The organism is Streptococcus sp. 1171_SSPC (assembly GCF_001069335.1).
GTDB lineage: Bacteria > Bacillota > Bacilli > Lactobacillales > Streptococcaceae > Streptococcus > Streptococcus xiaochunlingii.
On the sequence record NZ_JWAK01000028.1, the window covers coordinates 1 to 42,700 of the forward strand.

Here is a 42,700-nt window from a genome sequence, read left to right on the forward strand (position 1 = left end):
GCTAAGCGACTACCATATCTCACAGGGGGCAACCCCCAACTACTTCCGGCGTTCTAGGGCTTAACTTCTGTGTTCGGCATGGGTACAGGTGTATCTCCTAGGCTATCGTCACTTAACTCTGAATGATGAACATTCAAAATTGAATACCTATATTCTAACAAAAATCTAACCAGCTGTAAATATCCTCAGTTACTTTTTGGATAAGTCCTCGAGCTATTAGTATTAGTCCGCTCCATTGCTCACACAACTTCCACTCCTAACCTATCTACCTGATCTTCTCTCAGGGCTCTTACTAACATATAGTTATGGGAAATCTCATCTTGAGGTGGGTTTCACACTTAGATGCTTTCAGCGTTTATCCCTTCCCTACATAGCTACCCAGCGATGCCTCTGGCGAGACAACTGGTACACCAGCGGTAAGTCCACTCTGGTCCTCTCGTACTAGGAGCAGATCCTCTCAAATTTCCTACGCCCGCGACGGATAGGGACCGAACTGTCTCACGACGTTCTGAACCCAGCTCGCGTGCCGCTTTAATGGGCGAACAGCCCAACCCTTGGGACCGACTACAGCCCCAGGATGCGACGAGCCGACATCGAGGTGCCAAACCTCCCCGTCGATGTGAACTCTTGGGGGAGATAAGCCTGTTATCCCCAGGGTAGCTTTTATCCGTTGAGCGATGGCCCTTCCATACGGAACCACCGGATCACTAAGCCCGACTTTCGTCCCTGCTCGAGTTGTAGCTCTCGCAGTCAAGCTCCCTTATACCTTTACACTCTGCGAATGATTTCCAACCATTCTGAGGGAACCTTTGGGCGCCTCCGTTACCTTTTAGGAGGCGACCGCCCCAGTCAAACTGCCCGTCAGACACTGTCTCCGATAGGGATCACCTATCCGGGTTAGAGTGGCCATAACACAAGGGTAGTATCCCAACATCGCCTCCATCGAAACTGGCGTCCCGATCTCTATGGCTCCTACCTATCCTGTACATGTGGCACAGACACTCAATATCAAACTGCAGTAAAGCTCCATGGGGTCTTTCCGTCCTGTCGCGGGTAACCTGCATCTTCACAGGTACTAAAATTTCACCGAGTCTCTCGTTGAGACAGTGCCCAAATCATTACGCCTTTCGTGCGGGTCGGAACTTACCCGACAAGGAATTTCGCTACCTTAGGACCGTTATAGTTACGGCCGCCGTTTACTGGGGCTTCAATTCATACCTTCGCTTACGCTAAGCACTCCTCTTAACCTTCCAGCACCGGGCAGGCGTCACCCCCTATACATCATCTTACGATTTAGCAGAGAGCTGTGTTTTTGATAAACAGTTGCTTGGGCCTATTCACTGCGGCTGACCGAAGTCAGCACCCCTTCTCCCGAAGTTACGGGGTCATTTTGCCGAGTTCCTTAACGAGAGTTCTCTCGCTCACCTGAGGCTACTCGCCTCGACTACCTGTGTCGGTTTGCGGTACGGGTAGAGTATGTTTAACGCTAGAAGCTTTTCTTGGCAGTGTGACATCACTAACTTCGCTACTAAACTTCGCTCCCCATCACAGCTCAATGTTATAGAACTAAGCATTTAACTCAATTCACACCTCACTGCTTAGACGTGCACTTCCAATCGCACGCTTTAGTTAGCCTACTGCGTCCCTCCATCACTACATACTCTAGTACAGGAATATCAACCTGTTGTCCATCGGATACACCTTTCGGTCTCTCCTTAGGTCCCGACTAACCCAGGGCGGACGAGCCTTCCCCTGGAAACCTTAGTCTTACGGTGGACAGGATTCTCACCTGTCTTTCGCTACTCATACCGGCATTCTCACTTCTATGCGTTCCAGCACTCCTCACGGTATACCTTCTTCACACATAGAACGCTCTCCTACCATACCATTAAAGGTATCCACAGCTTCGGTAAATTGTTTTAGCCCCGGTACATTTTCGGCGCAGGGTCACTCGACTAGTGAGCTATTACGCACTCTTTGAATGAATAGCTGCTTCTAAGCTAACATCCTAGTTGTCTGTGCAACCCCACATCCTTTTCCACTTAACAATTATTTTGGGACCTTAGCTGGTGGTCTGGGCTGTTTCCCTTTCGACTACGGATCTTAGCACTCGCAGTCTGACTGCCGACCATAATTCATTGGCATTCGGAGTTTATCTGAGATTGGTAATCCGGGATGGACCCCTCACCCAAACAGTGCTCTACCTCCAAGAATCTTAATGTCGACGCTAGCCCTAAAGCTATTTCGGAGAGAACCAGCTATCTCCAAGTTCGTTTGGAATTTCTCCGCTACCCACAAGTCATCCAAGCACTTTTCAACGTGCCCTGGTTCGGTCCTCCAGTGCGTTTTACCGCACCTTCAACCTGCTCATGGGTAGGTCACATGGTTTCGGGTCTACGACATAATACTAAGACGCCCTATTCAGACTCGGTTTCCCTACGGCTCCGTCTCTTCAACTTAACCTCGCATCATATCGTAACTCGCCGGTTCATTCTACAAAAGGCACGCTCTCACCCATTAACGGGCTCGAACTTGTTGTAGGCACACGGTTTCAGGTTCTATTTCACTCCCCTCCCGGGGTGCTTTTCACCTTTCCCTCACGGTACTGGTTCACTATCGGTCACTAGGGAGTATTTAGGGTTGGGAGATGGTCCTCCCAGATTCCGACGAGATTCCACGTGTCTCGCCGTACTCAGGATACTGCTAGGTATAAAGACTATTTTAAATACGAGGCTATTACTCTCTTTGGCCTACCTTCCCAGGTAGTTCTTCTATAATCTTTAAGTCCACATTGCAGTCCTACAACCCCGAAGAGTAAACTCTTCGGTTTGCCCTCCTGCCGTTTCGCTCGCCGCTACTAAGGCAATCGCTTTTGCTTTCTCTTCCTGCAGCTACTTAGATGTTTCAGTTCACTGCGTCTTCCTCCTCATATCCTTAACAGATATGGGTAACAGGTATCACCTGCTGGGTTCCCCCATTCGGACATCCCCGGATCTAAGCTTACTTACAGCTCCCCGAGGCATTTCGTCGTTTGTCACGTCCTTCTTCGGCTCCTAGTGCCAAGGCATCCACCGTGCGCCCTTATTAACTTAACCTTATTAACCTAATTTCTTAAAAAATTAGAAAACTCATTAAATATTCACAGCGTTTTCGGTTTATTTTCTTGTTACTATTTGATATAGATATTCAATTTTCAATGTTCATCCTTGGTGATCTCTCACCAATGGAGCCTAGCGGGATCGAACCGCTGACCTCCTGCGTGCAAAGCAGGCGCTCTCCCAGCTGAGCTAAGGCCCCACAAGACCTCTCAAAACTAAACAAGACGAACGTGCAGGTTTCCTTATCCTTAGAAAGGAGGTGATCCAGCCGCACCTTCCGATACGGCTACCTTGTTACGACTTCACCCCAATCATCTATCCCACCTTAGGCGGCTGGCTCCTAAAAGGTTACCTCACCGACTTCGGGTGTTACAAACTCTCGTGGTGTGACGGGCGGTGTGTACAAGGCCCGGGAACGTATTCACCGCGGCGTGCTGATCCGCGATTACTAGCGATTCCGACTTCATGTAGGCGAGTTGCAGCCTACAATCCGAACTGAGACTGGCTTTAAGAGATTAGCTTGCCGTCACCGACTTGCGACTCGTTGTACCAGCCATTGTAGCACGTGTGTAGCCCAGGTCATAAGGGGCATGATGATTTGACGTCATCCCCACCTTCCTCCGGTTTATTACCGGCAGTCTCGCTAGAGTGCCCAACTGAATGATGGCAACTAACAATAGGGGTTGCGCTCGTTGCGGGACTTAACCCAACATCTCACGACACGAGCTGACGACAACCATGCACCACCTGTCACCTCTGTCCCGAAGGAAAGCTCTATCTCTAGAGCGGTCAGAGGGATGTCAAGACCTGGTAAGGTTCTTCGCGTTGCTTCGAATTAAACCACATGCTCCACCGCTTGTGCGGGCCCCCGTCAATTCCTTTGAGTTTCAACCTTGCGGTCGTACTCCCCAGGCGGAGTGCTTAATGCGTTAGCTGCGGCACTGAGTCCCGGAAAGGACCCAACACCTAGCACTCATCGTTTACGGCGTGGACTACCAGGGTATCTAATCCTGTTTGCTCCCCACGCTTTCGAGCCTCAGCGTCAGTTACAAGCCAGAGAGCCGCTTTCGCCACCGGTGTTCCTCCATATATCTACGCATTTCACCGCTACACATGGAATTCCACTCTCCCCTCTTGCACTCAAGTTAAACAGTTTCCAAAGCGTACTATGGTTAAGCCACAGCCTTTAACTTCAGACTTATCTAACCGCCTGCGCTCGCTTTACGCCCAATAAATCCGGATAACGCTCGGGACCTACGTATTACCGCGGCTGCTGGCACGTAGTTAGCCGTCCCTTTCTGGTAAGATACCGTCACAGTGTGAACTTTCCACTCTCACACTCGTTCTTCTCTTACAACAGAGCTTTACGATCCGAAAACCTTCTTCACTCACGCGGCGTTGCTCGGTCAGACTTCCGTCCATTGCCGAAGATTCCCTACTGCTGCCTCCCGTAGGAGTCTGGGCCGTGTCTCAGTCCCAGTGTGGCCGATCACCCTCTCAGGTCGGCTATGTATCGTCGCCTTGGTGAGCCGTTACCTCACCAACTAGCTAATACAACGCAGGTCCATCTGGTAGTGATGCAATTGCACCTTTCAAGCAGATATCATGCAACATCTACTGTTATGCGGTATTAGCTATCGTTTCCAATAGTTATCCCCCGCTACCAGGCAGGTTACCTACGCGTTACTCACCCGTTCGCAACTCATCCGGAAAGAGCAAGCTCCTTCCTTCAGCGTTCTACTTGCATGTATTAGGCACGCCGCCAGCGTTCATCCTGAGCCAGGATCAAACTCTCATTAAAATAATTGTTTGTCTTAAACTCATTCTGTCACTGACAGATTTATTGTTTTTTTCATTGTTCAGTACTATAACCTTAGTTATAGTGCCCTGCACATTGGTTCGTCTTGTTCAGTTTTCAAAGGTCTTTGTCGCTCTCGCGCGACAACTATATTAGTATATCACGACCATATGACCTTGTCAATATCTTTTTTCTATTTTTTTAAATTTTTTATTGTTTTTTTAATTTGAAAAAAGGAAATGCTGTTAAATCAGCACTTCCCAAGTTCTTTTATGATTTCTTCGAGATAAACCTCTTCTCGGTTTCCTCGATCAATCAATCCTCTTTTTGAGATTTTTAACAGATCTAGCGAATATTGTTTAATTTTCACTAATTCACTTTCAGTTAACTGTTTTTTCGAATATTGCCTTCTTAATTCTTTCGGATTATCTTTATTAAAATCAAAAATGATATTTTGAGCTAAATACTCGTCTAATTCTTTGATATTGTGATGCAATCCAACATGAAATGCAATTGGTGCAAATGTTTTATTTAATGGTTGCGTACAAACACTTCTATATTCGATGGTTCCTCTTGTTGTTAAATCTTGAAAATGGTAGCTTCTATGATTCTTCAGGTCCTCTTCCTGCGGTTTTATTTCTTGTCTAGTTCCATCTAAGCGATAGGCTACTATTTTTTCTTTTGCGAGATAATCTTCTACTCTAATAGGTTCTAAATATAAGATTTCATCCTCACGATAAACATAAAACAAGGCAGTCTTCGCTAAATATTCTAGAAAGTCATGTTCATTTATAAACGCCTTAGGATTTACACCAACATTTTCCTGATAAAAGCCATGCATGGAATCTTCCCAGAAAATATCTCTTGAGATCTTCGTATCCCAGTCTTCTCCAGCGAAAATGGAATTAGCAAACAGATATGCTTTTGCTGGCTCCACCTTATTCATTGCATTAATTATTTCCAAATAATTCGTTCTTGAAACATCCAATTGTACTTGATTGCCGCAAATAAAGGTTCCATAGTCTGGATAATGATGGAATCGATGGTTAGGATCTTGTCCAGACAGTTGCAAGAATTGAATCAGCATTTTATAACGATCAATTTTTACAGGTTGATTATCATTTATTCTCCAATAAGGATGGATGCCTTTTCCTTCTATTTGATGCTTTCTCTCTCTTAAGAATGGTTGAATGATTCCTAAATAGTGTTGAAACCGGCTTTCGACTTCTTGGATGGTTTTAGTCTTTTCAAAAGCAAATTCAATGGTATTGTAAGATAACTCAAATACAATTTGATCTTTGTTTATTTTATGCTGTAACTGGACTGGGTTCCCATCTTCATCTTCTTTAATCGCAATAAACTCTTCAACTTCTTGCAGATGCTTAAAAAGAGCCTTTGTAACCAGTACATCCGTTTTATTCCCCATTGTATTTACGATTGGAAATTCGAGTTCAACCCCAATGTACTGCTCTGGATTATCTTTCAGCGAGGCGAGGTAACGCTTTGCCAATAATTGCTGGGCGAATGCTTGTGATTTTTCTTTTACTGTCATAACTCTTCTATTATATCAAAAAAACGCCTGCTTACGAAATTGTTTTAAATTAAAGCAATTTCGTAAACAAGCGTCTACCATTTACCTCAATATGATGAGTGTTACCGCTAGGATAAATCCTAGCGGCAGACCAGAGCTAGACTAAGAAGAACTATTCAGTCCTTCCAACATCATAACACTCAACAAAATTGATGATTTTATACTAATTCGATAATTGCCATTGGCGCAGCATCCCCACGGCGTGGTTCAGTTTTAAGGATACGAGTATATCCACCATTGCGCTCAGCATAACGTGGTGCAAGTTCAGAGAACAATTTTTGAAGTGCAGTTGTTTCTGAATATTTACCAGTTTCTTCATCAAAGTTTTGTGATGCAACTTCGTTACGTACGTAAGCAGCTGCTTGACGACGTGCATGCAAGTCACCACGTTTACCTAAAGTAATCATTTTTTCAACTGATTTACGGATTTCTTTTGCACGTGCTTCAGTTGTTACGATTGCTTCATTGATGATAAGATCTGTAGTCAAATCACGAAGCATTGCTTTACGTTGTGAGCTAGTGCGTCCTAGTTTACGGTAAGCCATGTATTCCTCCTCTATTTATCGTTTTTTAGCCCAAGGCCTAAATCGGCAAGCTTAACTTTAACTTCTTCGAGACTCTTACGTCCAAGGTTACGAACCTTCATCATTTCAGGTTCAGATTTTTCTGTCAAATCATACACAGTATTGATACCGGCACGTTTCAAACAGTTATATGAACGAACAGAAAGATCCAATTCTTCGATGGTACGTTCTAGTACTCGATCATCTGATGCTGTATCTACTTCCTTCATAACATCTGTCGCAATTGCGATTTCTGTTAAGTTCGTAAAGAGGTTAAGGTGTTCTGTCAAAATACGAGCAGATAAACCTAAAGCATCTTCTGGAATAATTGTTCCATTTGTTAAGATTTCAAGGGTTAGTTTGTCAAAACCATCGTTGCTACCAACGCGAGCTGGTTCAACTTGGTAATTAACTTTTGTCACTGGCGTATAGATTGAATCTACAGCAAGTGTACCTACTGGTGCATCATCTTTTTTATTTTGATCAGCTGGAACATAACCACGACCGCTGTTTACAGTCAAAGTCGCTTTGAAGCTTGATCCTTCACCGATTGTGAAAAGATAATGATCAGGGTTTACAATTTCAATATCACTATCTGTAAGAATATCTCCAGCAGTCACTTCTGCAGGACCTTCTACATCAAGTTCAATAATCTTTTCGTCTTGGACGTAAGATTTTACAGCGATCCCTTTAACGTTAAGAATGATTTGCATAACGTCTTCACGGACACCTGGAACTGTATCAAATTCGTGCAATACACCTTCAATGTTAATTGAAGTAACAGCAGCACCTGGAAGTGAAGCTAATAATACGCGACGAAGAGAGTTCCCTAGTGTTGTACCATAACCACGTTCAAGTGGTTCTACTACAAATACACCGTAATCTTTATTTTCATCAATTTTTGTTATATTTGGTTTTTCAAACTCAATCATTTGCTATACTCCCTCTGAAACGAAAAGCTGTGTAATTGTTGATGATTATACACGGCGACGTTTTGGAGGACGAGCACCATTGTGTGGCACAGGAGTCACATCGCGGATTGCAGTAACTTCAAGACCAGCAGCAGCAAGAGCACGAATAGCAGACTCACGACCAGAACCAGGACCTTTAACAGTAACTTCTACTGATTTAAGACCATGTTCTTGAGCTGATTTTGCAGCAGCTTCTGAAGCCATTTGTGCAGCAAATGGTGTAGATTTACGAGAACCTTTGAAACCAAGAGCACCTGCAGATGACCATGCAATTGCGTTACCATGCACATCAGTAATCATAACAATTGTGTTATTAAATGTTGCGTGAATATGAGCAATACCTGATTCGATATTCTTTTTCACACGACGTTTACGTGTTGGTTTAGCCAAGATTTTTACCTCCTTATTTTATTTTCTTATTTTTTCTTACCAGCAATCGCAACAGCTTTACCTTTACGAGTGCGAGCATTGTTTTTAGTGTTTTGTCCACGAACAGGAAGTCCACGACGGTGACGGATACCACGGTATGAACCGATTTCCATCAAACGTTTAATGTTCAAGTTCACTTCACGACGAAGGTCACCTTCTACTTTAATTGCGTCAACTTCACGACGGATAGCATCTTCTTGATCTGGTGTAAGGTCGCGAACACGAATATCTTCAGAAACGCCTGCAGCAGCAAGAATTTTCTTAGATGTTGGAAGTCCGATACCGTATACATAAGTCAATGAAATTACTACACGTTTGTCATTTGGAATGTCAACTCCAGCAATACGAGCCATGTTTTCTCCTTTCTATCTTATCCTTGACGTTGTTTGTGTTTTGGATTTGCTGGGCAAATTACCATAACACGACCATTACGACGAATTACTTTACAGTATTCGCAAATTGGTTTGACCGATGGTCTTACTTTCATTTTTATCCCTCCAAGTTTTTCGATTATTTAAAGCGGTATGTGATACGTCCACGTGTCAAATCGTACGGACTCATCTCCACTGTAACACGATCTCCCGCTAAAATACGAATATAGTTTTTACGAATTTTACCAGAAACTGTTGCTAAAATCTGATGTCCATTTTCAAGTTCAACCGTAAACATAGCATTCGGCATCGTATCGACTACTTTGCCTTCTACTTCAATCACATCGTCTTTTGCCACGCAAAAGTACCTCCATAAATTTCGATTCATTCCTCTGAGCACAGAGGTAACAATTATAAGTCAGACTAATTCATTGTATCACTTGTTATCAATTATTGCAAGTGACTAAAACGTTTTTATTTCAAATTCTCCAAGACTTTTTGGATATCTTTAAAGACGTCGTTAATGTCTTGATTTCCTTCGATATCATGGACTAACCCTTTTGCACGATAATGAGCAAGAATCGGCTCACCTTGAGCAATATTCACATCCAAGCGACGTTTAACCGTTTCTGGCTTATCGTCCTCACGTTGGTAATAGTCTTCTTCCTTGTAATCAGCTGGTGGATTGAATACCTTATGGTAGGTTTCACCTGTTTCACGGTGAATGATACGTCCACTCAAGCGTTCAAGAAGGCAAGATGGATCTACTTCGATGTTGATCACTCCCTCAAGTTCAAGACCAAGGTCGACCAAGATTTGATCCAAAGCATGTGCTTGTTCAATCGTGCGAGGGAAACCATCTAAGAGGAATCCTTTTTCTTTAATATCGTCTTGAGCCAAACGTTCTTTTACAATCCCGTTTGTCACATCATCTGGCACCAATTCACCTTTATCGATGAATGATTTTGCCAACACACCCATTTCGGTTTGATTAGCCATTGCAGCACGGAACATATCCCCAGTTGAGATATGTGCAACTTGAAATTGTTCTACAATCTTAGCCGCTTGTGTCCCCTTACCTGCTCCAGGCAATCCCATGATTAATAGATTCATAATCATTTGCTCCTTATTTTGTTTTTAAATAAGTCTGTTACGATCTAACAAACTTATTCAAAAACAAAATAGAAGGTTGACAATGTCAACCTAATTCTATTCTGTTGTATCCATGAAACCAATGTATTTGCGTTTCAATAAGTAACCTTCTAATTGTTTCATTCCTTCAATACCAGTTGAGATGATAATCAAGAGACTAGTTCCTCCAAGAGCAACTGTATCTGTCAAACCAAAGACATCCCGAGCAAGGATTGGAATAATGGTGATGAATCCAAGGAAGAGAGAACCAACCGTAGCCAACCGTCTAAGAAGACGTGACATGTAGTCTTCCGTTCCCTTACCCGGACGTACACCTGGAATGTAGGCACCACTCTTTTGTAGATTTTCCGCAGTTTTTTCTGGGTTAATCTGTACAAATGTGTAGAAGAAAGTAAACAAGATGATTAGCAAAGCATACATTGCTACACCTGTTGGTGTATTGGTCGCTAACATAGATTGTGCTGTTCGAACCCATCCAGCATTGTAACCCATGGCACTAATGACCTGGAAAATTGCTGCCGGTGCAGCTGTGATCGAACTAGCAAAGATGACAGGAATAACTCCAGCTGGGTTCACCTTCAATGGAAGATATGAGCTAGATGGTGCTCCTTGTGCAATTTTTGTGTATTGAATTGGAATTTTATACTGTGCTTGTTCCACAAAGGTTGTGAAGTAAACAATCACTAATACCGCTAAGATTAACACACCTATGAAAATTAGTGAATTAGTCAATTGTCCATGACGAACGTTAACAAATGAATCTTCGTAAACACCTTTGATCATCTCTGGAATTGAAGAAACAATCCCCGCAAAGATAATCATAGAAACACCATTCCCGTATCCTTTATCGGAAATTTGTTCTCCAAGCCAAGTGACAATCATTGAACCCGTCGTTAAAATCGCACCAATCAAGATGTAGGTTTCAACGTTCGGTGTGGATACCAATTTAGCTTGTGACAAAGTATGGAAAGTAGCTGTAATTCCAATGGATTGAACGAAAGCTAGAACCAAGGCAATATAGCGTGTTGCCTGATTCAACTTTCTCCGCCCAACTTCTCCTTGTTTCCCCCACTCAACAAATTTCGGAAGCAAATCCATTTGAAGGAGCTGAACTACGATGGAAGCCGTGATGTAAGGACTCACCCCGAGGGCGAAGACAGAGAAGTTTCTCATGGCATTCCCTGACACCAAGCTCATCATATTCAAGAAGGAAACATCTTGTAAGTTGTTAAGGATTTTCGCATTCACACCAGGAACCGTGATCGTGGTCCCGATTCGGAAGACAAGTATGATAAAAATAGTAAATAAAATTTTTGATCTTACTTGTTTAACCTTAAATGCATCTTTTAATAATTTAAAGAACATAGGTCACCCCTCTTAGATGACTTCTACTGAACCACCTTTAGCAGTGATAGCTTCTTCAGCTGATTTAGAGAATTTAGCTGCCTTAACAGACAATTTCTTAGTCAATTCTCCGTTACCAAGAATTTTAATTCCTGATTTTTCAGCTTTTACAATACCTGCTTCCACAAGTACTACTGGTGTTACTTCAGCACCATCTTCGAAGACGTTCAACTGATCAAGGTTCACAATAGCATATTCTTTAGCATTGATGTTTGTAAATCCACGTTTTGGAAGACGACGGAACAATGGAGTTTGTCCACCTTCAAAACCAAGACGTACACCGCCACCGCTACGAGCTTTTTGACCTTTTTGACCACGGCCAGAAGTTTTACCATTACCAGATGAAGTACCACGACCAACACGGTTGCGGACTTTACGTGAACCTGCAGCAGGTTGTAATTCATGAAGTTTCATTATTATTTTCTCCTCTTTTGTAAATTGCTAACGCTTGTAATCAGGAAAAGGTGTCCCGACTACAAACTCGCCTATACTTATATTTAGTTTTAGGGGATGAGAAATTTCTCATACCCCTGAAAACCTTGTTTCTTTTTTTTAATAGATTATTTTACTTCTTCAAGTGTTACCAAGTGAGATACTGCAGTGATCATACCACGTACTGCTGGGTTATCTTCTTTAATAACAGAGCTGTTCAATTTGCCAAGTCCAAGTGCTACAACAGTTTTACGTTGTGACGGGATGCGTCCGATTGGAGACTTAGTCAAAGTAATTTTAATTTGAGCCATTTGAATCTCCTTTCTTAAGCCAAGTCAGAAACTGAAATACCACGAAGGGCAGCAACTTCTTCAGCGCGTTTCAATTGAGCTAAACCTTCCACTGTTGCACGAACAATGTTGATTGGAGTGTTTGATCCAAGTGATTTAGATGTTACATCTGCAATACCTGCCAATTCAACAACGGCACGAACTGCACCACCTGCAGCAACCCCAGCCCCTTCGATAGCTGGTTTCAACAATACACGAGCTCCACCAAATACTGATGTTACTTCATGAGGAATTGTTGTTCCAACCATAGGAACTTCAATCAAGTTTTTCTTAGCATCTTCTACTGCTTTACGGATTGCTTCTGGTACTTCTTGAGCTTTACCTGTACCAAAACCAACACGTCCGTTACGGTCACCAACAACTACAAGAGCTGCAAAGCGAAGACGACGTCCACCTTTAACAACTTTTGTAACACGGTTGATGGCAACTACACGTTCTTCAAGTTCAACTGCATTGTCTTTAAATGCCATTTTCTAGTGTCCTCCTATTAGAATTTCAATCCGTTTTCACGAGCTGCATCAGCCAAAGCTTTAACACGTCCGTGATATAGATATCCACCGCGGTCGAACACCACTTCAGAAATACCTTTAGCAACTGCACGTTCAGCAACAAGTTTGCCGACAACAACGGCTTGTTCAGTTTTAGTTCCTTTTGAAACTTCTTTGTCAAGAGTTGAAGCGCTTGCGAGCGTTACACCCGCTACGTCATCAATTACTTGAGCGTAGATGCCTGTATTAGAACGGAATACGTTCAAACGTGGGCGATCAGCAGTTCCAGAGAGTTTTCCGCGAACGCGACGGTGGCGTTTTTGACGGATTTTATTTTTATCTGGTTTCGAAATCACAATTTTCACCTCTTAATTTTAAAATCATGTGCTAAGCACTGAGTTGGTAAGATGAAGATTGGTTGAAAAACAACCAAACTACATTATTTACCTGTTTTACCTTCTTTACGGCGAACGAATTCACCAACATAACGGATCCCTTTACCTTTGTAAGGTTCTGGTGAACGAAGGCTACGTACGTAAGCAGCTGTTTGACCAACTACTTCTTTTGAAATTCCGCTAACAACGATTGTTGTTGGGTTTGGAAGTTCAAAAGTAATTCCTTCTGGAGCTTCAACTTCGTCTGGATGTGATTTACCAACAGCCAAAACAAGTTTTGATCCTTGAAGTTGTGCACGGTAACCAACCCCGCGCATTTCAAGTTCTTTCTTGAATCCTTCTGAGACACCAATTACCATGTTGTTCAAAAGGGCACGAGTAGTTCCGTGGATAGTTTTCATTTCTTTTGAATCGTTTGGACGGTGAAGGGTTACTTCAGTACCTTCCACACGGATTTCAATATCTTTTGAGAACTCACGAGTAAGTTCTCCTTTAGGTCCTTTTACAGTTACAACGTTGTCATTGTTAGTGAGTTCAACACCAGCAGGCAACACGATAACTTTATTACCAATACGTGACATGTTTTTATTCTCCTGTTAAATTGTCAGGCCTTTGAAGGCCAGTTTTCACGGGGTTTAAATCATTTTGATTTAAAAGTTAATGTTTAGTTCTCAATTTCTAAGTGAATCGAGGCATCGTCTCGCAGACATAACTTTGGGTTAGGCAAGAGACGATAACGAAGAGTCACAACGAAATTGGGAGCTAAATATTACCAAACGTAAGCGATAACTTCCCCACCAACGTTCTTTTGGCGTGCTTCTTTATCAGTAAGCAAACCTTCAGAAGTTGAAAGGATAGCAATTCCAAGTCCATTAAGAACTTTTGGAAGATCTTCACGTTTTTTGTAAACACGCAAACCTGGTTTAGAAACACGTTTCAAGTTTGTGATAACTTTTTCACCGTTTGCTCCGTATTTCAAGAACACGCGGATGATACCTTGTTTGTCATCTTCGATTACTTCAACGTTTTTTACAAAACCTTCGCGTTTAAGGATTTCAGCAATCCCTTTTTTGATGTTTGATGCAGGTACTTCAAGTACTTCGTGTTTTGCTTGGTTAGCGTTACGAATACGAGTTAGGAAGTCTGCGATTGGGTCAGTCATAACCATTTTATATTTCTCCTCTTACTAGTAGTTTGAATGTTTCACTTGCTAGTTAATGATTGAGCTAGGCTCAGAAAGTTTTGATACATACAAATGAGGATTTCTCATTTGAACACGAGCTACAACCTGGGCAAAAAAGATAGATTTGTCTTGGAGCATCGCTCCTGCATCAAATCTTCTATTTTTGCTGAGGTTGTCACGCTCTTTGTATCATGCTATTACCAAGATGCTTTAGTGACACCAGGGATTTGTCCTTTGTATGCCAATTCACGGAAGCAAACACGGCAAAGTTTAAACTTGCGGTAAACTGAGTGTGGACGTCCACAACGTTCACAGCGAGTGTATGCTTGAGTAGAGAACTTCGCTGGGCGTTTGTTCTTAGCAATCATAGATTTTTTAGCCATTAGTTTTACCTCCTATATTATTTTGCAAACGGCATACCAAGGCCAGTAAGCAATGCACGTGATTCTTCGTCTGTGTTCGCAGTAGTTACGATTACGATATCCAAACCACGAGTTTTATCAACATCATCAAAGTTGATTTCTGGGAAGATCAATTGTTCTTTCACACCAAGTGTGTAGTTTCCGCGTCCGTCAAATGATTTTGTTGGAACACCATGGAAGTCACGAACACGTGGAAGTGAAACTGAAACCAATTTGTCCAAGAATTCGTACATACGTTCGCCACGAAGAGTTACTTTCGCACCGATCGCTACACCTTCACGAAGACGGAAGCCGGCGATTGATTTTTTAGCTTTTGTGATAAGTGGTTTTTGACCTGAGATCAATGCCAATTCTTCAGCAGCTTTCTCAAGGTTTTTAGCGTTAGAAACAGCATCTCCAACACCCATGTTCAAAACGATCTTATCAACTTTTGGCACTGCCATAACTGATGAGTAGTTAAATTGTTCAGTCAAAGCTGGAACTACTTCATTAAGGTATTTTTCTTTTAAACGATTAGCCATTATACTTCTCCTTTCCTTCGTGATTAGTCAAGCACTTCGCCTGATTTTTTGTTATAACGAACTTTTTTGCCGTCTACGAATTTGTAGCCAACACGTCCTGCAACACCGTTCTTGTCTAAAACTTGAACGTTTGATACATGGATTGGAGCTTCTTTTTCGATGATAGCACCTTGAGGGTTTTCGTTATTTGGACGTTGGTGTTTTTTAACAAGGTTTACACCTTCAACAACAACTTTATTTACTTTTGGAAGAGCAGCAACGACTTTAGCTTCAACACCTTTGTCTTTACCAGCAATTACACGAACTTTGTCGCCAGTTTTTACAAACATTTTATTCTCCTTTTATTCTTACGCCCGATGGGCACCCTGGCCAATGAGCCAGGGGACTGTGTTTGTGATTTTTAAAATTAAAGTACTTCTGGAGCAAGTGATACGATCTTCATGAAACCACCGTCACGCAATTCGCGAGCGACTGGGCCAAAGATACGAGTTCCGCGAGGAGTTTTGTCTTCACGGATGATCACTGCAGCATTTTCGTCGAATTTGATGTATGAACCATCTTTACGACGAGCACCTGATTTAGTACGAACGATAACAGCTTTTACAACGTCACCTTTTTTAACCGCACCACCAGGAGTAGCTTGTTTTACAGATGCCACAATAACATCACCGATGTTTGCAAATTTACGTCCTGAACCACCAAGAACTTTGATAGTCAAGATTTCGCGAGCACCGCTGTTGTCTGCGACTTTCAAACGAGTTTCTGTTTGAATCATTTCAGTTTTCTCCTTTCAGGTTTGATTAGATGATAACCGCTTCTTCAACAACTTCTACAAGACGGAAGCGTTTTGTAGCTGAAAGCGGACGAGTTTCCATGATACGAACGATATCGCCTTCTTTGGCAACGTTGTTTTCATCATGTGCTTTGTATTTTTTAGAATAGTTGATACGTTTACCATAGACTGGGTGGTTACGTTTAGTTTCAACTACAACTGTGATTGTTTTGTCCATTTTGTCAGACACAACGCGTCCAACAAGAACTTTACGATTATTGCGTTCCATTGAAATTCTCCTTCCCTAGTCTATTATTTAGCTTCTGATTGAACAGTTTTGATACGAGCGATTTGTTTTTTCACTTCTTTCAAACGTCCAGTTTGCTCCAATTGACCTGCAGCAGCTTGGAAACGAAGTTCAAACAATTCTTTTTTCAATTCATTTTCACGCTTCGCGAGTTCTTCTTGAGAAAGACCACGAAGTTCTTTAACAAATTCTTTTACTTCTGTAAGTTTCATGACCTCTCCTTATTTTGCTTCACGTTTTACGAATTTACATTTAACTGGCAATTTGTGGCTTGCAAGACGAAGCGCTTCGCGAGCGATCTCTTCAGATACACCAGCAACTTCAAACATTACTTTACCACGTTTAACTGGTGCTACCCAACCTTCAGGTGCCCCTTTACCAGATCCCATACGTACCCCGATAGCTTTAGCGGTGTATGATTTGTGTGGGAAGATCTTGATCCAAACCTTACCACCACGTTTCATGTAACGAGTCATGGCAATACGAGCAGCTTCGATTTGGCGGTTAGTAATCCAGTGGCTAGTTGTAGCCTGAAGACCGTATTCACCGAATGATACTTCTTTTCCACCTTTTGCTTCACCGCGCATTTTACCACGGAATTCGCGACGGTGTTTTACACGTTTAGGTACTAACATTGGTTATTTACCTCCTTTAGCGTCTTTACGAGCTGGAAGAACTTCACCACGGTAGATCCATACTTTAACACCAAGTTTACCGTAAGTTGTATCTGCTTCTTCCCAAGCGTAATCGATGTCTGCGCGAAGTGTGTGGAGTGGAACTGTACCTTCAGAGTATCCTTCAGCACGAGCAATATCTGCACCGTTCAAACGACCTGATACTTGAGTTTTGATTCCTTTAGCTCCAGCGCGCATAGTACGTTGGATCGCTTGTTTTTGAGCACGACGGAAAGCCACACGTTGCTCCAATTGACGAGCAATTCCTTCACCAACAAGGTGAGCATCCAAGTCAGGACGTTTGATCTCGATGATGTTGATGTGAACTTGTTTACCTGTCAATTTGTTAAGAGCTGCACGAAGTGCATCGACGTTTGCTCCACCTTTACCGATAACCATACCTGGTTTAGCAGTGTGAAGAGAAACGTTAACTTTGTTTACTGCGCGTTCGATTTCAATAGTAGAAACCGCTGCGTCAGCTAATTCTTTTTGAATAAATTTGCGGATTGCAAGATCTTCATGAAGGTAATCCGCGTATTCTTTTTCAGCATACCATTTGGCATCCCAATCACGGATGATGCCGACACGCATTCCAATTGGATGTACTTTTTGACCCACGATGTTACCTCCTTATTTTTCTGTCACAACCACTGTGATGTGGCTTGTGCGTTTGTTGATTGGTGAAGCTGAACCTTTCGCACGTGGACGGAAACGTTTCATCGTTGGTCCTTCGTTTGCGAATGCTTCAGATACTACCAAGTTTGCTTTTTCCAAACCAAAGTTGTTTTCAGCGTTTGCTACTGCTGAATCCAACACTTTCAAGATGATTTCAGCTGCTTTGTTTGGAGTGAATTTCAAGATTGCTACTGCATCGGCTACGCTTTTACCACGGATGTTGTCAAGAACAAGACGTGATTTACGAGGTGAAACACGCACTGTACGAGCCATTGCTTTAGCTGAAGTAATTTCTGCCATTTATGTTCTCCTTATTTTCTACGTGTCTTCTTGTCATCTGCAGCGTGACCTTTGTAAGTACGAGTTGGTGCAAATTCACCAAGCTTGTGACCTACCATGTCTTCTTGGATGTAAACAGGTACGTGTTTACGTCCATCATAAACTGCGATAGTGTAACCAATGAAACTTGGGAAGATCGTTGAACGACGTGACCAAGTTTTGATAACTTTTTTCTTTTCGTCGTTAGCTTGAGCTTCAACTTTTTTCATCAAATGCTCATCGACGAAAGGTCCTTTTTTAAGACTGCGTCCCATTTTATTTTTTTCTCCTTTAAATATAGTACCACAGCGGCTTGCGCTCACAAGGAGCGCTACCGAGCTGGCGGATCATCTAGCGCTTAAGCGACTAGTTCTAAATTATTTCTCGTTGCGACGACGAACGATAAGTTTGTCAGATTTCGCTTTCTTGTTACGAGTTTTAAGACCAAGAGCAGGTTTGCCCCATGGAGTAGATGGTGCTTTACGACCAACTGGTGCTTTACCTTCACCACCACCGTGTGGGTGATCATTCGGGTTCATTACAGAACCACGAACTGTTGGACGGATACCTTTCCAACGGCTACGACCAGCTTTACCAAGGTTTACAAGTCCATGTTGTTCGTTTCCGACAACACCAACTGTAGCACGGCAAGTACCAAGGATCATACGAACTTCGCCTGATTGAAGACGAACAAGTACGTATTTACCTTCAGCACCCAATACTTGAGCAGAAGCTCCAGCAGCACGTACCAATTCTCCACCACGACCTGGTTTCAATTCGATGTTGTGGATCAAAGTACCAACTGGGATGTTAGCAAGTGGAAGAGCGTTTCCGACTTTGATATCTGCTTCTGGACCTGAAACGATGCGTTGACCAACTTCAAGACCTTTTGGAGCGATGATGTATGCTTTCACACCGTCAGTGTAGTGTACCAAAGCGATGTTTGCAGAACGGTTTGGATCGTACTCAATTGTTTTTACAACTGCTTCAACGTTATCTTTGTTACGTTTGAAGTCAATCAAACGGTAATGACGTTTGTGTCCACCACCTTGGTGACGAACTGTGATACGTCCGTTGTTGTTACGACCTGCTTTGCTCTTCAATGAAACGAGCAAAGATTTCTCTGGTGTGCTTGTTGTGATTTCAGCGAAATCCAAAGAAGTCATATTACGGCGACCGTTTGTTGTTGGTTTATAAACACGAATTCCCACGATATTTCCTCCTTAGATTATTCAGCTTCAGTAGCGAACAACTCGATTGCTTTTGAATCAGCTGTAAGCGTGATGATAGCTTTTTTAGTTTTTGAAGTAAAACCAGTGTAACGCCCAACACGTTTAGCTTTTGGTTTTACGTTTACAGTGTTCACATTCGCAACTTTTACACCTTCAAAGGCAGCTTCAACAGCTTGTTTGATCAAAAGTTTGTGAGCGCGAGTGTCAACTTCGAATACATATTTGCCTGCTTCAAGTTGAGCCATTGACTTTTCAGTGATAACAGGTTTTTTGATAACATCATACAAATTCATTATGCAAGAACCTCCTCGATTTTAGAGATAGCTGCTTGAGTAACAAGAAGTTTGTCACTATTTGCGATGTCAAGAACACTTGCAGTTGTAGCAGTCGCAACTTTCACGTTTGGAAGGTTACGAGCTGAAAGAGCTGCGAATTCGTTTCCTTCTTCAAGAATAACAAGGACTTTAGAATCGATGCTCAAAGCTGCAAGAACTTTTGCAAATTCAGCAGTTTTTGGAGCTGTAAATTCAAGAGAATCAACGGCTACAAATTTGTTTTCAGCAACTTTTTCTGAGTAAACAGATTTAAGCGCAAGGCGACGAACTTTTTGAGGAAGTTTGTACGCATAGCTACGTGGAGTTGGTCCGAAGACGATTCCACCACCACGCCATTGTGGAGAGCGGATAGAACCTTGACGAGCACGTCCAGTTCCTTTTTGACGCCATGGTTTGCGTCCGCCACCTGAAACGGCTGAGCGGTTTTTAACTGCGTGAGTCCCTTGACGAAGGCTAGCACGTTGGCTGATGATCACATCAAATACAACTGCTTGGTTTGGTTCGATACCAAAGATCGCATCGTTAAGAACAACTTCGCCCGCTTGTTTACCAGTTTGGTCGAATAATGTTACATTTGCCATTTTGACTGTATTCCCCTTTCCTTATTATTTACCAGCTTTAACTGCTGACTTGATAGTGATAAGAGATTTCTTAGCACCTGGTACGTTACCTTTAATAAGGATAACGTTCTTTTCTGGAACAACTTGTACAACTTCAAGGTTTTGAATCGTTACACGATCGCCACCCATGCGTCCTGCAAGGTTTTTACCTTTGAATACGCGGTTAGGTGCAACAGGTCCCATAGAACCTGGACGACGGTGGTAACGAGAACCGTGAGCCATAGGTCCACGTGATTGTCCGTGGCGTTTGATAACACCTTGGAAACCTTTACCTTTAGAAGTACCAGTTACATCAACAATGTCTCCAGCTTCGAAAGTATCAACTGTGATTTCAGCACCAACTTCCAAGCCTTCAACGTTTTTGAATTCACGAATGAAGCGCTTAGGAGCCGTGTTAGCTTTTGCTACATGTCCTTTAGCAGGTTTGTTGCTCAATACTTCGCGTTTGTCATCGAAACCAACTTGGATAGCGTTGTAACCATCTGTTTCAACAGTTTTAACTTGAAGAACAACGTTTGGAGTTGCTTCGATAACTGTTACAGGGATCAATTCGCCAGCTTCAGTGAAGATTTGAGTCATTCCCACTTTTTTCCCTAAGATTCCTTTTGTCATGAGAAAATAGTTCCTTTTCTATAGTTTTTTTATTCAAAAAGTTTTTAACGAGCGTTTTTTATGCTCAAGGTATCAAGCTTTAGATTAAAGTTTGATTTCTACGTTTACACCGCTTGGAAGATCCAATTTCATCAAAGCATCAACTGTTTTTTGAGTTGGGTTGATGATATCGATCAAACGTTTGTGTGTACGCATTTCGAATTGTTCGCGAGAATCTTTGTATTTGTGAGTCGCACGAATGATTGTGTAGAGGCTACGCTCAGTTGGAAGTGGGATTGGACCCGCAACTTGTGCACCTGTACGAGTAGCTGATTCTACGATTTTTGCAGCCGCTGTATCAAGTGTACGGTGTTCGTACGCTTTCAAACGGATGCGGATTTTTTTGTTTGCCATCTTTTTCTCCTTTTCGTCTATTTAAGATAATAGGCTAGCTCCACAAGAAAACCGACGCGCGTTGCGTGGCAATGCAACCGAGCGTGTCGCAACCTCTTGCATCAAAGCTAATAGCTGTTTTTCACAGCACCATAGTAGTTTAACACAATGAAAGCCCCAATGCAAGGGATTTGAGTAGTTTTTTTCGTTTTTTTTGATGAAAGTGTTTTCGAAAGAAATAAAGTGCTAAAAAAGTTGCTATTATATAGAAAAAAGGGAGCGAGACAGAACAAATTTATTTCCAAATTTGTTCGTCGTCTCGCCCCCGCAGATTAGGTTATCTTGGGAGCTTAACAAGTGAACAAAGATACCAATCAACCACTGCGTCTCGCAGTTATTCCTATTATTCTCAGATGGCTGTAATCTTTGTTCTTTCTATTTAGCTCTTCCTAGAAATTCCGCCCTGATTTGTTATAGCCATATTTTTCGACAAAATGCTCACGAAATTCTAAAAGATTGTCATCCATGATGGCTTGACGGACCTGCTTCATGAGGTTAATCAAGAAGTATAGGTTGTGGTAGCTGGTCAAGCGAATGCCGAAGGTCTCATCTGCCTTGAGGAGGTGGCGAAGATAAGCACGGGTGTAATTCTTACAAGTGTAGCAATCACACTCGTGGTCTAGTGGCGTAAAGTCTTCTGCAAATTGCGCATTTTTCACCACCAGACGTCCTTGACTAGTCATACAGGTGCCATTTCGCGCAATCCGCGTCGGCAAGACACAGTCAAACATGTCCACTCCACGAATAACGCCATCGATCAGACTGTCTGGAGCTCCTACTCCCATGAGATAGCGAGGCTTGTTCTCTGGTAAGAGAGGGGTTGTGAAATCCAGCACGGCATTCATCTCTTCATGGCTTTCTCCAACAGCTAATCCACCGAGAGAATAGCCTGGGAAGTCCATGCTAACGAGATCACGCGCAGACTGACGGCGCAAGTCTTCAAATCCAGCCCCTTGGACAATCCCGAAAAGACCTTGATCATGAGGGCGACGATGAGCCTTAAGGCCACGTTCTGCCCAACGACTGGTCCGTTCGATTGATTTCTTCACATAATCATAGGGTTGATAGAACTGAGGACATTCGTCAAAGGACATCATGATATCGCTCCCTAGATTGTTTTGGATCGAGATGGCCTTTTCTGGGGAGAGGAACATCTTCGAACCATTGAGGTGATTTTTAAAGGTTACCCCTTCTTCGGTGATATTGCGGGTATCCGCTAGTGAATAGACCTGGAAGCCTCCACTATCTGTTAAAATGGGCTGGTCCCAGTTCATGAACTGGTGCAGTCCTCCTGCTTTTGCGACCAAGTCGTCCCCCGGACGAAGCCAGAGATGGTAGGTGTTGGCCAAAATAATTCCGGACTCCATTTCCTTGAGTTCTTCTGGCGATTGAGTCTTAACGGTTGCCTGAGTCCCTACAGGCATAAACATTGGGGTTGGGAAGGTCCCGTGGGGGGTGATAATTTCTCCCAGACGAGCTCCTGTATGCTTTTCTTTTTTGATTAATCGATATTGAATCGGTGAATCTGTCATGGTTACCTCCGTACTGGGAAAAACAGTCCCAGCCTTCTTATTCCTGTCACAGGATCTCCTGTGAGCACCTGTACGATTGTACCAAATTTTACCAGCTCTGTCACGGACTTGTGTTATAATAAAGGGTACTACTACCATGAAAGAGGACATTATGAATATCAAATTGGTTCGTGCTCAAGCTCGTCAGCTGCAATTGCAACATCCCAAAGTCTTCTCCTACTTTGCCTTACCAACTTTCCTGACAATCCTTGCAAGTTACATGCTGACAGGGACAGACATCACTGAAACACTTGCTCACATGGAACTTAGAGAAGGGATGCTCTTTCTTCTAAGCCGGCAGATTTTCCCTGCGATTATTGGATTTATCCTTTCTTTTCTCTATTTAGGGGCAACTTTTCGCTTTTTGATTTCTGCCTCTAGCAAGGGAGAAAAGAACTTTGGTATCTTCACCATCTTTCAGAGCCAGTATTTTACACCTGCGTTTTTAACGCTATTCATTAAGCAAGTTATCCTGTCTTTGTGGGGGAGCCTCCTCTATGTGAGTCAACTTCTCTTAACGGTGGTCAGCTATCACGTTCTCGCTATCAATGAATCCTCCTCCACTACGTCTACCCTTAGAGCGGATACTCCAGAAGTTCAAGCAATTCTTAAGTTAGCTCCAACGATGACGACCGGCCTCTTAATGGCTCTGGTTGGGCTCCTACTCTTCCTCCCTTTTTATTACCAGTATAGTTTGGTCGAATTGATCCTATATAGTCGACTGATGACAGGAACCTATGACGGTCCCATGTCTATCCTCCGCCAAAGTAAGGAAGAGATGAAAGGCTTTAAGAGCCACCGCCTTGTTCTTGATTTGAGTCTGCTCGGTTGGCAAATTCTATCTTTTTTCACTTTAGGAATGGCGAATTTTTATGTTAAACCTTATGCAACCAGTTGCCAAATCATCTTCTACCATACCCTCCTTCAAAAACGGATGCAGGCGGACAGTCGCTTCCAGCAAAAGGCGCCGGATCTACCAAAGTCTAATCCACTTGATTAACAAAGAAAACAAGAAAACCCACCTTCGATTGGAGCCATTCTCCAAAGCACTAGGTGGGTTCTTTTATCTCTGTTAGGGAAATCCGTCTGTATTTATTTCACCTCTCGTATCAGTTTAATCACTGGATGAAAGACGAGAGGTTCTGAGATAAATCAAAAGCTATCCTTCTCCTAAGACCAAGCGAGTGTGCTCGCGTTTGATACAGCGGTTCATGACGATATCTTCTCGTCCAGCTCCACGAAGGATTTCTTCTGCTTCTTGATTTTCCAGCTCTAGTTGCGCCCAGAAAATCTTCGCATCCGACTCGATAAAGTCACGCGCTACATCTGGCAAAAACTCACTGCGACGGTAAACATCGACGATATCTACCGGGAAAGGAATTTCCTGCAAGCTAGCATACACCCTTTCTCCAAGGATTTGGCCACCGGCTGCACGAGGATTAACGGGAATAATCCGATAGCCCCGCTCTTGCATCTCCTCGCTGACACGATGGCTGGTCGTCTCTTCACGGTCAGATAATCCAACTACAGCAATGACTTTACTGGTTTCGAGGTAATGTTTGATAATGCCATCACTAGGATTGCGAAATGAATAAGCCATAAGAATCTCCTTTTTGTATGCGTTTCCTTTCTTTAAATAGTATAACAATACGAAGGGCATTGCAAGTGTTTGTCGTTAAAAGCGGTAGGAAACTGAAAAGTCTCCTACCGCTTTCTGTTTTAAACAAACTCAATCTTATTTGGCTTCATACCATGTTTTGCCTTCATTCTCATCAGCTTCTAGTGGAACTGCAAGTTCGATAGCAGATTCCATGGTCTCTTTGACGAGTTCTTTGATCGCTGCCAGTTCATCACTTGGTACTTGCAGAACAATTTCGTCGTGGACCTGAAGGAGCATCTTGGTCTTATATGCCCCTGCTTCTAGCGCTTGGCCCAAGTGGATCATAGCAATTTTCAAGATGTCGGCTGCCGATCCTTGGATGGGTGAGTTGATAGCCGTCCGCTCCGCAAAGCCTCGAACATTGAAGTTGCGAGAATTGATATCTGGAATCTCCCGACGACGCTTGAAGAGAGTTTCTACATAGCCTTTGTCACGCGCTTCCCGTACCACTCTTTCCATATAGCTCTTGATGCCAGGGTAGCGTTCGAAATAGGTTTCAATGTAGGCCTTGGCTTCTTTTCGACTGATCCCTAGATTATTAGACAGTCCAAAGTCGGAAATTCCATAAACCACACCGAAGTTTACTGCTTTTGCATTGCGACGGTCATTCGGCGTCACATCTTCTGGTTTTTCAATATTGAAGACCCGCATAGCAGTCGATGTATGGATATCTGCCCCATGTTTAAAGGCATCAATCAAATGCTCATCTCCCGAAATATGGGCCAAGACGCGCAATTCGATCTGTGAATAGTCCGAACTGAGCAAGACACTATTTTCCTCTTCTGGGACAAAGGCCTTGCGAATGAGACGGCCTTGTTCCAAACGGACAGGGATATTTTGCAGGTTGGGATCCACGCTAGACAAACGGCCTGTCTGCGTCAAATCCTGTACATAGCGGGTATGGATCTTCCCATCTTCCAAAATCCAATCTTGAAGACCGATGACATAGGTCGATTGGATCTTGGCAATTTGGCGGTATTCAAGAATCTTAGACACGATCGGTGCGATTGGGGCTAGGCGTTCCAAAACATCAACGGCTGTGGAATAGCCGGTTTTGGTCTTCTTAGTATATTCAAGTGGGAGTTCCAATTTTTCAAAGAGGATGACCCCCAATTGTTTTGGAGAATTGATATTAAACTCTTCTCCAGCAAGCTCGTAGATTTCTTGGGTTAAGCGCTCCAAGACCACTTCGTTTTCCACCTGCATGTCTTTGAGGGTTTGGCGTTCTACCTTAATCCCTGCGATTTCCATCTTGGCCAAAACAGCTGCTAGTGGTTGCTCCATATCATAGAGCAAATCTAATTGATCATGGGCTTGCAACTGCTCCATCATGGGCTCTTCGGTATCCAGTAGAACAGCGACTTTTCGTGCCAAATGCTCTAATAGGGCGGTCTTTTCTGGGATCGCTTTTTTGGCTCCCTTGCCATAAACAACTTCGTCCAGTGGCAGCGCAATCTGACTATAGAGGCTCGCAATGGTTGAAATTTCATTGTCCTCTACGGTCGACAAGAGATACTTGGCTAATCGACTGTCAAAAGCTGGCTTTTGCAAGGTAATGCCCAAGTGGCTGAGCAAGACCTTGGCCCGCTTAAAGTCATAGACCTTGAGGGGCGTTTTTTCGAGAAATTCTTTGAAAATCGGTGTTTGTAAAAGATCAGTACCAGTACTTGCGTAGAGCTGACCTTTGGTCCCCCATGCAAAACCGATGATGGGTTCCGTATGGTAGTTGTCCCCAAAAATCTCAAAATGGAAGAAACTATCTTCCGTAAGCATATCTGGAGTGACTTGCTCGACTTCTGTATAGTCAATAGCTACAGGAGCCGCCTCTTCTCCACTGAGATCCAAGGCCTGACGGAGTTGCTTGAAGCCCATCTCCTCAAAAAACTTGGCGAGATTTTCTAGATGGGGGCCCGTATAGGTGATATCATCCAGGCCAATCTCAATGGGCGCATTGGTATCGATGGTCGCGAGAGTCTTGGACAGATAGGCCTGCTCCTTGTCGTTGATGAGGTTTTCCTTCATCTTAGAAGCCTTCATCTCATCGATATGCTCGTAAATACCATCGAGAGAGCCATACTCTAGGAGTAGTTTGATCCCTGTCTTTTCTCCGATCTTAGTAACACCTGGGATATTATCCGACTTATCTCCCATCAAGGCCTTGAGGTCGATAAATTGCTCTGGCGTCAGACCCATTTTTTCTTTCAGATAGGCTGGAGTGAATTCCTCAAACTCTGCTACCCCTTTTTTGGAAATCTCAACCACCGTATTATCATCTGTCAGCTGGATCAAATCCTTATCCCCAGAGACAATGGTGACTTCAAATGGCACCGAGCTAGTTTCTGCCATCTTATCTAGCGTTCCAATAATATCATCCGCTTCATACTGGGCTAGCTCATAATGGCGGATCCCCAAATGATCTAGTTGCTCGCGAATAAAAGGGAACTGCTCACGGAATTCATCTGGTGTTTTTGCCCGACCTCCTTTGTAGTCGGCATACATCTCCGTCCGAAAGGTCGTCTTTCCTGCATCGAAAGCAACGAGGACATGAGTCGGTTGGATGCGCTCCAAGAGATGGCTCAACATGAGGTTAAAGCCATAGACCGCATTGGTATGCAACCCATTGGCATTTTTGAAGCGATCGATTTGATTATAGAGTGCGAAAAAGGCACGAAAAGCGACGGAAGACCCGTCGATGAGTAGTAATTTGTTCTTTTTTTCCATAGGCCTATTATATCACGAATCACAAGGTCTCTGGTACATAAAAACTCTACCCTTTCGGGTAGAGCCTTCTTTAGGAGTTTCTTATGAAAAATGAAGAGAAGTGTTTATTCGCCGTAACAAGAACCTTGTTGTGGCAATTTCTTAAAGCGTTTTGGATAATTAACTGAGATTTTCATTTGCTGTACTTCATTTCTTATTGGATGAGTTTAGTATACAAGAGAAACCTAAACCATTCCTTATAGAAAGCTTCAAGAAAACTAAAAGCTGAGGCGCAAAGCATGCAGTTGTTTTTGCTGCAAGCTGGTAACTGAAGACGGAGCCCTTGCCATCGCAGCCCTAAGAATAGGAAAGAAAAACTCTTCCCAATCTGGAAGAGTTGATCCTTATCCAAGCAGAAGAAGGCTGGCTAAAGCGACTATTGCTGGACCACCTTGGGTCAAGATGATTTTTTTATTAGAAGTTACAGCCCCATAAGCTGCTGCACCAATAATAAAGAGCAGAAAGATCGTGACAATTTCACTATTTCTAGCTACAAAGAGGCCGTAGAGGAGGAAGACACCAATCAGAGCATTATAAATGCCTTGGTTTTTGAAGAGAGCCGTCACAGATGGACGATGCAATTCTTCCTGATCCATATTAAAGACACGACCAGTCGATGCCGAGTGGGTTGCTAAACTCTCAAGGTAAAAAATATAGAAATGCTCAAAAGCAGCAAGACTTGCTAAAACAATGGTTAAGATAGACATATTATTCTCCTTTTAAAATGTAATTTGCTCGAGGCCAGACACCAACTTTTCGAGTAAGTGACTCAACTGATTCCGCTCTTTTTCAGAAAGAATCTGATCCATCTGGCCTTTTACCTGTAGATGATGTGCTGGGGGGTGGACCAACAACCGATCTCTGGCAAACTCCGTAAGTTCCACCACAATCTCCCGTTGATTTTCTGGATTGCGAGTACGAGTAACATAGCCACTAGCTTCTAAGACTTTGAAGTGGCGGGTTAAGGCTGCAGGGTCAATTGCTAGTTTCTCCTGAAGGGCCGCTTGGCTACACGGCGCTTCTGCTACTAACAACTGAAGCATCTGATAACGAGTCAGACTAATGCCCAATTGTTTTTCAAATAATTGGGTTGAAGACTGATCAGCTAGCTTCAACTGATAAAGCAAGTCATGCATTTCTGACATTCCTTCTCTCCGATCTTTTTTATTGACTTATCAATAATTGATTTATCAAGTATATCATTTTAAAAAATCGAAGCAATAAATTTGCTTACCTCAAACGAAATAATTTCCTCCTAAGAAAAGCAAAGTAAAAGACCACCGGATTTGGTGGCCTTTTAGGGAGATTATTATGAAAAAGAAAAGTTTTAGGATTTCATAAACAAAGTTAGGAGGTCTTTGTTTATGGTTTTATTATATCGGATTTATCTTAAAGATTTCTTAAGGAATTATTTCATTTCCAAAACAAATTGTTTACGGATTCTTTTCATAGCGCCATTCCAGCAACAAAGAAGCCTAGCTTTGTTAAATAAGTTAACTTTTTTCTTCTTCAAAATAGAGGCGAATGTCATCCAAATGACGAATCGCATGATTGACATCCGGCTTGTAATCCAAAAAATTAATACTCCCGATTCCTGCATTGTCTGCCAAATCAACATCCAGAGTTCGATCTCCAATATAATAGGTCTCACTCCGATCCAGTTGATACTTATCCACTAGATAATCGACTCCTTCTGGATCTGGTTTTCTCCTAAAGCCATTGTCCGTTGTGACAATCTCTTGAAAATAGGATAAGATCCCTAGATCTTCCAGAATTGGATAAGCATTCTTCCCCTTGTGGGTATAGACGAATTGGACAATCCCTTCCTCTTTAGCCCAAGCTAGAATGTCTCTAGCTCCTGGCATCAGATGCACTTGGGCGTTTTTCTCACGCAAGCTAGAAGCACGATAACTATTCATCTCCTCCGCATCCAAACCATGTTCTCTAGCCACTTCTTCAAGAAGTATCTGGACAGATTGTTGAAGGATAAAGGCATGGACCGCTTCTCGATCAAAGTCCAAAGAGTAATGGGCATAGGTCTCAGCAATCCCATCTAAAATAGCTTCATAAGAATCCAAAAGAGTTCCATCCAAATCCCAAATAAAAGCTCGTGTCATACATTTTATTCCTTCCATTTCCGATGATAGAGTGTTTTTAAGAAAAACCAGCGAAAACCATTGTCCAAGAGGGTACCTGCCCAAATACCTGGAAAGCCCCAACCAAAGATGACTCCCATCAGATATCCAGAGCCAATCCGAATCACCCACATACCAATAGTAGTCGCATAAAAGGGAAGGCGGGCATTGCCCAAACCTTGCCAAACAGCCGTATAGATGACGGTTCCAGCTGTCAGAGGCGTTCCAAGTAAGGAGAACAAAATGACGGATAAGGAGGCCGCAAGGGCTCCTGAATCCTTGGTGTAAAGGGCTGTCAAAGGACTTCCAAACAAGAAGATGGTAAGGGCGAGAGGAAGCATGGAGAGAAAAGAGAGCCAGAAACTACGACTGGTGATTTGCTTAATCCCTTGTAAATCATTCTGCCCCAAACTTTTGGCGACCAACATGACCGTCGCTGTCGCAATCCCAAAGACCGGCATATAGTTGAACTGGGTCAAGACTTCCCCAATAGCATTCCCAGCTACCGCTCTAGTACCAAAAACGGCCACCATAGCAATGATGACAATATCCCCTGCTCGCATCATGAGGCGCTCACCAGCAGCAGGCAAAGCAAGGGAGAGCAAGTCTCGATCCAAGCCCCAACGAAAAGGAGCAAAGGGAAGTTGAACCTGACGCCAGAGCAAGAAAGCCCCTAATAAGCGAGAGAGAACCGTTCCTAAGGCAGCCCCGGCGATGCCCAGCCCAAAAACAAAGATCAAGATGCTCGATAATAGAGCATTCAAAACATTGGTCAACAAACTGACATACATGGGTAGTCGCGGGTTATGGGCCACACGGACTAGGGCTCCCAAGGTAGTCATCAGACCTAAAAGCAAAATACTTCCTCCGACAAGGGATAAATAAATTCCTCCGGCTTCTGCAACCGCTGCTTCAACCCCCAAGAGGGCAATCAATTCCTTGCCAAAGCAGAGGGATAAGACCCCCAAGATACAACTTAATAAAACCGTGACTTTAATAGATTCAGTCGCCTGACGAGCTATGGCTTTCTGATCTTTTTGTCCCATACTTTTGGACAAGAGACTCACGACCGCTGCTCCAAGAGCGATAAAAATAGCTTGGTAAATCGTAATGATATTGCCTGCAACGGATACACCCGATACAGCTACTAAACCCAACTGAGCAACCAAGTAGCTATCTACCATCCCCATGAGCATTTGGAGAAAGTTTTCTCCGATGGCTGGAAGGGCAATTCTTAAAATTTGTCGATCTACTTGTTGTTGACGTGACACACTTTCCTCCTGATGAAAAGAAACTCAGCTAGTTGCCTAACTGAGTTCTGCTTGTAGAACTATTGTGAGATTTATTCAGTCAAGTCCTAGAGACTTCTGCTTTCTAATTTTGGGACTCCCACTTACAATCCCAAATAGGCTTCAACTGCAGCCTGCATATCTGTTGCTGCAACAGTTGTCTTGTGACGAACTGGAGCAGTTTCGAGACCATCCACTGCTGGTGGCAAGGCTACACCTGAGATTTCATGTAATTGAGCCAAGGCTTCAAAGTCGCTCAAACCTGATTTCCCTGTTACAGCTTCCACCGCAACCACTGGGAATTTGTAAGGACTAGCTGTTGATGCAATTACGGTCTTGGCCGCATCGCCTGTCGCTGCTTGGTATTTTTTATAAACTGCTGAAGCAACTGCTGTATGAGGGTCCTCAATATAAGCATCTGACTCATAAACACGCTTGATTTCTGCTGCTGTTTCTGCTTCTGTCGCATACTCGGCTGCAAAAAGGTCAAGGATTTCTTCATCAAAATCTGTCAATTCATACTGACCTTGCGTATTCAAGGCAGTCATGAGTTCAGCTGTCTTAACCGCATCATTTCCCAAAAGATGGAAAATGAGACGCTCCAAGTTTGAAGACACTAAGATATCCATAGATGGGCTAGTGGTTACCTTAAACTCACGCTTCTTGTCATAGACACGAGTCTTAAAGAAGTCTGTCAAGACATTGTTGTCATTTGAAGCACAAATCAACTTACCGACTGGTAGGCCGATTTGCTTAGCATAAAATGCCGCCAAGATATTTCCGAAGTTTCCTGTCGGTACAGTGAAGTTAACCTTGTCACCAGTATTAATCTCGCCAGTTTTAATAAGTTGAGCGTAGGCATAAACATAATAAACAATCTGTGGGACCAAACGACCAATATTCATAGAGTTAGCTGATGAGAACTGGAGCTTGTTGGCTGCCAATTTTTCACGGAGGGCCACATCATTGAACATATGCTTCACATTTGTCTGAGCATCGTCAAAGTTTCCATCAATGGCGATGACATGGGTATTTTCGCCCGTTTGAGTGGTCATTTGCAACTCTTGCACCTTGCTGACACCGTCTTTTGGATAAAAGACGATAATTTCAGTACCTGGAACATCCGCGAACCCTGCCATAGCAGCTTTCCCAGTGTCACCAGATGTCGCTGTCAAGATAACAATTTTGTTTTCCAAGCCGTGTTTCTTAGCAGCTGTCGTCATGAAGTAAGGCAAGATCGACAAGGCCATGTCTTTAAATGCGATGGTTGAACCGTGGAACAATTCCAAGTTGTATTGACCATCAAGTTTGACAAGAGGGGCAATAGCTGGTGTATCAAACTTGCTGTCATAGGCATTGGTGATACAGTAGTCCAACTCTTCAGCTGTAAAGTCATCCAAGAAGGCTGACAAGACAAGTTTAGCTACCTCTTGATAAGAAGCATCTTTTAATGTGTCAAAATCCAAGTCCACCTTTGGATAACTCACTGGAGTAAATAAGCCTCCATCTGTTGCTAAACCTTGCAAAATCGCCTGGCTGGCTGTTACGGTATTTTTCGCATCACGCGTTGATTGATAAACTAATGTCATGTACATTTCCTCATTCTGTTCCTTAAGATACGAATTAGACTCCTCTAACTTTCGTACAATCTATTCCATTATACCATGAATTCTTGTGAATTTTGTCAGTGAGAATGAAATTGTCTGAAAAAAGAGCCCACTGCTTGCAAACTGAAAATCAACGAAAAACCTCTCTTCATCAATTTATCTGCCCTCCGACTCTGGCTACTCTCTTTTCACTTGTTCATAGGAGTCCTTGCCATCATTGAGCTTGTCCCAGATGACGACTTTTCCTTCTTTGAGGGATTTTTGAACATCAATGATCCGCTGGTTGGAAGAGCCACGAAACTGCAACATCAGGTTGCGCTTGCTCTTATCATAGCGACCATCCACCAGAATATCAATCAGCGAAAGTAGCTCCAATTTGTCCGGCGTCTCCAGCATCATTTCTTCCCAGGTGTAGCCGGTCCAAGACCAGATATCTTTGTCGGGCAATTCTCTTTTCACCCGCTTGACCAAGGGCAGCAGGATGCCAGTGTTGAGAAAGGGTTCCCCCCCAAGCAAGGTCAAGCCCTGAACATAGGGTTGGGCCAGATCGGCCATGATCTGCTCTTCCAACTCTTTGGTGTAGGGAATGCCTGCGTTGAAAGACCAGGTGGCTACATTGTAACAGCCCTCACAGTGAAACATGCAACCTGCTACATAGAGGGAGTTGCGTACTCCTTCGCCATCCACAAAGTTAAAAGCCTTATAGTCGATGATGCGCCCTTGACTCAGTTCTTCACTTTTCCATTCTTGAGGTTTGGGATTGTTCATGACACCTCCCCATCTAACTCTATCCAGTAGCGCTGACTTCTGTCGATTGTATTTTCGTAAACACCGCCAGCAGATAGAATCGTGCGACGGCTAGCTTCGTTGTCTTCATCACAGGTAATCAGCACTCGTTCTAGTCCTTGTTTTCGAGCCTCTGCTAGTCCTAGCTCTAGCTGCAACTTAGCCAAGCCCTTTCTGCGTTGACTGGGCCGGATGGAATAGCCAATGTGACCACCCTCTACAAATAATTTGTCATTCAAGGACAAGCGCAGGGCTAAAAAGCCCAGAGGGTAGCCAGTCTCATCAAAGGATAAAAATTGAATGGTAGGAACCCAGCATTCTGGCAGATTCTCAGTATCCTCCTGCTGCTCTACAATTCGCAACCAATCCGCAAAATCCTTTGCTCGCTTCCAAGTGGAGCCCATGCCACCGTGCATATAGGATTTTGCAGCATCGAACTCAGTAATCATCTCTAAAATCGCGTCTTTATCTTCTAAAGTTGGTCGTTGTAACTTCATAAACTTTCCTCAATCTAAATCAATCCAATAGCGCTCTTTCCCGCCTCGAACATCCTCTAAAGCTCCGCCATTAGTCAGAATCACTGCTCGACTGGCAGCATTGTCACTATCACAAGTCACTAAAGCACGTTTGATATTTTTACTTTTGGCTACTTGCAAGCCTTGCCGCAGCTGCTCTTTTGCCAATCCTTGCCCACGCGCAGAGGGACGGATACTATAGCCGATATGACCAGCATAATTCAGCAACCCCTCATTTAGTCTCAGCCGTAGATTCAAAAAACCTAAAGCATGGCCTGATTTATCAAACAATACGTACTGAATTGATGGAACACGATTTTCAGGCAAATTTATTCCCATTTCTTTTTGCATATTTGTCTCCAACCACTCTTCGTAGTCAAAGTTCTCAGCATCCCAAAATCCGCCATCGTGAGCTGATTGATTCGCTTCAAACTCTGCCATCATGTCTAATACAGTTTCTTTATCTGCTAGAGTCGGTCTGCGTAATTCCATCTTTACCTCCCCATACGAGAAAAGCGAGAGCGAACTCTCACTTTTATTTTTTCTTAGTCTTTTTTAAAAATTGCTCTCTTAGGCTGGCTACTCGGTCTTTTTTATTGATTCCGCCTGTCGAGTGCTTTTCGTGGAATCGTTGTACCTGAGCCTTGCCCTTATCGTCTAATTGATATTTTCCCATAATCTTCCTTTTCTAATCTGTCACTTGGTGTCCAGCTGATTTGATAGTAGAACCATTCATGTGTTTAACACGCGCAGCGATTTCCTTATGACGACCATTGACCATGGGGCGAGCTTGTGGGTTTCCAAGATAGCCACAGGTCCGTTTAACCACATCAACTGTTTTCGGATCGCTATTGCCACAATTAGGACAGGTGAAGCCCCGCTCGGTTGGCGTGAAGTCTCCTTCAAAGTCACACTTATAGCAACGGTCAATTGGGGTATTGGTTCCGAGATAACCAACCCTGTCATAAGCATAATCCCAAACTGCTTCAAGCGCTTTTGGATTTTGTTGGAGCACAGGGTATTCACAATAGTGGATGAAACCACCAGTCGCCCCAGCTTCTGGATAGACTTTTTCAAAATCCAGCTTCTCAAATGGGGTTGGGTTCTTGCGGACATCGTAGTGGAAACTATTGGTGTAGTATTCCTTGTCTGTGATATCCGGAACCTTCCCAAATTTCTCCGTATCCAGGCGACAGAAGCGGTCTGTCAAACTTTCTGATGGCGTCGAATAGATTGAGAAGTGGTAGTCATATTGGTCGGACCATTCTTCGACCCGTTTCTTCATATCCTTAATGATTTCGATTGTAAATTGTTTGGCTTCTGGATTTTCTTCCCAATTTGGACCATAAAAGACAGTCGCTACTTCATACAATCCAATATAGCCGAGTGAAATGGTTGCTCTGCGATGACGGAAGAGCTGGTCTACCTGGGCATATTTACCCAAACGCTTCCCAAAAGCGCCATATTGGTAGAGAATTGGGGCATTGGCTGGAGTCGCTTCCTTGGTCCGCTCTACCCGATAGATCAAAGCATCTTCCGCGATGTTCATCCGCTCATTAAAAATTTCCCAGAACTTTTCTTTATTCCCTTCTGACTCCAAGGCAATCCGAGGGAGATTGACTGTCACAACCCCTAGGTTCATCCGACCAGAATTGACTTCCACACCATTTTCATCCTTCCAACCTTGAAGGAAAGAACGACATCCCATGGGCACCTTGAAGGAGCCCGTCAACTCAACAATTTTGTCATAAGACAAAACGTCTGGATACATGCGTTTGGTCGCACATTCCAAGGCCAACTGCTTGATGTCGTAGTTGGGACTACCTGGTTCTAAGTTGAGGCCTCTTTTTAAACTAAAAATCAACTTAGGGAAAATAGCGGTCCGGTGTTCTGAACCAAGTCCTTTGATTCGAATTTCCAGAATGGCCTTTTGAATTTCCCGTTCGAAGCGATTGGTTCCAAGCCCAAAGCCCAGCGAAGTAAAGGGCGTTTGCCCATTTGAGGTAAAGAGGGTATTGATCTCGTACTCCAAGGATTGCATGGCATCATAGATATCTTTTTGAGTCTTGCTCCAAGCATAGTCCTCGCGTTTTTCAGGGAGAACCCACTCCTCTGCATCTTTCAAGTGCTTCTGATAATTCTTTTCTGCATAAGGAGCCAAGACTTCGTCGATCCGGTCAGCTGAGCAACCGCCATACTGGCTAGAGGCTACATTGGCAATGATTTGCGAGATCTGTGCCGTTGCAGTTTGGATGGACTTGGGACTTTCTACTTCTGCATTCCCAATCTTAAAACCATTGCGCAGCATGCCTTCAAAATCGATCAAACAACAGTTGGTCATCGGAGTGTAAGGGCTATAGTCCAAATCATGGTAGTGGATATCCCCTTTTTGGTGGGCATTGGCTACGTGTTTGGGCAACATTTTAAGACCAATAGACTTGCCGACAATTCCTGCTGTCAAATCGCGCTGGGTATTAAAAACATCGCTGTCCTTATTGGCATTTTCATTAACGACAGCTTGGTCCTTGTTGAGGAGCTTGCCGATGGTAAAGTTGATATCCGTTGCCTTTGAGCGCTCAAAATCACGCTGCGTGCGATAGGTAATATAGCTCTCGGCAATCGCATATTCATTGGCTTGCAACAACTCATGCTCAACGACATTTTGAATCTCGTAAATTTTTACGCCACGAGGGAAGCGTTCCAAAATTTCAGCCACAATCCGGTCTGTTACGGTTTCTAATTTCGCTTCCAAGGCCGGAGTGAGACCGGTCACTTCTTCTGTCGCTTTGACCAAAGCACGGTAAATTTTATCGACATCAAACTTGACCTTCCGCCCATCTCTCTTTTCTACAAAGAGTTGGGGGAGACTTTGGATATGCTCTTCTCGTAACGTTATCATAAGCTCGCCCACTTTCTTTTTTATACAAATAGAATTCACTCCATATTATATCACTCAAAAATAAAAAATCAATATCTTGTGTCAAAAAATGTCATTTCATTTTCAAACCACAAGATATTGATAGTCTATTTATATTGGTACAAGGTGTAATGCGAACCCTGCTGGTTCACTTTTTCATAACTTTGGGTTAAAACCTTTTGCATAGCAGACGTTACATCTAGGTCCTTATTGACCACAATAAACTTCGGCTTGTCTTGCTTAATCTGATTCGTCAGATTAGTTCGGTTTTCCTTCGGCCCCAGATAGGCTGTCGGAGTTAGAAGGGCTGAAGCGGCCAAGCGACCACTTTCCTGATAGAGATGGGCCGTCTGATCCCAAGCATATATGGTATCCTTGGAATCACTATGACTCTTGATATAGTGGGCAATCGTACTTCGTTCACTCGCTAGGTTGTTTTGGAGAACCAATTGATTCACAACTGGATACCCAACTAAATAACCTATTGCTAAGATCGGTAGGAAGGCTTGACTGGAGAAATAAAGCTCCCAGATAGAATTATTCTTCATCTTCCGGCGCTGATAAGTGGACTCATCCCCGGCAAACCAAAGAGCGAATAAGGGAAGACCAAAAGGTAACAAGCTAAGGAACTGATAGACCCCTTGCTCTGGTGTACCAACCACAATTGCAACAACTAGCGGAAGACCAAACCAACTCATAAACCGGATCAAACGTTGACCACTTGTCGATACTTTTCGGAAGGACATGACGAAAGCTGAAGCAAAACCAAGCGTTAACAGCAATAAACAGTAATAAACTAAGTTGGCAAATAGGTGCCCCGCATCAAACTGGAGGGAGCGAAGACTATACAAGGTCTGATGAATCGCATATCCAAAAGAGCCGTTCCACACGGTGATGTAGCCTAAGGGATAAAAGACAAGAGAGAAACCCAAGAGGGCAGCAAGGAATTGATAGAAGCCGTGGGCAAATTTCTTTTGCTTCACATGATAGGCTGTCAATCCAAGAAAAGCAAGCAGATAAAAAATCACACTCAGCCATGGCACCATCATAAAGGCCAAACAGGCTCCTGCGCCATAAGCGACAAAGGATTCATCTGTTTTCTCACCCTCTAGATAAGCGAGAATGAAATTCATAGAGCCAAATAGGAAGGGCAGGGCGTAAAAGACAGCGTAATTGCCGCCAAATCCAAGCACTCCAGCAAGAAGGTAGAAGAGTAGCTGAACTTGTCCTGCAATTTTTTCACTTGCAACTAAGCTTCTGACCATCCGATACAGGCTCGTCCCAGCAAAAAAGTAGGCTAAAATCTGGAAGACCACCAGGAGAACTTGACCTCCTACCAAACTTCCTAAAGCGCTGATTCCGTAGTAGAGCAAACCATTGACCCCAAAGAAATGACCATAGGGAACTTGACCTTGAGACATTGCCCAACCGGCATATAAGTCCTGGGTTTGTTGATTGGTCGCCAGTAAGTTGATAAAAGGAAGGGCTACATGAACCAGCCCAAGTAGGACACTAAAAGCAATTGGTAGTGACAAGGGAACTGGTCGCTTAGTGGCGTAGCGCCCCAACGACTTTTCATCTTCTTGGTCTTCTAACGACTCTTCTACATCCTCTTGGTCTTTCGATCTCGCTTCAACCTTCTCTTTGCGACGATGACCAGATCGTGATAGGCGACTTAGAGTTCCGGCCGAAGCTTCTGTTTCCATCGCTTCTCCAGCAACCTGGCTCTCTTCCTGGTTCTGCTCTGATTCCACCGGTTGACTAGCTGTCAAAACTTCTTCTTCCCGACTAATCGATTGTTCCAATACCTTTCGTAGCTCTTGAGTATTTTGAAAACTGGACCCGACACTTAAGCCAAGTTTATGCGATTCTTTTTCTTTCTCACTCATACTTTGTTTTTCCTTTACTAGACTTGCAAGTGCTTGAGAGCACATGCATACCCTACTAGTATATCAAAAATGGACCCAACTGTCAGCTTTCTCCACAAGGAGAAAATAGAGGACAGACAAAAAAGACAGACTATTTTTTACTTAAAATAGCTAGATAATTTTTCAAAAAATTGACTTCTATTACTTTGAGTCATTTAAGAATCTCTGAAACTTTCCGCTGTGAGAAAAATGCTTGAAACACCATTTTTTCAAGTACTCGGGAGTTTTGGGAGTAAAACAGTTTGGGAAACTGTTTTAGCCTGAGCCCGGAAATTAAAGAGCGAGGGGGTTCAAAACGAATTGAACACAGGCTGCGGATTGTGTCAAAAAGATAAGTTCTCCTAGAATCBAWAGATTCTGCGTCAAACTTCCTATTTTGACTTTATCCGCAGACGCCCTTTGTATCTTAATAAGTCAGCGAACTTCTACGAAGTTCGCTGACGTCCGTACTCACCTAAGGAAAGTTTCTAAGAATTTTTCCTTCAATCTGAGACCGATACCTTCTCGGCATCCGTCTTTTCTTTTTATAGTTGATTCAAAATAGTCTGAAAATCATTTTTTACTTCTTCGATGGACGTGGTCACTTCCTGGCGAGTCTGGTTGTTTTTGACGGTGATTTGCCCACTTTCAACCTCGCTACCACCAAGAGCAATGATGGTTTTGGCCCCAAAGACGTCAGCTGACTTGAACTGAGCCTTCAACTTACGGCCTAGGTAATCACGTTCTGCGATGAAGCCTTGACGACGAAGGGCCTGAACCAATTCCAAAGCGGCTACTTCTGCTTCTAAACCTAACACAGCAATGTAGACATCCAACGATGTCTCAACAGGAAGCTCAACTCCTTGTTTATCGAGGATCAACAAGAGACGCTCAAGTCCCATCCCAAAACCGAAACCTGGCGTTTCTGGTCCACCAAAATATTCTACCAAGCCATCGTAACGACCACCCGCACAAACGGTCAACTCATTCCCATCTACTTCTGTCACGAACTCAAAAATAGTGTGGTTATAGTAGTCTAGGCCACGTACCATATTGGTATCGATGACATAGTCAATTCCGAGACCGTCTAGCATAGCCCGTACGGCATCAAAGTGTGCCTGGCTTTCTTCGTCTAAATAGTCCAGGATAGATGGAGCATTCTCAACCGCTTGCTTGTCTTCTTTTTCTTTTGAGTCCAAGACGCGGAGCGGATTTTCCTCTAGACGACGTTGGCTATCTTTTGAAAGTTGGTCCTTCATTGGAAGGAGGTAGTCGATCAAAGCTTGACGATAAGCTGCCCGACTAGCGGTGCTACCAAGGGTATTCAAGTGGAGGACGACATTTTCAATGCCAATCTCTTTGAAGAATTGGTCAGCCATGGCAATCGTCTCAACGTCTGTTGCAGGATTGCTAGATCCAAAGCATTCTACGCCAATCTGGTGGAACTGACGCAAACGGCCAGCCTGAGGACGCTCATAACGGAACATAGGGCCGATATAATAGACCTTGCTTGGTTTTTGAACCTCTGGTGCAAAGAGTTTATTTTCAACATAGGAGCGGACCACTGGTGCTGTCCCTTCCGGACGCAAAGTAATATGACGATCACCCTTGTCATAGAAGTCGTACATCTCCTTGGTCACGATATCCGTTGTATCCCCTACCGAACGACTAATGACCTCGTAATGTTCAAAAATAGGTGTTCGGATTTCTGCGTAATTGTATTTTTTAAAGGTTTCGCGAGCAAATCCTTCTACATATTGCCACTTAGCGGATTCCTGTGGCAGGATATCTTGGGTTCCTTTTGGTTTTTGTAATTTCATAGACACCACTCCTTTGCTTGCTTTGTACTATTTATTCTATCATAATTTATAGTCCGTGACAGTGCTCAAGCGATAAAATCAGTCTACAAGCCTATCAGGAATAGAAAAAGGTAACTTCTCCAACCCTTAAAAATAGAGCCCGCATCACATGCAAGGCTCGATTTCTTTCGTTTCTTTACTTTCAACTATTTTATAAGATATTTTCATATTGTTCGCGAACTTCCTGCGGCCAGACGCTGGTTTGGACTTCTCCGATATGTTTCTTACGAAGCAAGAACATAGCCATCCGCGATTGACCGATCCCACCTCCTATAGTTAGTGGAAAGAGGCCATTCAAGAGCGCGCGGTGCCATTCCAATTCTAAACGATCTTGATCTCCTGTAATAGCAACCTGGCGCTTGAGGGTGTCTTCATCAACCCGAATCCCCATAGAAGATAATTCGAATGCCGCCCCTAGGTTATCATTCCAAACAAGGATATCCCCGTTTAAGCCCTTGTAGCCATTTTCGGTTTCTGTTGTCCAGTCGTCATAGTCTGGTGCCCGTCCATCGTGTGGTTTGCCATCTGATAAGACGCCACCAATCCCAATCAAAAAGACAGCTCCATATTCTTTGGTGATGGCATTTTCCCGTTCTTTCGGTGTCAAGTCAGGATAACGCTCTACCAACTCTTCTGTGTGGATAAAGGTGATTTGCTTCGGCAGGATCGATTCAATATCATAGCGAGCTTCAACTGCTAACTCCGTCAAACGAATGGCCTTGTAGATTTTTTCAACTGTTTCCTTCAAGTAAGCTAGGTTACGGCTCCCATTTGGAATGACCTTTTCCCAGTCCCATTGGTCGACATAAACTGAGTGGGTTGCATCCAAAGAATCTTCATCTGGACGAAGAGCCTTCATATGGACGAAGAGACCTTCCCCTTCCCCAAAGCCAAACCGCGCCAAGGTATGACGCTTCCATTTTGCAAGGGAATGAACCACTTCATAAGTTTCATTAGGAATTTGTAAGACCTTTACAGAGACAGGGTTTTCCACTCCGGATAGGTTGTCCTGCATCCCATCTCCTACCTTGCTTAAGATTGGACCTTGAACCTCAACGACTTCTAGTTTGTCTTTCAAATATTGAGTAAACGTTGTTTTTACAAATGAAATTTCTTCTTGTTGGTGAATAAAACTCTTCTTCATAGAGACTCCCTTTAAATAGTATGATTTTGATTATACGCTTTTTTAGAGAAAAAGCAATACTTACCGTTTTCGACAATTTATTTAAGAGTCAATTCCAATTATCTGATATTTGATGCACAACACATTAAGATATTTCTACTATTTAATTTAAATAATCAAAGTTATAGTATTGAAATCTGGTATGCCTTGTGATATAATTCACTACATAGGATTGTTTTATAACTAAAAACTTTAGGAAGGAGAATCTTTAAATAATTTTCAAAAAGTCCTATAACGTGTACTTGACACAAACAATGATTTTAAAAATTTAGGAGATATATTGGAAAAAATGAAAAGAATTTTTAAGGGACAACTGCCTAAGCTTCTATTTATTGCGTTTTTACCGTTACTACTAATTCTCATCACTCCAAAAAAAGTGGTGCAAGCAGCTGATGTTAGCAATAATGTCAGCTCATTAACTGTTTCATCAAACGAATTGTATAACGGAGGCCAAACAACTGTTAAATTCACTTTTGACGAGCATGCTCAAAAAATTAAGTCAGGAGATACCCTCCAAGTAACTTGGCCAGATTCAGGAACAATTCATGGAGCTGGATTTAAGAAAACCATTAAATTAACGATTGAAGGTACGTATGTAGGAGATATGGTAATCACTGATGGAGAAGCCAAAGTGACCTTTAATGACGGAATCACAAATCTTGAAAACATTCGTGGTTGGGGGGAGTTTGAAATCGAAGCCCACAACGAAACAAATACTGAGAAAGAACACACTGGTAGTTTTCGTATCACGAGTGGGACAAAAACTGTAGAGATTTCCGTCAAGAAAGTAGCTACTGGAAAGTCCTCTGCACCATTTTACTTAAAGGCCGGGGACATGAAAGCTAACGATCCCGATCATATTCTATGGAGCTTAAATATCAATAATATGAAGGTGGATGTTGATGATGAAGTACGCGTTGAAGATCAAATTCAGCCAGGCCACACTTTAAAAACAGATAGTTGGATGATTATCGTAACAGGTAAAAAGTCGGGTTACTATAGTGGATCTGATGCGATTACAAACTTCTTAAAGGATTTCCCTAATGCTCAATTTACTGCAGATGCGCAAACTGGAAAAATTTCAATTAAAATTCCTCAAGAAGACGCCGTACTAACAGGTTTCACAGTTATATATAAAACAAAAGTAACAAATCCTGATCAAGCTAAATTTGAAAACCATAGCCAAGCCTGGTATCGTATAAAAGGCGAAGCAGCTGTTGTGGCCATAGAAAAGAATTCTTCTGTATCAAATATTCGAGCAGATGGTGGTGTTGATGGTGATAAAACTACAACCACTACAACTCCGGAACCAACTACCACAACAACTACAACAACCACAGAGGAACCTACAACTACAACGACTACA

The 42,700-nt window shown here is 43.1% G+C and carries 48 protein-coding genes, 1 tRNA gene and 3 rRNA genes; 2 read left to right on the forward strand and 50 right to left on the reverse strand.

Annotation, left to right across the window (positions count from 1 at the left end; all coding sequences use genetic code 11):
* From rrf to tgt, 35 genes are all read right to left on the reverse strand, one after another.
* A 5S ribosomal RNA gene (rrf, locus tag ADF75_RS05300) occupies nucleotides 1-116 on the reverse strand.
* A gap of 80 nt (nucleotides 117-196) precedes the next feature.
* Nucleotides 197-3,095, reverse strand: a 23S ribosomal RNA gene (locus ADF75_RS05305).
* 129 nt (nucleotides 3,096-3,224) lie between these two features.
* A tRNA-Ala gene (locus ADF75_RS05310) sits at nucleotides 3,225-3,297 on the reverse strand.
* A gap of 53 nt (nucleotides 3,298-3,350) precedes the next feature.
* Nucleotides 3,351-4,899, reverse strand: a 16S ribosomal RNA gene (locus tag ADF75_RS05315).
* Together the 16S, 23S and 5S rRNA genes with 1 tRNA gene alongside form the textbook arrangement of a ribosomal RNA operon.
* A gap of 247 nt (nucleotides 4,900-5,146) precedes the next feature.
* Nucleotides 5,147-6,448 carry a gamma-glutamylcysteine synthetase gene (locus ADF75_RS05320; protein WP_048789413.1) on the reverse strand — a complete coding sequence of 434 codons (1,302 nt, stop codon included), beginning with the start codon at nucleotides 6,446-6,448 and terminating at the stop codon, nucleotides 5,147-5,149.
* 197 nt (nucleotides 6,449-6,645) lie between these two features.
* Complete coding sequence (gene rplQ, locus ADF75_RS05325) at nucleotides 6,646-7,032, reverse strand: 50S ribosomal protein L17 (RefSeq protein WP_006595176.1); 387 nt, start codon at nucleotides 7,030-7,032, stop codon at nucleotides 6,646-6,648.
* Between the two features lie 11 nt (nucleotides 7,033-7,043).
* Complete coding sequence (locus ADF75_RS05330) at nucleotides 7,044-7,982, reverse strand: DNA-directed RNA polymerase subunit alpha (protein WP_006595177.1); 939 nt, start codon at nucleotides 7,980-7,982, stop codon at nucleotides 7,044-7,046.
* A gap of 45 nt (nucleotides 7,983-8,027) precedes the next feature.
* Nucleotides 8,028-8,411: a 30S ribosomal protein S11 gene (rpsK, locus tag ADF75_RS05335; RefSeq protein WP_001118385.1), complete on the reverse strand. Its 384-nt coding sequence runs from the start codon at nucleotides 8,409-8,411 to the stop codon at nucleotides 8,028-8,030.
* Between the two features lie 26 nt (nucleotides 8,412-8,437).
* Complete coding sequence (gene rpsM / locus ADF75_RS05340; RefSeq protein WP_003009631.1) at nucleotides 8,438-8,803, reverse strand: 30S ribosomal protein S13; 366 nt, start codon at nucleotides 8,801-8,803, stop codon at nucleotides 8,438-8,440.
* A 17-nt stretch (nucleotides 8,804-8,820) separates the two neighbouring features.
* Entirely contained in the window at nucleotides 8,821-8,937 is a 117-nt protein-coding gene (rpmJ, locus tag ADF75_RS10260; RefSeq protein ID WP_001808836.1) for a 50S ribosomal protein L36, read from the reverse strand.
* A gap of 23 nt (nucleotides 8,938-8,960) precedes the next feature.
* Entirely contained in the window at nucleotides 8,961-9,179 is a 219-nt protein-coding gene (gene infA / locus ADF75_RS05345; protein ID WP_001029883.1) for a translation initiation factor IF-1, read from the reverse strand.
* Between the two features lie 116 nt (nucleotides 9,180-9,295).
* Nucleotides 9,296-9,934 carry an adenylate kinase gene (locus ADF75_RS05350; protein WP_006597039.1) on the reverse strand — a complete coding sequence of 213 codons (639 nt, stop codon included), beginning with the start codon at nucleotides 9,932-9,934 and terminating at the stop codon, nucleotides 9,296-9,298.
* A 96-nt stretch (nucleotides 9,935-10,030) separates the two neighbouring features.
* Nucleotides 10,031-11,338 carry a preprotein translocase subunit SecY gene (gene secY, locus ADF75_RS05355; RefSeq protein ID WP_048690557.1) on the reverse strand — a complete coding sequence of 436 codons (1,308 nt, stop codon included), beginning with the start codon at nucleotides 11,336-11,338 and terminating at the stop codon, nucleotides 10,031-10,033.
* Between the two features lie 12 nt (nucleotides 11,339-11,350).
* Complete coding sequence (gene rplO / locus ADF75_RS05360; protein ID WP_006595181.1) at nucleotides 11,351-11,791, reverse strand: 50S ribosomal protein L15; 441 nt, start codon at nucleotides 11,789-11,791, stop codon at nucleotides 11,351-11,353.
* A 146-nt stretch (nucleotides 11,792-11,937) separates the two neighbouring features.
* On the reverse strand, nucleotides 11,938-12,120 hold the full coding sequence (gene rpmD / locus ADF75_RS05365) for a 50S ribosomal protein L30 (RefSeq protein WP_048789414.1): 183 nt from the start codon (nucleotides 12,118-12,120) through the stop codon (nucleotides 11,938-11,940).
* Between the two features lie 14 nt (nucleotides 12,121-12,134).
* Nucleotides 12,135-12,629 (reverse strand): 30S ribosomal protein S5, encoded by a 495-nt coding sequence (gene rpsE / locus ADF75_RS05370; protein WP_006595182.1) that lies wholly within the window; start codon nucleotides 12,627-12,629, stop codon nucleotides 12,135-12,137.
* 17 nt (nucleotides 12,630-12,646) lie between these two features.
* Complete coding sequence (rplR, locus tag ADF75_RS05375; RefSeq protein WP_003010871.1) at nucleotides 12,647-13,003, reverse strand: 50S ribosomal protein L18; 357 nt, start codon at nucleotides 13,001-13,003, stop codon at nucleotides 12,647-12,649.
* Nucleotides 13,004-13,086: 83 nt separating this feature from the next.
* Nucleotides 13,087-13,623: a 50S ribosomal protein L6 gene (gene rplF, locus ADF75_RS05380; RefSeq protein WP_004269753.1), complete on the reverse strand. Its 537-nt coding sequence runs from the start codon at nucleotides 13,621-13,623 to the stop codon at nucleotides 13,087-13,089.
* Nucleotides 13,624-13,811: 188 nt separating this feature from the next.
* Nucleotides 13,812-14,210: a 30S ribosomal protein S8 gene (gene rpsH, locus ADF75_RS05385; protein ID WP_006595183.1), complete on the reverse strand. Its 399-nt coding sequence runs from the start codon at nucleotides 14,208-14,210 to the stop codon at nucleotides 13,812-13,814.
* Between the two features lie 212 nt (nucleotides 14,211-14,422).
* A complete protein-coding gene (locus ADF75_RS05390; RefSeq protein WP_001085699.1) occupies nucleotides 14,423-14,608 on the reverse strand; it encodes a type Z 30S ribosomal protein S14 in 186 nt (61 codons plus the stop codon).
* A gap of 17 nt (nucleotides 14,609-14,625) precedes the next feature.
* Nucleotides 14,626-15,168, reverse strand: coding sequence for a 50S ribosomal protein L5 (rplE, locus tag ADF75_RS05395; RefSeq protein ID WP_006595184.1), 543 nt, complete (start codon nucleotides 15,166-15,168; stop codon nucleotides 14,626-14,628).
* 23 nt (nucleotides 15,169-15,191) lie between these two features.
* Nucleotides 15,192-15,497: a 50S ribosomal protein L24 gene (gene rplX, locus ADF75_RS05400; RefSeq protein ID WP_006595185.1), complete on the reverse strand. Its 306-nt coding sequence runs from the start codon at nucleotides 15,495-15,497 to the stop codon at nucleotides 15,192-15,194.
* A gap of 77 nt (nucleotides 15,498-15,574) precedes the next feature.
* Complete coding sequence (rplN, locus tag ADF75_RS05405; protein ID WP_002894494.1) at nucleotides 15,575-15,943, reverse strand: 50S ribosomal protein L14; 369 nt, start codon at nucleotides 15,941-15,943, stop codon at nucleotides 15,575-15,577.
* 25 nt (nucleotides 15,944-15,968) lie between these two features.
* Nucleotides 15,969-16,229, reverse strand: a complete 261-nt coding sequence (gene rpsQ / locus ADF75_RS05410) for a 30S ribosomal protein S17 (protein WP_000440801.1) — start codon at nucleotides 16,227-16,229, stop codon at nucleotides 15,969-15,971.
* Between the two features lie 23 nt (nucleotides 16,230-16,252).
* Nucleotides 16,253-16,459: a 50S ribosomal protein L29 gene (gene rpmC, locus ADF75_RS05415; protein ID WP_003002350.1), complete on the reverse strand. Its 207-nt coding sequence runs from the start codon at nucleotides 16,457-16,459 to the stop codon at nucleotides 16,253-16,255.
* A gap of 9 nt (nucleotides 16,460-16,468) precedes the next feature.
* On the reverse strand, nucleotides 16,469-16,882 hold the full coding sequence (gene rplP / locus ADF75_RS05420; protein WP_023024998.1) for a 50S ribosomal protein L16: 414 nt from the start codon (nucleotides 16,880-16,882) through the stop codon (nucleotides 16,469-16,471).
* 3 nt (nucleotides 16,883-16,885) lie between these two features.
* On the reverse strand, nucleotides 16,886-17,539 hold the full coding sequence (gene rpsC / locus ADF75_RS05425) for a 30S ribosomal protein S3 (RefSeq protein ID WP_006595187.1): 654 nt from the start codon (nucleotides 17,537-17,539) through the stop codon (nucleotides 16,886-16,888).
* A gap of 12 nt (nucleotides 17,540-17,551) precedes the next feature.
* Entirely contained in the window at nucleotides 17,552-17,896 is a 345-nt protein-coding gene (rplV, locus tag ADF75_RS05430) for a 50S ribosomal protein L22 (RefSeq protein ID WP_048789415.1), read from the reverse strand.
* An 11-nt stretch (nucleotides 17,897-17,907) separates the two neighbouring features.
* On the reverse strand, nucleotides 17,908-18,189 hold the full coding sequence (gene rpsS, locus ADF75_RS05435; RefSeq protein WP_000533766.1) for a 30S ribosomal protein S19: 282 nt from the start codon (nucleotides 18,187-18,189) through the stop codon (nucleotides 17,908-17,910).
* A 102-nt stretch (nucleotides 18,190-18,291) separates the two neighbouring features.
* Complete coding sequence (gene rplB, locus ADF75_RS05440; protein ID WP_048690562.1) at nucleotides 18,292-19,125, reverse strand: 50S ribosomal protein L2; 834 nt, start codon at nucleotides 19,123-19,125, stop codon at nucleotides 18,292-18,294.
* 17 nt (nucleotides 19,126-19,142) lie between these two features.
* A complete protein-coding gene (locus ADF75_RS05445) occupies nucleotides 19,143-19,439 on the reverse strand; it encodes a 50S ribosomal protein L23 (RefSeq protein ID WP_006595190.1) in 297 nt (98 codons plus the stop codon).
* On the reverse strand, nucleotides 19,439-20,062 hold the full coding sequence (gene rplD, locus ADF75_RS05450; protein ID WP_003009591.1) for a 50S ribosomal protein L4: 624 nt from the start codon (nucleotides 20,060-20,062) through the stop codon (nucleotides 19,439-19,441). The genes ADF75_RS05445 and rplD overlap by 1 nt, the downstream gene beginning before the upstream one ends.
* Nucleotides 20,063-20,086: 24 nt before the next feature.
* Nucleotides 20,087-20,713, reverse strand: coding sequence for a 50S ribosomal protein L3 (rplC, locus tag ADF75_RS05455; RefSeq protein WP_003010846.1), 627 nt, complete (start codon nucleotides 20,711-20,713; stop codon nucleotides 20,087-20,089).
* An 84-nt stretch (nucleotides 20,714-20,797) separates the two neighbouring features.
* Nucleotides 20,798-21,106, reverse strand: coding sequence for a 30S ribosomal protein S10 (rpsJ, locus tag ADF75_RS05460; protein ID WP_003009585.1), 309 nt, complete (start codon nucleotides 21,104-21,106; stop codon nucleotides 20,798-20,800).
* Nucleotides 21,107-21,534: 428 nt separating this feature from the next.
* Nucleotides 21,535-22,677 (reverse strand): tRNA guanosine(34) transglycosylase Tgt, encoded by a 1,143-nt coding sequence (gene tgt, locus ADF75_RS05465; RefSeq protein ID WP_048789416.1) that lies wholly within the window; start codon nucleotides 22,675-22,677, stop codon nucleotides 21,535-21,537.
* A gap of 151 nt (nucleotides 22,678-22,828) precedes the next feature.
* On the opposite strand from tgt, the gene ADF75_RS05470 reads away from it, so the two are divergent.
* Nucleotides 22,829-23,716 carry a DUF975 family protein gene (locus ADF75_RS05470; RefSeq protein ID WP_229099959.1) on the forward strand — a complete coding sequence of 296 codons (888 nt, stop codon included), beginning with the start codon at nucleotides 22,829-22,831 and terminating at the stop codon, nucleotides 23,714-23,716.
* Between the two features lie 159 nt (nucleotides 23,717-23,875).
* Here the strand turns inward: ADF75_RS05470 and ADF75_RS05475 are convergent, their stop codons facing one another.
* The 15 genes from ADF75_RS05475 to asnA all read right to left on the reverse strand — a co-directional run bounded on the left by ADF75_RS05475 (nucleotide 23,876) and on the right by asnA (nucleotide 41,295).
* The gene (locus ADF75_RS05475; RefSeq protein WP_048789418.1) at nucleotides 23,876-24,316 is read right to left on the reverse strand and encodes a CoA-binding protein; all 441 of its coding nucleotides are present in this window, start codon (nucleotides 24,314-24,316) and stop codon (nucleotides 23,876-23,878) included.
* Nucleotides 24,317-24,451: 135 nt separating this feature from the next.
* The gene (gene polA / locus ADF75_RS05480) at nucleotides 24,452-27,097 is read right to left on the reverse strand and encodes a DNA polymerase I (RefSeq protein ID WP_048789419.1); all 2,646 of its coding nucleotides are present in this window, start codon (nucleotides 27,095-27,097) and stop codon (nucleotides 24,452-24,454) included.
* Between the two features lie 383 nt (nucleotides 27,098-27,480).
* Nucleotides 27,481-27,843 (reverse strand): DUF1304 domain-containing protein, encoded by a 363-nt coding sequence (locus ADF75_RS05485; RefSeq protein WP_048789420.1) that lies wholly within the window; start codon nucleotides 27,841-27,843, stop codon nucleotides 27,481-27,483.
* 12 nt (nucleotides 27,844-27,855) lie between these two features.
* Complete coding sequence (locus tag ADF75_RS05490; RefSeq protein WP_048789421.1) at nucleotides 27,856-28,281, reverse strand: MarR family winged helix-turn-helix transcriptional regulator; 426 nt, start codon at nucleotides 28,279-28,281, stop codon at nucleotides 27,856-27,858.
* Nucleotides 28,282-28,629: 348 nt separating this feature from the next.
* Nucleotides 28,630-29,253: an HAD-IA family hydrolase gene (locus ADF75_RS05495; protein ID WP_048789422.1), complete on the reverse strand. Its 624-nt coding sequence runs from the start codon at nucleotides 29,251-29,253 to the stop codon at nucleotides 28,630-28,632.
* Between the two features lie 5 nt (nucleotides 29,254-29,258).
* Nucleotides 29,259-30,542 carry an MATE family efflux transporter gene (locus tag ADF75_RS05500; protein ID WP_048789423.1) on the reverse strand — a complete coding sequence of 428 codons (1,284 nt, stop codon included), beginning with the start codon at nucleotides 30,540-30,542 and terminating at the stop codon, nucleotides 29,259-29,261.
* Between the two features lie 122 nt (nucleotides 30,543-30,664).
* Complete coding sequence (gene thrC / locus ADF75_RS05505) at nucleotides 30,665-32,149, reverse strand: threonine synthase (protein WP_048789425.1); 1,485 nt, start codon at nucleotides 32,147-32,149, stop codon at nucleotides 30,665-30,667.
* A 195-nt stretch (nucleotides 32,150-32,344) separates the two neighbouring features.
* A complete protein-coding gene (gene nrdG / locus ADF75_RS05510; protein WP_048690582.1) occupies nucleotides 32,345-32,935 on the reverse strand; it encodes an anaerobic ribonucleoside-triphosphate reductase activating protein in 591 nt (196 codons plus the stop codon).
* Nucleotides 32,932-33,450 carry a GNAT family N-acetyltransferase gene (locus tag ADF75_RS05515; RefSeq protein ID WP_048690583.1) on the reverse strand — a complete coding sequence of 173 codons (519 nt, stop codon included), beginning with the start codon at nucleotides 33,448-33,450 and terminating at the stop codon, nucleotides 32,932-32,934. Before ADF75_RS05515 ends, nrdG begins: the two co-directional genes overlap by 4 nt.
* Before the next feature lie 9 nt (nucleotides 33,451-33,459).
* Entirely contained in the window at nucleotides 33,460-33,960 is a 501-nt protein-coding gene (locus ADF75_RS05520) for a GNAT family N-acetyltransferase (protein ID WP_048690585.1), read from the reverse strand.
* A gap of 43 nt (nucleotides 33,961-34,003) precedes the next feature.
* Entirely contained in the window at nucleotides 34,004-34,144 is a 141-nt protein-coding gene (locus ADF75_RS10525) for a hypothetical protein (RefSeq protein ID WP_125330069.1), read from the reverse strand.
* 12 nt (nucleotides 34,145-34,156) lie between these two features.
* A complete protein-coding gene (gene nrdD, locus ADF75_RS05525) occupies nucleotides 34,157-36,367 on the reverse strand; it encodes an anaerobic ribonucleoside-triphosphate reductase (RefSeq protein WP_048690589.1) in 2,211 nt (736 codons plus the stop codon).
* 125 nt (nucleotides 36,368-36,492) lie between these two features.
* Nucleotides 36,493-38,274 carry a heme transporter CcmD gene (locus tag ADF75_RS05530; RefSeq protein ID WP_048789424.1) on the reverse strand — a complete coding sequence of 594 codons (1,782 nt, stop codon included), beginning with the start codon at nucleotides 38,272-38,274 and terminating at the stop codon, nucleotides 36,493-36,495.
* A gap of 563 nt (nucleotides 38,275-38,837) precedes the next feature.
* Nucleotides 38,838-40,112, reverse strand: a complete 1,275-nt coding sequence (hisS, locus tag ADF75_RS05535) for a histidine--tRNA ligase (RefSeq protein ID WP_048692046.1) — start codon at nucleotides 40,110-40,112, stop codon at nucleotides 38,838-38,840.
* 190 nt (nucleotides 40,113-40,302) lie between these two features.
* Entirely contained in the window at nucleotides 40,303-41,295 is a 993-nt protein-coding gene (asnA, locus tag ADF75_RS05540; RefSeq protein WP_048692049.1) for an aspartate--ammonia ligase, read from the reverse strand.
* Between the two features lie 328 nt (nucleotides 41,296-41,623).
* On the opposite strand from asnA, the gene ADF75_RS05545 reads away from it, so the two are divergent.
* A partial coding sequence (locus tag ADF75_RS05545; protein WP_048789426.1) for a collagen binding domain-containing protein occupies nucleotides 41,624-42,700 on the forward strand: 1,077 nt, incomplete at its 3' end.

Excerpts from the sequence above, each read along its gene's own strand:
- rplO (WP_006595181.1), bottom strand. The coding sequence starts at position 11,791 with ATGAAACTTCATGAATTACAACCTGCTGCAGGTTCACGTAAAGTCCGC.
- rplF (WP_004269753.1), bottom strand. The coding sequence starts at position 13,623 with ATGTCACGTATTGGTAATAAAGTTATCGTGTTGCCTGCTGGTGTTGAA.
- ADF75_RS05470 (WP_229099959.1), top strand. The coding sequence starts at position 22,829 with ATGAATATCAAATTGGTTCGTGCTCAAGCTCGTCAGCTGCAATTGCAA.
- rpmD (WP_048789414.1), bottom strand. The coding sequence starts at position 12,120 with ATGGCTCAAATTAAAATTACTTTGACTAAGTCTCCAATCGGACGCATC.
- ADF75_RS05320 (WP_048789413.1), bottom strand. The coding sequence starts at position 6,448 with ATGACAGTAAAAGAAAAATCACAAGCATTCGCCCAGCAATTATTGGCA.
- nrdG (WP_048690582.1), bottom strand. The coding sequence starts at position 32,935 with ATGAACAATCCCAAACCTCAAGAATGGAAAAGTGAAGAACTGAGTCAA.
- rplC (WP_003010846.1), bottom strand. The coding sequence starts at position 20,713 with ATGACAAAAGGAATCTTAGGGAAAAAAGTGGGAATGACTCAAATCTTC.
- nrdD (WP_048690589.1), bottom strand. The coding sequence starts at position 36,367 with ATGATAACGTTACGAGAAGAGCATATCCAAAGTCTCCCCCAACTCTTT.
- hisS (WP_048692046.1), bottom strand. The coding sequence starts at position 40,112 with ATGAAATTACAAAAACCAAAAGGAACCCAAGATATCCTGCCACAGGAA.
- tgt (WP_048789416.1), bottom strand. The coding sequence starts at position 22,677 with ATGACAGATTCACCGATTCAATATCGATTAATCAAAAAAGAAAAGCAT.
- rpsM (WP_003009631.1), bottom strand. The coding sequence starts at position 8,803 with ATGGCTCGTATTGCTGGAGTTGACATTCCAAATGACAAACGTGTAGTA.
- asnA (WP_048692049.1), bottom strand. The coding sequence starts at position 41,295 with ATGAAGAAGAGTTTTATTCACCAACAAGAAGAAATTTCATTTGTAAAA.
- ADF75_RS05350 (WP_006597039.1), bottom strand. The coding sequence starts at position 9,934 with ATGAATCTATTAATCATGGGATTGCCTGGAGCAGGTAAGGGGACACAA.
- rpsQ (WP_000440801.1), bottom strand. The coding sequence starts at position 16,229 with ATGGAACGCAATAATCGTAAAGTTCTTGTTGGACGCGTTGTGTCTGAC.
- rpsH (WP_006595183.1), bottom strand. The coding sequence starts at position 14,210 with ATGGTTATGACTGACCCAATCGCAGACTTCCTAACTCGTATTCGTAAC.
- rplV (WP_048789415.1), bottom strand. The coding sequence starts at position 17,896 with ATGGCAGAAATTACTTCAGCTAAAGCAATGGCTCGTACAGTGCGTGTT.
- ADF75_RS05475 (WP_048789418.1), bottom strand. The coding sequence starts at position 24,316 with ATGGCTTATTCATTTCGCAATCCTAGTGATGGCATTATCAAACATTAC.
- ADF75_RS05330 (WP_006595177.1), bottom strand. The coding sequence starts at position 7,982 with ATGATTGAGTTTGAAAAACCAAATATAACAAAAATTGATGAAAATAAA.
- ADF75_RS05520 (WP_048690585.1), bottom strand. The coding sequence starts at position 33,960 with ATGGAATTACGCAGACCGACTCTAGCAGATAAAGAAACTGTATTAGAC.
- rpmC (WP_003002350.1), bottom strand. The coding sequence starts at position 16,459 with ATGAAACTTACAGAAGTAAAAGAATTTGTTAAAGAACTTCGTGGTCTT.
- ADF75_RS05485 (WP_048789420.1), bottom strand. The coding sequence starts at position 27,843 with ATGTCTATCTTAACCATTGTTTTAGCAAGTCTTGCTGCTTTTGAGCAT.
- rpsE (WP_006595182.1), bottom strand. The coding sequence starts at position 12,629 with ATGGCATTTAAAGACAATGCAGTTGAACTTGAAGAACGTGTAGTTGCC.
- rpmJ (WP_001808836.1), bottom strand. The coding sequence starts at position 8,937 with ATGAAAGTAAGACCATCGGTCAAACCAATTTGCGAATACTGTAAAGTA.
- ADF75_RS05390 (WP_001085699.1), bottom strand. The coding sequence starts at position 14,608 with ATGGCTAAAAAATCTATGATTGCTAAGAACAAACGCCCAGCGAAGTTC.
- ADF75_RS05490 (WP_048789421.1), bottom strand. The coding sequence starts at position 28,281 with ATGTCAGAAATGCATGACTTGCTTTATCAGTTGAAGCTAGCTGATCAG.
- rplX (WP_006595185.1), bottom strand. The coding sequence starts at position 15,497 with ATGTTTGTAAAAACTGGCGACAAAGTTCGTGTAATTGCTGGTAAAGAC.
- rpsS (WP_000533766.1), bottom strand. The coding sequence starts at position 18,189 with ATGGGACGCAGTCTTAAAAAAGGACCTTTCGTCGATGAGCATTTGATG.
- rplQ (WP_006595176.1), bottom strand. The coding sequence starts at position 7,032 with ATGGCTTACCGTAAACTAGGACGCACTAGCTCACAACGTAAAGCAATG.
- secY (WP_048690557.1), bottom strand. The coding sequence starts at position 11,338 with ATGTTCTTTAAATTATTAAAAGATGCATTTAAGGTTAAACAAGTAAGA.
- ADF75_RS05495 (WP_048789422.1), bottom strand. The coding sequence starts at position 29,253 with ATGACACGAGCTTTTATTTGGGATTTGGATGGAACTCTTTTGGATTCT.
- ADF75_RS10525 (WP_125330069.1), bottom strand. The coding sequence starts at position 34,144 with ATGGGAAAATATCAATTAGACGATAAGGGCAAGGCTCAGGTACAACGA.
- ADF75_RS05530 (WP_048789424.1), bottom strand. The coding sequence starts at position 38,274 with ATGAGTGAGAAAGAAAAAGAATCGCATAAACTTGGCTTAAGTGTCGGG.
- rplP (WP_023024998.1), bottom strand. The coding sequence starts at position 16,882 with ATGTTAGTACCTAAACGTGTAAAACACCGTCGCGAATTCCGTGGTAAA.
- thrC (WP_048789425.1), bottom strand. The coding sequence starts at position 32,149 with ATGACATTAGTTTATCAATCAACGCGTGATGCGAAAAATACCGTAACA.
- rpsJ (WP_003009585.1), bottom strand. The coding sequence starts at position 21,106 with ATGGCAAACAAAAAAATCCGCATCCGTTTGAAAGCGTACGAACACCGT.
- ADF75_RS05515 (WP_048690583.1), bottom strand. The coding sequence starts at position 33,450 with ATGAAGTTACAACGACCAACTTTAGAAGATAAAGACGCGATTTTAGAG.
- rplN (WP_002894494.1), bottom strand. The coding sequence starts at position 15,943 with ATGATTCAAACAGAAACTCGTTTGAAAGTCGCAGACAACAGCGGTGCT.
- rplD (WP_003009591.1), bottom strand. The coding sequence starts at position 20,062 with ATGGCAAATGTAACATTATTCGACCAAACTGGTAAACAAGCGGGCGAA.
- rplE (WP_006595184.1), bottom strand. The coding sequence starts at position 15,168 with ATGGCTAATCGTTTAAAAGAAAAATACCTTAATGAAGTAGTTCCAGCT.
- ADF75_RS05445 (WP_006595190.1), bottom strand. The coding sequence starts at position 19,439 with ATGAATTTGTATGATGTTATCAAAAAACCTGTTATCACTGAAAAGTCA.
- polA (WP_048789419.1), bottom strand. The coding sequence starts at position 27,097 with ATGGAAAAAAAGAACAAATTACTACTCATCGACGGGTCTTCCGTCGCT.